This window comes from Pedobacter aquatilis, from assembly GCF_030409415.1.
In the GTDB taxonomy this organism is placed as follows: Bacteria; Bacteroidota; Bacteroidia; order Sphingobacteriales; family Sphingobacteriaceae; genus Pedobacter; species Pedobacter aquatilis.
In genome coordinates this window covers 173,014-224,048 of the sequence record NZ_JAUFPW010000033.1, presented here as the reverse complement: position 1 = coordinate 224,048, position 51,035 = coordinate 173,014, and the positions used below count along the sequence as shown (strand labels likewise).

Below are 51,035 nucleotides of genomic sequence, written 5' to 3'. Positions count from 1 at the left end.
TCATGGGGGTTGTTTCGAAAGCACAAAGGAACTGTTTTTACAGTTCCTTACCCTATGATTCCCTTAAGTTAATGACATTGCCCCAACCCCTCCTTGAAAATAAGGAGGGGAGTTGTATCTGCTACTATAAATTGTTGCGGTTATTTTAAAGTTCGATGCTTTTTTATCAAAGATATTTAACTGAAGCCGCTTAAAATGAATTATGCATACTCTTTAAATAATGCCTTTAAGGGATTTGCTCTTCATTGCCGTTGGTTTCAACCAACGGTTGCTATAGTTATTTAAAAATTCTAAAATGTCATTAATTTTTAAAGCTTGAGTACATAACCATAAATATGTAGTGTAGAATGCCAATTTTACCTAAGTTTGTATAGTATGAAACACCTGAGTCGCCTAAATAAATACTTTTTAAAATATAAATGGTGGATTATTCCCGGAAGCATTTTCGTTGTTATTTCTAACATCTTTGGTGTTGTACCGGCTCAGGTTATCGGTTACGCATTCGATTTAATTACCGAAAACATATTGATTTACAATCTTTTTGAAGGATTTAATCGCCAACAGCTTATATATGATATCTTCAGTAACAGCCTTTTATATTTTGGCTTTTTGGTTATCGCACTTTACATTTTAAGGGGATTGTTTTTATTTTTTATGCGGCAAACCATTATTTTAATGTCGAGACATATCGAGTTCGACATGAAAAACGATATTTACCAGCATTACCAAAAACTAAGTTTAGGCTTTTATAGAAGAAATAATACTGGCGATTTAATGAATCGGGCTACTGAAGATGTGAACCGGGTGAGAATGTACGTTGGTCCGGCGATTATGTACACAATAAATACATTTGTTTTATCGGTATTGATTATTTGGTCGATGTTTGATGTAAACTCCAAACTGGCCATTTATTGTTTGCTTCCCCTCCCATTTTTGGTTGTAATTATATACTATGTAAATACACTGATTTTTAAGAAAAGTGGCCAAATACAGGAAAGACTTTCCAACTTATCAACCTTTGTACAAGAGCGGTTATCGGGCATCAGGATTATAAAATCTTACGTAAGGGAAGATTATACCCGCAACATGTTCGAAATACAAAGCAACGATTACAAAATAGACTCGATGGGTTTGGTAAAGGTTTCTGCGTTATTTTATCCAACTATGCTGCTTCTGATTGGCTTAAGTACAATTCTAACCATTTACGTTGGTGGTGTACAGGTTATGAATGGTAGTATTACGGCCGGTAACATTGCAGAATTTATCATTTACATCAACCAATTAACTTTCCCGGTAACCATGTTGGGTTGGGTTACGTCACTAATACAAAGAGCAGCGGCTTCTCAAAAAAGGATTAATGAGTTTTTAGATATCCCATCAGATATTCAATCAACCAATAATGAAAACCTCGAAATTAAAGGAAATATTTCCTTTAAAAACGTAAGTTTCACCTATCCTGATACCGGAATTGAAGCTTTAAAAGATGTAAGTTTTGAAATTAAGAGCGGGGAGTTTGTAGCCATAATTGGTAAAACCGGCTCTGGAAAATCTACATTGGCGAATTTAATTATGAGGATGTATGATGTTGAACGTGGGGAAATTAATGTTGATGGGCAAAATTTGAAAGGTTTGAACCTGAAAGATTATAGAAGCCAGATTGGGTTTGTACCACAAGAGGTTTTTCTTTTTTCTGACACGATAAAAAATAACATCGCCTTTGGTTTAGATACGGTTACAGATGACGAGGTGTATGAGGCTTCAAAAAATGCCTCTGTTTATAGTAACATTATAGATTTTGAAGAAAAGTTCGAAACCATGCTTGGAGAACGTGGTATAACTTTATCAGGCGGTCAAAAACAAAGGGTTTCAATTGCAAGGGCGTTAATTAAATCGCCAAGTATTTTAATATTTGATGATTGCCTTTCGGCGGTTGACACCAAAACCGAAGAAGAAATCCTTCAAAATCTTGGTAAAATAATGCTCAACAAAACGAGCATATTAATAGCGCACAGAATTTCTACTATAAAAAATGCTGATAAAATATTGGTTTTAGATGATGGAAAGATAATTGAACAAGGTACACACAATGAACTGATTAGTCTGAATGGCAACTATACGGAGCTTTACAACAATCAGCTCTTAGAAGAAGAAAGTCGTACTGCTTAATTTGTGTTAAATTCTATTTTGAACTTTAAATATTTGCTTTATATTTACCGAAACCAAAAACCAACATCAATACCAACCATGGGAGAATTCGACAATAAAGAGAGAGAAGAAGTTTTTTCAAAGAAAGTAAGAGCAGGTAAGAGAACTTATTTTTTCGATGTGAAGGCCACTCGTTCAGGTGATTACTACTTAACAGTAACGGAAAGCAAGAAAAGATTAGAAGACGGCGTATTTGTAAAACATAAAATCTTTCTATACAAAGAAGATTTCGAAAAATTTGCAGAAGGTTTAAATGAAACTGTAGATTACATCAAAACCCATCAGGATGTTGTAGAAAAACGTTATGAATATTCAGAAAATGGAGAACATAGCGCAAAAACAACCGACGATTTTTCGTTTTAATTACCATAATAAGAAAGCCTTGAATAATTCAGGGCTTTTTTTATCATTTGAATTATTTTTAAACTGCAGCCATTGCAGCGCCAACCAACAACCTCGAAAATAAAAGGAAAGCAATAACTACAATTGTAACGATTCCCCAAAATTTAAACAACGATTTTAAATTAGCGAAAGATTCATTAAGACTTTCCTGATCGCCAAATAAAACACCTTGTTTTGCCTTTTTCGCAATTTTATTAAGCAAAATGCTAGGATAAAATAACAATAAGCCAAGCACAAAATAAACCACCGTAATTACGGTTGCGCCATTCGAGCCCAATTGGCTCATTTGTGCAGCCACACCAGGATTACTATTCATTAGTGCCGGAATACTAAAAGCAGCCATTATTACAAAAATCGAAATCACAAACCCTACAATTGAGATAAATCTAGCCCACTTCGTAATATCATAAATATAACTGCGCATATCTTCCGTTACCACTAATTTCACTTCATCTGGCTTATCTTGTTCAAATTGTTCTGTCATCATTTTTAATTTTCGATAAACTTAGATAAAATATAAGTCAGCCACAAATTACTGCCTTTAATTAAAGGTTTTAAAAGCTTATCTTTGCCGCCTGAAAAAGGTGAAAGGTGAAAGGTGAAAGGTGAAAGGTGAAAGGTGAAAGGTGAAAGGTGAAAGGTGAAAGGTGAAAGGTGAAAGGTGAAATCGTAAATCGTAAATCGTAAATCGTAAATCGTAAATCGTAAATCAAGATATATAAATGGCATTACAATGTGGTATAGTTGGCTTACCAAATGTGGGTAAATCAACTCTTTTTAACTGTTTATCAAATGCAAAGGCACAGGCTGCAAATTTTCCTTTTTGTACAATTGAGCCAAATGTTGGCGTAATTACAGTACCAGATGATAGGTTAACAAAGCTTGCAGAATTGGTTAAGCCAAACAAAGTTCAACCGAACACGATCGAAATTGTTGATATTGCTGGTCTAGTTAAAGGCGCATCAAAAGGAGAAGGTTTAGGCAATCAGTTTTTAGGCAACATTCGTGCAACAAACGCAATAATACACGTTTTGCGTTGTTTTGACGATGGAAACGTAATCCATGTAGATGGTTCGGTAGACCCAATTCGCGATAGGGAAATTATCGATACAGAATTACAACTTAAAGATTTGGATACCGTTGATAAACGTATTCAGAAGGTTGAAAAAATGGCCAAAACTGGTGGCGACAAAGATGCTAAACGTACTTATGAAATTTTAACGGTTGTTAAAGCTCATTTAGAAAGTGGCAAATCTATCCGTACGGCAGCTTTACCTCAAGAAGATTTCGACTTTATTGAAGATTTAGGCCTACTTACCCAAAAACCGGTAATGTACGTTTGTAATGTTGATGAGGCATCTGTTGTGACTGGAAACAAATATGTAGATTTAGTTAGGGCGAATGTTGCTGATGAGAAAGCTGAAGTTTTAGTAATCTCCGCAAAAATCGAGTCGGAAATTGCCGAATTGGAAAGCTACGAAGAGCGTCAGGAGTTTTTAGCAGATTTAGGCTTAGATGAATCAGGCGTAAATAAATTGATTCGTGCGGCTTACAAATTATTAAACCTTTACACTTACTTTACCGCAGGTGTACAAGAAGTTAGGGCTTGGACTATTACCAAAGGTTTCACAGCGCCACAAGCTGCAGGTGTAATCCACACCGATTTTGAAAAAGGTTTTATCCGTGCCGAGGTCATTAAGTACAACGATTTCGTAACCTTAGGTTCTGAAAATGCTTGTAAAGATGCCGGTAAATTAGGCGTTGAAGGTAAAACTTACGTTGTTGAAGATGGTGACATTATGCACTTCAGATTTAACGTTTAAACCTTAAAACTCATTCTTAAAATACATGAAAAGCTGCCTTGGCAGCTTTTTTTATTCTAATAGTTTTGCGGTAATCTGCATAATCTGCGGGAGATTTTTTTGCCACAGAAACACAGAATTCACGGAAATTGATGAATCTAGTGGCTGCCTTTAGTCCCGATAAATGCTTTACTCCGCTTCATTCTACATTTGCTTATATCAGTTTTATACAGAATGACTTGTGCCTTGAAAATCCTTCAAAATAAAACCCCCTAGTACACCAGAAATACCTTTGAAAAAAACTTATTTTATTTCTTGATTTATATCTGCAGTAATCAGCGTTATCTGCGGGAGATTTTTGCCAATGAAACACAGATTCCACAGAAAATTTTAATTCTTTGGAAAAAGATTATGGCATTCTTTGATTTATATCTGCTGCAATCCGCATAATCTGCGGGAAAAATTATATTGGTAACAACAAATGCTATATATTTTACCCTAAACTTCTAAGCCATAAGCGGCTAATTGCTTTTTGGTATCTTCATAATCAATATGATGAATCCCCTTTAAACCCAAACCTTCTGCAACCTGAACAAAAAGCATTCTATCATCGATATATAAGCTTGTTTCTACATCGCTTTGCGAAATATCTATGGCAACTTTAAAAATATCAGCATCGGGTTTGCGAAAGTGAACAAAACTTGAAGACACAAAAAAATCAACAAACTCGTTCAATTTAAAGGTATTAATTCGGTATTGATTTAATTCTCGTCCTTCATTACTAATTACAGCAACTTTTAGGTTATACTTTTTCTTTAAATCGCAGATTAACTGAATCATTTCCGGATAAGGCAATGATTTCTTAAACATAAATTCTTTAAAATCATCATAACTGAAAGAGCGTTCTTCAAAAAATACAATTCTTTCAAGATATTCATCAAGCGTAAGCTTTCCAACCTCGTAAGTATCAAAAGTTAAATGATGGCGTTCTTCCAAATCAACCGAATCGAGATTGAAAAGTACCGCAGCTTCTCCCCTTGCATGTCTGTCCCAGCCATTGGTTAATAAAACGCCGCCTATATCGGTAAATAGTGTTGTAATTTTGTTCATCATTTATGATTAAAGTAAAATTCCGCTTAAAAACAATATTGCAAAGGAGAAGTAAATAATTAGTCCGGTAACATCAACTAATGTTGCAACAAAGGGTGTTGAAGAAACTGCCGGGTCGGCACCAACTTTCTTAAGCAAAAGTGGCAGCATAGACCCCATTAATGTTCCCCAAAGCACTACACCAATTAATGAGCAACCCACCACCAAACCAATCCTAACATAATGGTCGGTAAAGCCGGGCATAAAAAGATTCCAGCTGGCAATAACGGCAAAACTTAATAAACATAAGGTTGTACCCAGCAACATGCCTGAAAAAATCTCCCTCCGCATTACATTCCACCAATCTCTAACGGTAACTTCGCCCAAAGCCATGGCTTGTATAATTAAGGTTGCAGCCTGCGAACCGCTGTTGCCTCCACTGGAAATAATTAATGGGATAAAGGTGGCTAGTATTACAACCTTCGCAATCTGACTTTCGAAATTAGACATTGCTGCGATGGTAAGTAACTCACCAAAAAACAACACAATTAGCCAAACCACACGTTTTTTGTAAAGTTCGAAAACCGGAACATCTAAATAAGGTTCATCTAAGGCCTGCGAACCACCAATTTTATGAATATCTTCAGTATATTCTTCATTGGCAATCCATAAAATATCATCAACGGTTACTATACCTAAAAGAATATTATTTTCATCAACAACGGGTAAAGCTACTCGGTTATTCATCCTGAAAATATTAATTGCATCTTCTTGTGGGTCGTTAGCCTTTAAAGCGATGAAACGTTTATCAGTTAGTTCGCCAATAATCGCTTCGGGATCTGCTAATAAAACCTCTCTAATTCGGATGTCATCAAGCAACACACCTTCTTTATCAATTACATAAACCACATCAATGGTTTCTGAATTTTTGCCGTAACGCCTAATATGCGCCAAAACCCTCGTAATCGACCACTCCGGCTTAACGGCAATATAATCTGGGGTCATTAATCGACCAATACTATATTCGTTGTAACCTAAAAGTGCAAGTGATTCCTTACGTTCCTCAGGCGGAAGAAGCGTAATCATCTTCTTTACCACATCCCCCTTTAACTCACTAAATAACGCCGTACGGTCATCGGGCGGCAAATCTTTTATAATTTGATTCAGCTTGTTGCCCGAAAGTTTTTTGATGATTCTCTCTTGAGTACGAAAATCAAGAATTCTGAAAACGTTAACAGCTCTGTTTAAGGAAATTGTCTCAATGAATTTGGCTGCATGCTGTGGAAGTTCGTCAATCAATTCTTCTACATCTGAGATATTCAGTTCATCAAGATATCGCTTTAATGCTTTATCATTTTCTTTTTCAAGTAGTTCCTGTATCTCCTCTACAACCAATTCTTCCATAAGCAAATTATTATTTTTTATTACATAACCAAAACCCTGTTAACGGTTCGCAAAGGTGCGGTTTTATTTCCTAAAATGCCAATTTTGTGATTAAGAGTGCATTATTTTAATGTTGCCTTTACAAATTTTCGAAATAAATAGAATCAATTTATTTCTTTGTTATACAACGAGTCATAATTTAATAGTTCACATATTGCTCATCAAAGGTACCATCAGCATATAAATCGATTACACCATAACCTGGAGCGGTTTCTCTTCTGTTGCCATTCCACCATGCACCTGAAACTGCTCCGTTACATAAATAGGTAACATTGTTGTACACTACTTTATCTCTCATATGTAAATGACCGCTTAGTGCCAGCTTTACATTTGGATATTTATAAAATAGGCTGATGATTTTCGAGGTGTCCGTGTGCATATCGCCGCCAAGCATGGTCCATTTATTAACGATATCATCTTCAATCATTAACAAAGCCGTTAGAATTGGAATGTGCGACATGACTAAAACAGGTGTATTGGGTTTTGTAGATTTTAATTCCTCCTCCAACCAGGCAAACTGGCTATCTCCAAGTTTACCAATGTACCAAGTGTTGTCAATATCCAGATGGGTACTATCCAAAACAATAAACTTCCAACCATTTTTAGTAAAGCTGTAATATGGTTTATTAAGCTGCAACTGATTCATGGCATACTTTTTACCGTAGAAAACATCGCCTTTACTATCTTCATTCCACCAGATATCATGATTACCCAAAGCATAATAAACAGGCAACGAACATTCATTTTTCATAATATTGTGCTGCAATTTCCATTGGGCATCTATATCTGTAAGCTGCTCCTTATTCATATCAAATACCACGTCGCCACCATTTAGGATAAAATCAACTTTAGGAGATTGCTTTTGAATATGGTGAAGGCATTTTGCAAATTTTGCTGGCGCACCTAAATCATTTTTTAAGTGTACATCGGTAATATGAGCAATACGTAAAACAGGTTTATCATCAACCTTAAAGCCCAGGTTAATTGCCGGAAGCAACATCAGGCCTCCCAAACTTTTTATAACAGATCTTCTTTCCATTAATTTAATAATTTATTGGGCCTTATTGTGCGATAAAACGCGAAGAATTTTTTTAAATATTTCGTTATTTGGGTAAACACCTCTAAACTTATCAGATTGTGGGCCGTAGGCAAAAACCGGAACCATAATATTCGTATGGTCATCCGTACTAAAATGTGCAGTAACTTTTCCTCTAGATGCATCTGCATCTAATAAAGACAATCCGCCTGTTTCATGATCAGCCGTTATAATAACCAATGTTTCGCCATCTTTATCGGCAAAGCGAAGCGCAGCTTCAATCGTTTTATCAAAATCATGCATTTCGGTAACCAAAATCGGTAAATCATTCGAATGGCCACCATGATCGATTTGAGCACCTTCGGCCATAATGAAGAATCCTTTTTTATTCTTCGATAAAAGTTGTATAGTTTTTAAGAGCGATTGTTTTAAAATATTACCTCTGCCTTTTATAACAGGCTTAACATCTTCGTTAGATAATAAAACAAGCTGTTTACCTGAAGTTTGCTTGGAGAAATTAACTAAATTTTCATTTAAATTAAATCCATTTGCCTTTAACTTTTGCATCAATTGGGCATCCTTATTGCCAATAAATGCATTTCGATTTGAACCAACCAAAATCTCTGCTTTTGAATGTAGTAAATCAGCCGCAATTTCATTATTCATACTGCGCTCAATTTGGTGTGCATAAAATGATGCAGGCGTGGCATCAGTAATGTCGCCCACGCTGATAATTCCACTTTTAACACCAAAACCAGCTAAAATATCAACTAAATTGGTTCGCTTTTTACCGTCAGTTCCAACGCCAATGTATCGGTTGTTTGTTTTCTCGCCGGTAGCCATCGCTGTTGCGCCAGCGGCAGAATCTGTATTGCCTGAATTAGCCGCCGCAGTTTGCGAAAAACCAATATTGCGAATGCGACTGATGTTTAAATCGCCATGATTGGCAATTAAACCTGCATGAATTTGAGCAAGCCCCATTCCATCGCCAATAAGCAATATTACATTTTTAACCTTTTTCGGTTGACCATCAACTCTATATTCAGGCGTATAAACCGGATGGGGCCTCGGATTGGTGTAGGTTAGTTTATCTTGGTGCAGGTAAAAATCTGCCAGATCTGTTGGTTTATCTGTATTTATCCAATCAGCACCTAAACGCTCTAAAACAATCCAGGTATTCTGGCTATCAGGTGTTGCCCAAAATCTAAAAGGTTTTCCAGCCTTGTGCGCATCATCTATTACTTTTTTAAGCTTTGCGTAATCCGTTGGCGTTGGTACGCCTTTACCATTCCAAACAGAATATTTCTTAATATCCTGACTAATCATTGCAACTCTTTTAAGCTGGCTCTCCGTATAATTAGTTTCTGGTCTTCCATCGAAAAAGATATAATCAGGCCAATTCTTGAAATCTGTTGGTTGTGGCATATTTCCACTAACTACAATTTTTATTGCATTTGGATTCGAGCTGAAATCAAAAATATTACCAAACGTTTCTAATTCAGAAATTAGTTTCTTGAGCACATTAACGTGGTCTTCCTTAATATCCACAACGAGTTGTAATTTTTTGAGGCTATCTTTATAAGCATGTGCTTTATTTTCCTTATAAAAAGTAGCCAGGGGCGATAAATACAACTGCTTAAGCGTTCTTCCAGCTTTAATTTCCCTAGCTTCATGAGCTACATAAAGTTCACCATCCTTTATAAAAACATCTGCCTCTATTGAGGCCATTCCTGCATAATAAGCCGTTAATAAGGGAATGTTTTGATGATAATCGTTATGACTATGACCCTGGCTTTTTGAACTTTGAGCAAAGGCAGATAGTGCTGTTAAGATTAACAGTGTAAGGTTGAAAAAAATAATTCTCATGAATGATGGATAAATTCCCCAAAATTAAGCATGCAATGTTTTCTTAATATTAACGATTTAATTTTATTCAAGAGCGCATCAAAATTAAATTAAACTCATTTCTAAATTTGGCTTTCTATTACTCAGATTCAGTTTAAAATATGCTTTTAAAAACTAATTGTTATTTTTGCAGCAATGATTTTTTACAAAACTGATGAACAAGTAGAGCTGATGAAAATCAGTGCGCTTCTGGTAAGTGATACCTTAGCCGAAATTGCAAAAATTTTACGTCCTGGCTTAGCAACAATCGAAATTGATAAACTGGCAAATGAATATATTTTAGATAATGGCGCTGTGCCATCTTTCTTTAATTATGGCGGTTTCCCTCATCACATTATTACTTCGGTAAATGATGTTGTTGTACATGGTTTTCCTGGCAAAGAAATACTAAAAGATGGAGATATTATTTCTGTTGATGTTGGTGTAATTAAAAATGAATACCATGGCGACCATGCCTATACCTTCGTAATTGGCGATGCAAGCGAGGAAATTCTAAAACTTATCAGAACGACAAAAGAATCTTTATTTATTGGCATAGAACAGGCTGTTGTAGGTAAGCGATTAGGCGATATCGGCTTTGCAATTCAAAATCATAATGAAAAACAAGGTTATGGCGTAGTAAGAGATTTTGTTGGACATGGTTTGGGTAAAAGCATGCATGAAGCACCACAAGTACCAAATTATGGTAAACGTGGCAGCGGCTTAATGTTAAAGGAAAATTTAACAATGGCGATAGAACCCATGATAAATTTGGGTACAAAGGACGTTTTTATCGAAAAGGACGGCTGGACAGTTAGAACCGCTGACGGGAAACCATCAGTACATTTTGAACACGATGTTTGTGTTAAAAAAGGTAATGCACTGATTTTATCAGATTACGCACCAATCGAAGCTGCAGAAAAAAATAACATTAACTTAAAAATTAGCTAGTCTTCCAAGTTTTGAAATTTCATTTCCTAATTGCATTACTATTTTTGGGGATTTACAGCAATGCCCAGGTCTTAAAAAAGAAAACTACCATGCTGATGGGCGGTCGTTTTGAGATTACTGTAGTTGCTAAAAATGCTACAATTGCAAACCAAAATATTGATATAATAATTAATGAAATTAGCCGAATAGAAGCCTTAATTTCTGATTGGAAGCCAACTTCACAGGTTTCGGAGGTGATTAGAAACGCCGGGATAAAACCTGTGAAGGTGGATAAGGAAGTTTACGAACTTACTAAGCGGGCCTTAAAACTTTCGCAACTTACTAATGGTGCATTCGACATTAGTTTTGCTGCCATGGATAGAATTTGGAAATTCGATGGCTCCATGACTGAAATGCCAACAGCTGATTTGATTAAAAAATCTGTAGAAAAAGTTGGTTACCGAAATATCATTCTCGACAGCTTAAATTCTACCATATTCTTAAAAAAGAAAGGCATGAAAATTGGCTTCGGTGCGTTGGGAGAAGGTTATGCGGCTGATAAATGCAGGGATATGATGCTGGCTAAAGGCATTAAGGCCGGTATTGTAAATGCTACGGGCGATATGAGCACCTGGGGCAAACAACCCAATGGCAAGAAATGGCTTGTTGGCATTACAAATCCATATAATAAGGATAGTCTTTTTGCAGCCGTACCACTTTACAACACCGCAATTGTAAGTTCGGGCAGTTATGAGAAGTTCGTAATTTTTGAAGGAAAGAGATATTCGCACATCATTAATCCGGCTACGGGTTACCCGGCAACTGGTTTAAGTGGCATTACCGTTTTTGGCCCGGATGCGGAGCTGGCAAATGGTTTAAGCACCTCGATAATGGTTTTGGGAAAAGATGTCGGATTAAATTTCATCAAGCAATTTCCAAAGTATAGCTGTATTATGTTTAGCGATAACGGAGAGATTTTTCTATCTGATAATTTGGATAAAAAAATGGTGGAGCGCTGGAAAAAAATGCTATAGTTTTTTGGTGAGAAATCTTAAACTACAGATGTACACAGATAAACACAGATTTTTTAGGGATAAAAAACTCAATTACGAATTTTCCGTATCTTCCTTGTTTCTGTGGCAAAACATATGAAAATTGTGGCTGTATATTTAAAAATTGCCACGGAAACACAGAAATCACGGAAGTATTGAGCAGATTTTTAGCTGACTTTGAAACCTAAACCCGATTGAAGTGGAAATACTTTTTGAAGCAAACAAGAAAAAGATTGCAACGTTGTTCCTCCTTGCAATGACGGAAAGATGAGCATTACGGAAATAACAAAAAGATTGCAACGCAAAGCGGGACTGACAATAAAAAAATCTTCTGCCATTGCTTTCCAAATCAAAATATAACAACTTAATTATTAACCACAGATAAACATGGATTTCTTTCATCTGTCTTCATCCTTTTTATCTGTGGATAATTAATAATTCTAATAGCAATCCATTAAGATTTGACCGCGAGATTGGTAAAAACTAACACCTTTGCTGCTATGCTTTTGAGTTACAATCTCCAGCCATTCGATTACGTCATTTTGCATACCCAAAGAACCACATAGCATGAGCACACCACCATCTTTTAAAGCATTGCAGATAAAATCGGCATCTCTGGCAAGTAAATCTTTGACATATTGTTTTTCACCTTCTCGGGATAATGCTATGTTAAGTTTTGTCAATCTATCAGCTTCGGTATTAAGAGATTTTTCATAAAGTTGGAAGGAAAGTTTATTTCTAAATCCGCAATAAAGGTGGATATTTCTGTCGTTGCCATATTGATGCAACATACCTAAAAACGGTGCGATTCCTGTTCCATTCGACACCATAATTACCGTTTTCGCCTTCGCTGGAAAATGAAAATGCTCGTTTTTTAAAAGCGCAGCGTTTATGGTTTGCCCAATCTGCAAATGGTATAAAAAGCTCGAACCCAAACCTCCTTTATGTAGTTTAACACTTAATTGAACATCTTTGCCAATTTTACCAATTGAATATTGCCTTTCACGATGATCCTGTGCCGGATAAATTGCCAACAAATCTCCAGACGTGAATCTTTTACGTTTTTTAGGGCTTAACCTAATGATAAACGAAGTTTCCTCATGACTCGAAACTTGCTTATCAACCACAGAAAATTGATGCAACTTTAACGGCTTGGTTTCTAAAAGTTTCGATAATGAGGTTAATTCTACATTTGAGCTTTGTGCCCACAAAGTTGCCCATTTTGTAAAATCTTCTGGCGACCTATCATTAACGGTATGAATTTCAAGCAAGGGTTTTGCCCAGCTTTGTTGAGATAGTGCATTATTTACTTCGTAACCGAATTTACAAAAATCAGGGTATGAATGTGAACCAAAAGCCACTACCGAAAAATCAGTTTGATTTGGTTGTTTAAACTTCTTTAAAAGTGCAATAAATTTAGATGAATTAGTTGGCGCCTCGCCAATACCATAAGTTGCCGTAAAAATGATAAGCTGCTTTGCCTTCGGAAAAATTTTATAATCATTCAACTGCCCGATGAATGATATTTGTCCGTTTTTTAACAATTGCTGATGAATTGCTTTCGCAAAGCGAAAGGTAGTTCCATTTTCAGAACCAACCAAAATAATGTATTCAGCTTGGTCTGCCTTATATTTATTTTTAACTTGGTTAGCGCTTCTCTTCCACCAAATTACAAAACCAGAGTATATAAAAAATAGAATATTACCTGAAGCAATGGCCAGAACAATTGCCCAAATTGCATTCGTTCTACCTGTATGTAAATCCATGCTTAATGTAGTTAACAATTTCGCATTTGACAATGCATGTTCTGTTAAAACATCACCGGTTATTTGGTTAACAGTTATTTCCTTATCCTCAAGTTTTAAGGTAAAATAATCTTCTACATCCTCAGAAAAAGGAAATTCTATAGATTTTAATGAAGATAGTTTTGTGTTTTTGAAAACATCGAAATCTGCTGGCTTCTTTTCAGGGTTAGTTTTTAAAGCATCAAAATCTATTTTATGCGAAATTTTCTGCTCTTTAATAACCTCAAAAGTTTGTAAGGACATTACCGTTCCCGTGATGGAAATGATAATTATCGGGATTAATAAAATTCTTCCTAAAACAACGTGGTAGTATTGGGCAAAGCCATCTTTTACAATTTTGCCGAAAAATTTCTTTAAACTTCGCTGCCGCTGAAGAATTAAAACCGTACCAGAAGTAGCAATCAGGAATAATAGAAAAGAAGTTAGACCAATGAAAAACCGGCCAAGTTCATGCAGAAAAAGCGAACGGTGTAATGAAGTTACCCATTGAAAAAATTCATTTTCTTTAGCAACCTTTCCTAAAACTTTTCCGGTTTTTGGGTCGATGTAAAACTTGCCTGAATTATCATTTAAATCGGTAGCATCAACTACAACAAACTGGTTGTTATCAACCGTTACCTCAATAATATCGGTATAGTTTTTTGATAAGTTTGGAATAAGTTCAGCAACGGTTAGCTGATTAAAATCTTTTGCCTTGTACGGTTGAATTTTTTCGCTTACCGGCTTGAAAGAAAGGATAATACCCGTTACGGACGCAAGGGTTAAAAAAAGAAAAGAAGATACAGCAAGTGCCAAGTGGCTGTATCTCCATATTGAAATTGTCATTTAAAAGCTTTTATTAGTTCGCACTTAAACGAACATATCTAATGTAACCAGTACCTTCAGTTTTAGCTGCAATACCTTCGGTTGTTAAAGGCACTTCTAAATCCTTAACAATGTATTTTTTATCTTCAACAGCCGATTCAAAACGTAAAGTATAACCTTTGTTAATTTTAGCATCTTCAATTTCGAATGTGGTTACACTTCTATCGCCACCAGTTACCGATGCTCCTGTAATTGCACTCAGGTTAGTAGGTTTCTTTTTATAAAACATATGCCATTCTTTAACATCAGGATACCATTTTTTATCTGAACCCATAACGTAAAGTGTTTTTTCGTAAGCACCTTTAGCATCAACTAAAGATACAACGATGTAAGCGCCTTCTCCAACATAATTAGTCATCTGCAGCATGCACTTGTATTTAGTCGTTTTTTGCCCCATCGAAGCGAAAGAAGTAGAAAATACAATACCTAATCCAAGGCATATTTTATAAATGTTATTCATTATTTTATTTTAAAAAGTCAATGGAAATTTTGTTCTTAGAAAGAAATTCGTTTTCAGTTGCCAAATCGTAAGGTGTTTCTTTGAAATCAGTTGTAACATTTTTTTTAGCACCAATAGACACAAGGTATTTCATTATTTCTGGTTCTTTGGCAGTCATTGCCGCCTTGTGCAATGCCGTATAACCTTCTTTATTTTTAAGGTTTACGTCAATTTTTAATGGCTCAATACGCTTTAATAATGCTAAATCATTCTTTACAACTGCAATGTGATACAACGAATTTCCATTATCCTGAACTTTTTTAACATCAAAACCTTTATCAGAAAGTAATTTGTATTTCGCTTCAAAATCTTCCATACCACGTGGGTTATAAGCCTGGAAAAGATAAGCCGCAAGGTTGTCCCCGTTTTTATCTACAACGTTTACGTCTGCGCCTTTTTCAATTAATAATTTTACAACTTCGGCTGAGTTTCCACGTACAGCTAAATCTAATGCAGAAACACCTTTTGCATTTACCTGATTAATGTTTTTAACATTTTTAGCCAATAATTCTATCGTTGCTAAATCTCTGTTAAAACTCGCAGCATTCATAAAGGCAGTATTACCGTCTTTATCAGCACTGTTTACATCAACTCCTTTTGAAATAAAATAATTGATGATTTCTTCTTGCTTCGGTTTGCGAACAACATTGTGTAAAGCAGTTTCGCCATTGCTTCCAACCGCTGTTGGTTTGATTTTTAGGCTTTCCAGGTATTGAAATACTTCTAAACCATTTGAGGTTCCGCGTCCACCCTGACTTGCCATAATCATTGCATTGTCTGTATATTTAACGCCTTTTTGAAGTAATTTTTTCATTAAATCGATGTTGCCACCTTTTGCAACGTAATTAAATGCGGTGTTTCCGGCAGCATCCTTACTATTTAAATCCAATCCTTTTGAAACGAAATAATCAGTTAATGTTAAGTCCTTATCATTTGGAATCGCGATTAACAAAGCATTTGCACCATCATGGTTCACATCCTTTTTTAAATCAGCGCCATTTTTGATTAGCAAATCGTAAACTTTTGCATCTTTTTGACCTCCGGCCGCAGCAAAGGTTAAAGCTGTATAACCATGACTATCCTGCACATCTATTTTAGCGCCTTTTTTCAAAAGATATTCCATAACCGGAATATTTCCTTTAGATGAAGCCCAAATTAAATAAGTACGACTATCGTGAGTTAACTTGTTTACGTCATTACCTGGTTGCTCCAAGAGATATAAAATAGATTCTGTTGGTGCACCGCTGTTAATCGCAAATACTGTCGCATCAAATGATGAAGGATTTAGTTGAGATGGACTACTACCCTTTTCAATTTCTGCTTTAATTGTGGCTAAATCGGTATTTCCTTTCCAGAATGCCTGATCGAAAAAAGCGTTTTTTTGAGCATTTGCGCTCAAAGATGCTACTGCTAAAATAGCAAAGATTATTTTTTTCATTTTAGAGCTATGTGTTATTATATAATTCAAACTATCAATAGGGTATTAGAATTTCGGCTAAGTTAACAAGAATCATTCTAAATAAAGATTAAAATTACTATGATTTAGTGATTACAAGAATTTAAAAATGCAAATAAGCATAACAATCATCTGATTTACAACATCTTAAGATAATTAATTTATTTAAATACAGTCTAAATAAATTCTAATACACCACAAAAGTATGATTAAAATTTGCTGCCTAATGACTTTAAAAGGAGGATAAAGAACGAGTAAAGGAATTAAAATTTACGATGATTAATCATATTTTATTACAATTTAAATAGATAGAAAATAAAATTATAAGTTAACGACCTTAAAAACGTTATAGCTATTAGATCATTCGTATTAAAACAAACATTAAACAATATCAAACATGAACATCAAGAATCTATTTTTATCAACGATTATCGGATTATTAACACTTACTATGTATGCTTGCAAAGCAAAAAAACCACTTGTAAAAGCAGAACCAGCACCTGTTTCTAAACCAACTCCGCCTGTTGAAGATAAAAAGCCTGCACCAGAACCAGTAAAGGAAACCGAAGCACCTGCGCCAACTGATAAGCCAAATTTTAATTTAGACAACATTCAATTTGAGTTTAACTCGGCCGTATTAAAAACAGCATCTTTTTCTATTTTAGATAAAGCTGTTGCAGAAATGAAAAAATCGCCAAATACTAAATTTGTATTAAATGGACATTCATCGGCAGAAGGAACGCCAGAACATAACATGTCTTTATCAATCGATAGAGCAAACTCGGTAAAATCTTATTTGGTTAACGCTGGTTTAAATGCATCCAACTTTAGAATTGTTGGCCATGGAGAGAAAGAACCAGTTAGCACAAACAACAGCGAAGAAGGCAGAATTTTAAATAGAAGAACAGAAATTAAGATTGATAATTAATTTAACCAAATATCTATCTATTTCACAATGTCACATGAGCTTGTCGAGATGCCTTAAACAGGTTCTTCGACAAGCTCAGAATGACAAATTTTACAACAAAATCATATTCATTTAATCAATTGCCACAATTTTCCCATACTTTATTTCAGTTTCTACCGGTGCATCAGCAGGATATGAGATAAATTTTATGCTGAGGATACCATTTGAAATAGAAAATTTCCCCTTCTCGAATAACTGTCTGTTAACTTTTCTCTTTGTTGCAATGCCGGCAGAATTAATTTCTACGTCTTCACTTATATTAACAGTTAGGTTATCTCCATCGATTTTATAAATGCCATTAACTTCACCCGATTTATAAGTATTGGTCCAAATTTCCATAGTAAATTCGCCCCCAGGTTTAAAGACTAGTCTTCTACCCATACCTCCGCTCATGCCTGATTCCTGCCATGCTCCTGTAAGTACATCCTTCTCTTTTTCTGGTTTATCTTTTTTGCATGAAAATAACAAAACGCTTAACAGCAGAAACAATCCTGTAATTTTAAGTTGATTTTTTAACATAGTTTATAGATTTTTATGGTAAAACGAGCAGGTGATTAAAAATGCTACAGCTTAATAATCTTCGTTTTCCATTCCCGCTTCTAAACGTTTAAGCTCGGCATCCATATCTAACATTGCCATTTCTTGCTTTGCAATTAATTCTCTACAAGCAGCAAGCTGACTCCTTAAATCAAATATTTCTTTTTGAAGTTCTATTAAGCTCTTACCTGTTTCCTCATATGCTTTTCTAAGTTCTAGCCTGGTCATAAAACCACCTTCGCTTAAAAAAATATCCAATCCGGATTGTTTTCCAATCAATGCAGGCAATGGGTGTCCATGAACTTCACCAATTAGCATAACTAAGTTTAACTGGCTTAAAAGTTGAAGGTATTCTGATGCAAGAATGGCGTTACCCCTAAATATATGGAGCACCCTGTCTGTTTTAACATATTCCTCATGCTGAAACTCTTGTAGTATTCTATCCAAAAGTTCACATTTAGCCGATGTTAAGTTAGTAGGAAACTTGTCCATTACTATTTTTTTGAGGGATGATGAGCGTGTAGGGTAATTTTAAATTTATTTACAAAAAATAAATATAGAAAATTTACGCGTGTTTTTTTATCGATTAAGTTAATTAGTTACATTTAAGCACATTCATGCAATAAAAATCAAAACGTTTATGTTTAAAATATTGAATTTTATTTTTTTTGTGGAGATAAGATCAATCTAAAACTCATTTTAAGTGAACCCAAATGTTGTATAAATTTACAAATCGATTATCTTTAAATTGTTACAGCTTTTTAAGAAAACAACTTAAAATAAACATCTACAATCAATACATTAGCTCAACTAATTATCCTTTGATGAAAAAAATATTTACAATTCTGTTTCTAGCAGGTTTTACTTTCTCAGTCGATGCTCAAACCATCGTAAATCGCCACGCTGATATAGACAAAATGGTTAAGTCTGTTAATTCAGATTCATTGAAATCATACATCACCAAAATGGTTTCCTTTGGAACAAGAAGCACCATCAGCGATACAAAAAGTAAAACAAAAGGGATTGGTGCCGCAAGAAATTGGGTAGTCGCTAAATTTAATCAGTTTGCAAAGCAAGGTGATGGAAGATTAACAGCATTTTTAGATACCATAACCATAAAACCTGATGGGAAACGCGTTGATAAACAAATCTTATTGGGTAACGCAGTAGCGATTTTAAAAGGTACAGATGCGAACGATAAACGAGTTTTTTTAGTTAGCGGGCATTTAGACAGTCGTGTAACTGATGTGATGAATAGAGTTAGCGATGCACCTGGTGCGAATGATGATGGTAGCGGAGTTGCAGGCGTAATTGAAGCAGCCAGAATTATGAGCCAATATAAATTCCCGGCTACCGTAATTTTTGTTGCCGTAAGTGGCGAAGAACAATCTTTATTAGGCTCTGGTTTTATGGCGGCTAAAGCGAAAAAAGAAGGCTGGAATTTAGAAGCGATGCTGAATAATGATATGATTGGCAGTAATAATGCGAGCGAAACGCAAATTATAGATAATACAAAACTTCGTGTTTTTAGTGAGGGATTGCCAGCTTATGAGTTGGATAAAAACGCAAAAAACATTCGCCAGTTTGGTTTGGAGAACGATGGTAAAAGCCGCCAACTTGCACGTTACGTAAAAGAAGTTGGAGAACGTTATGTTGATCAACTTGAAATTAAATTGATTTACCGTAATGATAGATTTTTACGCGGAGGCGACCATACACCATTCGTAGAAAATGGATTCTCTGCAGTAAGGCTTACCGAAATGAATGAGAACTTCGAACATCAGCATCAAGACTTAAGAACTGAAAAAGGCGTAGTTTATGGCGATTTAATCGAATTTATGGATTTTGAATATCTGAGAAAAAATACCGCGGTTAACATTTCCGTTTTAGCAAATTTAGCCAAGGCGCCATCAATGCCAGCTGATGTTAAGGTCGACGTTAAAAACTTAAGTAATTCTACTTTTCTTTATTGGAAAGCGCCAATTAATGGCAATATTAAAGGCTATTATATTTTAATGAGAGAAACCAGTAGTTCGGTTTGGCAAAAGAAATTCTTTACTACTGCAACTGAATTGCGTTTGCCTTATAGTAAAGACAATTACCTTTTTGCCGTACAAAGTGTTGGTAATGAAAACAATGAGAGTTTACCCGTTATACCATCTGTTGGAAGATAAAAACCTTTTGATAGTTTACTGGTTCATTAGTCGTTAGTCATTAGTTCATTAGTTATTAGGATTTATTCAAGAAACTAATCAACAATTAAAACAATTTAGCATCAACAATCTTCCTTTAAACGTTCCAACAATTAAGAAAAATGAAATTTAAGCCTTTAGCCTTTATCATCAATATTGCTTTAACCCTTAGTATTGGCGCATTAGGTGGTTTGGCTACTGCAAAATCTGTTCAAACCTGGTACCCAACACTCAATAAACCTTCATTCAATCCACCAAATTGGTTATTTGCACCAGTATGGACAAGTTTGTACATTATAATTGGAATTGCAGCGTATTTGGTTTGGGTAAAAAGAGACAAGATTGAACACTTCCCACGTACTGTTGCACTTTATTTAATTCAGCTGATTTTAAATCTTTCTTGGTCGTTTATTTTCTTTTATTTACATGAAATTGGTTTTGCATTGGCAGAAATTATTATGTTGCTTATTGCAATCATGGCAAACGCGATTACGTTTTATAAAATTGATAAAGTTGCTGGTCTCCTATTCATTCCATACATACTTTGGGTAAGTTTTGCAACATTTTTAACCTATAACATTTTTATCCTGAACTAATTTTAAAAGAAAACCCTTATTTTAGGGAGTGATAACTTTTAAAAGATATTTGCCGATACTATTAGTTCTGTGCTGTTTCAAATTACAAGCACAAAAGGTTGGTTTGGTATTTAGTGGCGGTGGAGCCAAAGGATTAGCACATATTGGTACTTTAAAAGCGCTTGAAGAAAATCATATTCCTATTGATTACGTTACTGGAACATCAATGGGTGGAATTGTTGGCGCAATGTATGCCGCTGGATATACACCTGCCCAAATTGAAAAAATTGCCATAAGTGATGAATTTCAAAATTGGGTTAACGGACGATATACAAGTGATTACACTTATTTTTTCGAGAAAAATGCACCAAATGCATCAATGCTAACTGCAAAAGTTGCTATTGATTCGGGCTTTCATTTTAGCTTTCGCTCTAACCTGATAAATGACATTCCCCTAAACTTTGCCTTTTTAGAACTATTTTCTCAGGCATCGGCAGCATCAAAAGATAACTTCGATAATCTTTTTGTGCCTTTTAGATGCATGGTTGCCGATGTTCTTTCGCAAGAAAGTATTTCCGTTAATAAGGGAAGTTTGGCCGAAGCTGTAAGAGCAACCATGACGGTTCCAATTATTTACCGCCCAATTAAACTTGATGGAAAGTACGTTTTTGACGGTGGTTTGTATAATAATTTCCCTGCTGATGTAATGCAAAAGGAATTTTCCCCAGATTATATAATTGGTGCAAATGTATCTTCCAAAACCTATAACGAATATCCTAAAAGCAATGATGAAAGATTAATGAACCGCTTTTTGGTTTTCATGTTTCTTTCAAAGTCAGATTCTACTATGGTGGGCAAAAATGGCGTATACATTCAGCCAGATTTGGCAAATTATAGCGTTACCAATTTTTCGCCGGTTAAGGATTTAATTAAAAAAGGCTACGATGCTACTATTGCTGATATGGAGCGCATTAAAGCCCTTATTAAACGTAGAGTGACTGATGCTGACCTTGCAGCAAAAAGAGAAAAATTTAACCGTAAAAAGCCAGATTTAGTTTTCAACAACATTAATGTAACAGGTGTAAATGCTCAGCAAAAACGCTATGTAGAACGCTTATTTAAAAGTGATAAAAAGGCTTTCAATCTCGAAGATATTAAGCGAGGCTATTATAAATTAGTTGCCGACCAAACTTTTGAAACCATCTATCCAAAAATTGTTTACCAGCCTGCAACGGATAGCTATACATTTGAAGTGGTCGCACAACCTAAAAAAAGCTTTAAGCTCGATTTAGGTGGCAATATTTCAACCCGACCCATTAGTAATGTTTTCTTAGGTGCACAGTACAATTACCTAAATCGTAAGGCCTATACATTTGGCACAAGCTTCTATTCTGGCAGGTTTTATGAATCGGTACAAGTAAGCGGACGAATTGATTACCCAACTAAACTGCCACTTTTTTTAGGCGCAGAACTCACTTATAATCATTGGAACTTTTACAATACAAGTCAGATTTTTATCGAAAACCCAAGGCCAATTTACATTGAGCAAGCCGACAGGAAAATTGATATAATGATGGGGGTACCATTAAATTACAACACTAAAATTGTTTTGCATTCTGCTTTCATAAACAATCAGGATGAATACAGTCCGAATAATTCTTTTGCCGTTGGCGATATACTGGACCAAACTGTTTTTAATGGATTTAAGGCTTCTTTAAATCTCGAAAAAAACTCTTTAAACCGTAAACAATATGCAACCCGCGGACAAAGTTTTACTTTAAGTTTTAATTATACTACCGGAAGGGAAAACTATAATCCGGGCAATATATTCAGAAATATTGTGCCTCCAAATACAATAAAACCATTTAATCAAATCAGGCAATGGGGCAGCATCAAATTAACACAAGAAAATTATTTTCTTCACCTAAATAAATATACGCTTGGTTATTTAGTAGAAGGCGTAATTTCAAATCAACCACTTTTTAACAATTATTATTCAACGCTACTGGTTTCGCCTGCATTTTATCCTTTGCAAGATAGCCGCTCGCTTTTTCTAGATAAATTTAGGGCATCAACATATGCAGCGGGTGGTATAAAGAATATTTTTAACATCAGAAAAAGTTTAGATTTACGATTAGAAGGTTATTTATTTTTACCACATAAAGAATACGAATTGAATAATTTACAAGATATTGCCTACGCAAAAGCCATTAGTAAATTACGTTATGCAGCAACTGCCGGAGTCGTTTATCAATCGCCAATTGGCCCGGTTGGTTTAAGTTATAATTTATATAATGATGCGATTAAAAGAAATGGCGTATTATTGCATATTGGTTACTTAATTTATAATAAACGTTCTATAGAATGAAAAAGGGATTTATCTTGTTTTTTCTTTGCTTAACCAGCTCTTTTGGCTTCGCACAAACTTCGGCAATTAACAACTTTTTAGTTAAGGAAAATCTGTTAAAGAATAATAAATTGGCCATTATTGCGGCGGATTCTTTAGATAATCCTAACGAAAACATTAACGGAGCTTATACTTTTAGCGTAAGCGGTTTTACACAGAGCTTAAAATTTAACGATGGTATTGCCGTTTTACCATTACCTATAGAACGTTCTACCTTTGTGTATTTAAAGCATAAAAATGATTCGGGCACACATAGCAAACTTGTTTATGTTTACAAAAAAGATGGTGATTTAAATCCATATCCAATCAATAGTTTATGGTTATTTATCATACCGATCTTATTGGTAATAATCGCTTTTGCATTTAGAAAGCTCATCATTTTCGCAGTGATTATCTTTTTGGTATTTGTTTATTTTAACCACAGCAGCGGATTAAATTTAGCTACATTTTTCGAGAGTATTTTTGATGGGTTAAAGAATTTATTTTAATTAAATTCCTCAATTCAAAAGGTAGATTTTTTTTAAAAAATTACTAATTATTTTAGTATTTTTGATGATGGAGAATTTATTTTTGGTTTGTATTGTTCCGCCAATTTCGATTGTGGAAGATATTGACGTCATCCGCAATGAGATTTCAGAAAAATATCAGCTTTTCCAATCCTTAAAACGACCGGCACATATTACACTTTATAATCCTGTTAAAATATCATCTTTAGAAAAAGAGAAACAATTTTTTAGCACTTTGGAAAATGCTGCCTTTTCAACTCCATTTAGCCAGGTAATCAAAAACTTTAATTCTTTCCCACAGCATACCATTTATATCGATGTTGAGCAAAACGAAAGCTTAGTGAAATTGCAATCGCAAATAAAAAGGGAGTTAAAACCGCTAAACCTTCTTGATGAAAAGAATAACTTCAAATTTACGCCGCACTTAACAATTGCTTTTAAAGATGTAAAACCACATCAATACGCTGCAATTATGGATGAGTACCAAAATAAAAACTTCAAAAGAACATTCGATGTGAATCATTTCTCAGTTTACAAGCACATCGATAAAAGATGGCAACCTTTTAAAGAAATACCATTTAAAAACCCTAATACCAAACCTGGCCTTTTGAACTTATTCAGCTAATTAGAAAGGCATCCCGATACCAAAATTGTACTGTAAGAAACGGTAGGTGTCTGGTGCATGGGTTAAATTGAAATTATTTCTAAAATCTCTTCCGCCAGATAAAAACTTACCAACAACCCATTGTTCTGAACCTGAAAATTGTGGATCTTTAATTTTTAATCCAATATCAAACCTGAAAACGAAATACTGAACATCATATCTGAAACCTGCACCCGCACCAATTGCTGTTTGTTGCGCAAGCTTACTAAGCCTTAAAAGCGTCTGCTGCCTAATTTCCTCGCTAATATTACCACTCAAGGTACTTTTACCGTTAATGTTCCACACGTTGCCCATATCAACAAAGGCAGCCCCCTTTAAAACGCCTCCAAAAAACTTCTTCAATAAAGTGTAACGATATTCCAGATTGGCTTCAATTTTCATTTCACCTAACTGATCCAATCCAAATAAAGTTCTTCTACCTAAATCAGTACCAATAACGTCACGATTGTAATTGCCCGGCCCTAAAGTTCTGGCTTGCCAGGCTCTAATTCCGTTTGAACCTCCGGCAAAAAATAATTTCTCAAACGGAATACCGCGTTCTTCTGAGTTTCCGTAAGCGTATCCAACTCCGGCCGATAATCTCGCCACAAACTGATTAGTCCCACCCAAATGTTTATACCAACGGATATCTATCTCCGGACGAACATATTGGTTAAAAGGCAAACCCAATAAATTTGCTGAATTACCATTGGCAGGGTCTCTTTGAGCACCGAATACATTTGTGATGCCTTGCAAAAGGTTTCCGGCAATATCTACCCCGCCGCGGAAATAAACAAAAGTTCTCAGTTGATTAAGCTTATCCGCATTTAAAGTGTAGGTATATTTCATACCTAAGGTTAAATCTTTTCTACCTAAAAGGATGCCGTAATAAATGTTGTTGAGTAAAATCTCTTCCGGAATACTTGGGTCTAAATTTCCAAACCTATACTCAAAATTTAAGGGTGTAAAACTGTGCAGCTTTGATTTTGTTTCAAACCAGTCATAGGTAATCGAGTTGATAAAAATTCTTCGCACCGAAACATCCTTCTGCAAAGCATAAATGTAACTTGATGAAAAAGTTGTGTGTGGCATACCATTTCCGCCCAAAACAGGATTGTAAAATGGTATAATTAATCGCGGAACACTAATACTTGCGCTGATAGAGAAATCTCGCTGATAAATATCACGAAATGGGGATGTGCCGTTACCAATTCTAGATTGAAGGCCGCCTTTTAATTGCAATTCAAATCGCTCTGCGCCACGAAATAAATTATTATTAGTGTAGGTGTTACTAAGATTGAAGCCAACCGTACCACCATTAAAAGGCACCTCACCCTCTACCCTGTTACTCATTACCTTTTGCGGCGTTAAAAGTATAATTGGGTTAATTTTGTTCGATGTACTATCTCTTCTGTAATAATCTATTTTAACATTCTTAAAAATGTTAAGCTCATACATTCTATCGTATGTTAGCTGCTCGTTTCTAATATCATAAAGTTCGTTTTGCTTTAAAAAATCATAACGAACAATTGGATTTCTTCTATAGCGACCTGAGAAATCTGTATAAACGATACCATTAATGGTATCTTTACTTAATTTATACCTTGCAGAATCTGGCAAACCATCAGGACTTGGCGCAATAAGCATATGTGTATTGCCAATATAAAACTGCTTATGGTCGCCATTTGGCGGATTTGTAATATTGAGTTTTAAATCAACTTTTTTAACATCCTCAGTTTCAATCACATCAAAATTCACAAACGGACGTAAAAATTCATAATATCCATTCTCCTTCATTATTCGATAAATCTGATCTCGTTCATAACTTAAGGAATCTGAGTCATATTGCATGCCTTCATGAAGGTGTGTAAATGTAGGTTTTTCCTTATGATAAACAGTTCTGACCTGAGGCGTAAAAATAGAATCAGAGAGTTTTCCGATGTATGATGCCGGACCAGGCTGGGCTTTAAAATTTATCTCTGCCTTTTTTTCCTTCACCTTAATATTTGATATAACCTTCGCTTGGAAATAACCTTTTCCCCTCAAAAATTTTTCAATCTGATTTCTGGAGATTTCAACAAGCGCACTATCAAGAATTGCAGGTGGCGAACCAAAAGGTTTTATATCTGTAGTTTTATATCTGCCATCCTTTGTGTTAAACAAATTATATAACGGCACATTAATACTAAATGCCGAAGAAGGACGAATATCCTTTTGAACATAGTTGTAAGCCTGTTCTTCAAACTTAACATCAACACTATCGATAGTAACTTTTTTAACAATTGACTGGTAATCTGGAATGTATTTAGTTGATGAACAACCCTGTATTAAAACAATAATTAATAGTAATATTGCAGGGCTTTTCAGTTTAGAATATTTAAAGGATTTGTATGCTTTCAAAATCTCAGATTAGTTTTATTAAATCGTTACATCAAAAAAAATATCGTAAAGAAAATGGTCTTTTTTTGGTTGAGGGTATAAAATCTATTAAAGAATTTATACAATCAAATTTTCAAATTCATACCATATTTTACAACACCGAACAGTATCATTTGTTGCCCAAATTACCTGCAAATATAAACTTATTTGAAGTAAACAACGCTGAATTAAGTAAGATTAGTACATTACAAACACCACAAGGTTTTTTAGCAGTTGTTCACCAGCCTGAAACTTCTTCTGTTGACTTAAAATCGCTTAAAAATCAGTTTACAATTATTTTAGATGGTGTGCAAGACCCGGGCAATATGGGCACTATCATTCGCACGGCAGATTGGTTTGGTTTCAAAAATATTATTTGTTCTGAAGATTGTGTGGAAGCTTATAATCCGAAAACTGTACAAGCAACAATGGGCTCGTTAGCAAGGGTTAATGTTTATTACGAAAATTTAGTTACCATATTAGAAAAAACAGATATGCCAATATTTGGTGCTTTGCTAGATGGAGATTCAATTTATAAAACTGATTGGGGTACTGAAGGATTGATTATTTTAGGTAATGAAGGAAAAGGAATAACGCCTGATGTAATAAAAAAAATTAAAAAACCTGTAACCATTCCAAGAATTGGAGCAGCAGAATCATTAAACGTTGCCGTAAGTGCTGCAATCTTTTGTGCTGAAATAGTGAGAGTTCGAAATTAAAAGCAGATTTTATTTGCGGACTAATTAATAATTCCTATTTTTGCAACCTTGAATTTAAAGGGTCGAGTGGCCGAGTGGCTAGGCAGAGGTCTGCAAAACCTTCTACAGCGGTTCGAATCCGCTCTCGACCTCCATTTGTACAAATAAAAATAATAAAAGGTTAAAACCATGGCAGTTACCAGATTAAAAAGAAAAGACAGAAGAAATAAAAATACCGCTCACCAAGAAGTGGATTTCTTAAAAAGAGCTACTAACATTGAGTTAGGAAGTCGCTCTGCACAACCTAAAAACGACCAATTAGCTAAAAACAACGCTGTTTTAGCTGGTTTAGCAAAATAGTTTTTAGAGCATCTTCTAAAAAATTTAAAGCATCCTTCTGATCAAAGGATGCTTTTTTTTTGCCCTGATTTTTTGTTTAAATTAATAAGTGGGATTCTCAAACCTTTACTTTGCTAATTGCATTTTTAAAGATAATTTTGAGAAAGATAAGCTAACGATAATGAATCTACAAGAAACCATATCAACACTTAAATCACTTGGCGACGAAAAAGTTCGTAATATGCACTTAAAAAATGGCGCAAGAGAAAATTTATATGGCGTAAAAATGGGCGACATCAGAGCAATCGCCAAGAAAATAAAAACCAATCATTCTTTAGCGCTCGAACTTTGGAAGACTGAAAATATTGATGCAAGATTACTTTCAATTTTAATTCTGAAACCAAAAGAACTCTCGGCTGATGAAATTGAAACAATGGTTTCTCAAGAAGATTTTACCTGGGCGGCAGATTGGTTTTATAATTACATTGTTAAAGATTACCCTAACAATGAGCAATTTCGTGAACGATGGATGAACACTAATGACAAAATGCTTGCCAGAGCAGGTTGGAGTTTAACAAGCGGTCGTGTAACTAGAAATCCGGAAGGAATTAACATCGAAGCTTTATTAGAAAGAATTGAAAAGGAAATGCTGACTGCTGCTCCAGAAGTGCAATGGACAATGAACACAACACTTGCTCAAATCGGCATAAATCATCCGGAATATAGAGAGCGAGCAATAAAGATTGGAGAATTTTTAGGTGTTTACCGTAATTATCCGGTATCAAAAGGTTGCACCTCTCCCTTTGCTCCAATTTGGATTAACGAAATGGTAAGCCGACAAAAGTTATAATCATCCTCAACAAAAATATCTAACCTTAAGTCGAAAAGTAATTCGTAATTTCGCAAAGCGATTTATTCGTAATCTCCCTTCAGCACAATTAATGTGTAACTAATAAATTTAATCTCATTAAAAATTAATCGTAATGAAAAAATTAACGATAGTGCTTTTAGGTATAATAGTATTTTTATTAAATGCTAGCTTTATTTCTAAAAATAGTCTAGAAAGAAAAGCGGAAACGACTTCATCATTTAGCAAAAATTGGGAGCAAGAACCTTTTACAACAATCCATATTTTTGAAGCAAAGTTAAGTGAAATAAAATATCGATTGTGCCCGGGTAGAACGTCTTTATGCCCTAAAACTTGTGGCAATTCTGGAGAATTTGCAAACTTTCGAGTTCTAAAATACAATAAGTTACTTATAAACGGAGAAGCAAGAAAGGAGAAAATGGCAACATTTACAATGCAGTTGAGCGATTATAACAAGAAAAAATTAAAAAATAATTATTCAGAAATAATCAAAACTTTAAAGCCTGGAGATTTAGTCAAAATAAACGTTGCATATATCTACGATACCACAAAATCTTCTGTTAGAACAATTGAAGAAATCAAATCGGTTACTAAAATATAAAAGCTATATATTCGCTTTATTATCAAGCAATATTATGAGTAAAAAAGAATTATCCAACCAGGAAACAGAAGCACTATTAGCTTTATTAAAAACCCGTTTTGATAAAAACACCAACAGGCATGAAGATGTAGAATGGATAAAAGTAGAAACTAAACTCAGAGAAAATGCTACTAAACTTTGGTCGTTAAATGAAATGGAACGCACAGGTGGCGAACCTGATGTTATTGGATACAGTAAAGAAACGGATGAATATCTATTTTGTGATTGTGCTGCAGAAACACCGAAAGGCAGAAGAAGTATTTGTTACGACCGTGAGGCACTTGATTCGAGGAAGGAATTTAAACCAGAAAATACGGCAATTGATATGGTCAATGAAATGGGTATCGAAATTTTAGATGAAGAAGGATACAGAGCATTACAAAAACTTGGGAAATTCGACATGAAAACCTCTAGCTGGATAAAAACGCCTGACAATATCAGAAAACTTGGAGGTGCAATTTTTGCTGATTACAGATATGAAACCGTTTTCATTTACCACAATGGAGCCTCATCGTACTACGCCGCAAGGGCATTTAGAGGAAGTTTAAAAGTTTAAATTACTTGATTAGGGATTTACAAATCGATTTAATCAATCCCGGACCTTCATAAATAAAACCAGTATACAACTGAACTAAACTTGCACCAGCATCTAATTTTTCTTGTGCATCTTTAGCTGAATGAATTCCACCCACACCAATAATAGGGAACGCTTTATTTGATTTTTCTGATAGATATTTGATAACTTCAGTAGAGCGTTCTTTAACTGGTTTGCCGCTTAAACCACCCATTTCTCCGCTCAAAGTTTTCTCTGTAGCTAAATTTGCTCTGCTGATGGTAGTATTGGTAGCAATAATGCCTGCAATTTTAGTTTCAGTAACAATTTCGATAATATCATCCAATTGCGCATCAGTTAAATCAGGGGCAATTTTTAATAGAATTGGTCTGGAGATATTGTTTTTATGGTTGCGTTCTTGCAGTGTATTTAAAATGTTTTTTAGTGGTTCTTTTTCCTGCAACTCCCGTAATCCAGGCGTATTAGGAGAGCTCACATTTACCACGAAATAGTCTACCACATCAAATAGTCTATCGAAGCATTTGATGTAATCACTTACCGCATTTTCATTTGGCGTAGCTTTATTTTTGCCAATGTTTCCGCCAACTACAATATCCGGATGTTTATCTTTTAGCATTCGCAAGCGCTCTGCCATTACATCAACACCTTTATTATTGAAACCCATCCGGTTAATTAAAGCTTCATCATTCGGTAAACGAAACATGCGGGGCTTATCATTTCCAGGTTGCGGCATTGGTGTAACCGTACCTACTTCAATAAAACCAAAGCCAAGATTGCTTAAAGATTCTACATATTCGCCATTTTTATCGAAACCTGCAGCCAAACCAACAGGGTTTCTAAACTTGATTCCAAAAACTTCTTTCTCTAAACCTTTTATATGAACATCAAAACTGCTACGGATGATGGTTTTACCAAGTGGAAACTTATCATTAAACCATTTTAACCTTTTAACAACAAAATAATGTACGTTTTCAGGGTCAAACTTAAAGAATATTGGTTTAATAAGGCGATACATGCCACGAAGATAAATAAAATCTAGAAAAAAATGTAAGATGTGAAAAATGTAAGATGAGGCAATACAAAGATAGGATGGATAATCTAAGATGGGGCAATGGATGATGGAATATGGAAAACCCGCTTTATATTTTAAGTTCCCTGTTTTACAGCATCCATCTTAGAGCTCAGCTTACATCATCCATTACATCACCCATCTTCCATTAACACATCTTCCATCCTACATCATCCCTCTTACCTCACCTAGTATGCTGCTGTAAATTGTTCCTGGTGATGAGCATTATTTTCCAATTCATCTGCCAAAACAATTGATAAATCTTCTACTGATAAAATTGAGCGACCTTCCTCATTGAAAACAGGAGAAGTTTTACCTAAACGATATTTGCCGGTGCGGCCGATTGTAATACCTGGATGCATTTCAATCGCCGGACTAAAAAACAACCAATCCAGTCCTTTTTCTTCTTTAAGGATATTAAAATAATCCCTTACTGCTGATGCGCCCGGATAAATATCCTTTGGGAAATTTTCACCATCAACCAATTGGTTACCATCAATTTGCAAGGTACCTGCCCCACCAATAAAAATAAACCGTTTAACATTTGATGCTTTTACACCAGCTTGAATTGCTTTTGCGCCGGCAAAAGTTTCATTGTAAAGATTTGGATTAGCCCAACCCGGATTAAATGCACTAACAACCGCATCTGCCCCATTAATTGCGGCTGCTAATTTTTCGGTATCCAAAACATCAACCGAAACTTTGGTTACCTTATCATCATTATTTTCAATCTTTTCGGTATCGCGGGCAATTGCAATTACTTCATTACCACGATTTACCAATTCGTTTACTAAGGCTTTACCTACAAAGCCCGATGCGCCTATTACTGCTACTTTCATGTTATATAAATTATTTATTTTGGATGAGTGAATCTTGAATATTTTATTGTAATAAATTTTGTTACAGTTATGATTAAAAAAACATTATTTAAACTTCAGTGCAAAATCTGCAAGGGTTTGTTTTGATAAATTACCAATCAAAGCATGCTCAGCATCACTATAAAGTGTAACTAAATGCTGATTAATCTGCTTTCCAATCGGGCATTTAGGATTTGGCTCATTTTTACTTTGCCCTAAAATATTTTCGGTCCTAACCGCTTTATAAACCTCGCCTAAGTTTATTTCAGCAGCACTTTTAGCCAAATAAGAACCGCCGCCTTTACCCTCCTTGCTTTCTACGAAACCATGTTTACGCAAGTTGACTATTTCCTTACGAACCAATACAGGATTTATATTAATACTCCCAGCAAGATAATCCGAACTCACTACCTCCCCTTTTGCATCTTCGAGCAAAGTAAGTATGTGTAAGGATATTGGAAATCTGCTATTCATTCTGTAATTATTTTTATTACAGTACAAATGTAGATAATAAATTTAGATTTCAAAAAGAATATTGAAATTTACTCTTAATTGTTTAGACTGATATAAGATTAAAAACAACGGCCGTTACTAGGCACCAAGTAAGTCATTAATTTGTGCGTACTGCAAAAGCATTATCGTTTTACCGTCTTTAATTTCACCTGTAGCAATCATATCTACAGCTTCATCAAATAATATTTCTAGAACCTCAATATTTTCTTGCTCTTCATGATGCCCACCGCCATCACTCACCTTCATATCTTTTGAATATTCTGCAACAAAAAAGTAAACAATTTCTGTAACCGAACCTGGCGACATATAAGCTTCGAAAACCTTCTTTACATCCTTGATTTTGTAACCGGTTTCTTCTTCAGTTTCACGTTTTATTGCCGTTTCCGGATTATCTTTATCCAGCAAGCCAGCACAAGTTTCGATAAGCATTCCGGTTTCGTTACCATTAATATATGTTGGCAAGCGGAATTGCCTTGTTAAAATTACGGTTTTGTTTACAACGTTATAAAGTAGAATTGTAGCACCGTTTCCCCTATCATAAGCTTCTCGATTTTGGATTTCGCGGGTTCCATCTTTCTTTAAATACTCAAATGTAATTTTATTTAAGATATACCAATTATCCGAAAGAATTTCCTTGCTTAATATCTTAATGTTTTCGTTGTTCATGCGTTAAAATTTATGAGCTTAAATGTAATTATTTTTTTCCCATGGGATGGATGACACGCAATTCTTAATTTAAAATACTTCAGTTTAAGAACCTTAGGAGGGTCAACCGACGGCATACCGACGGTATACGGACGGTGAAACGACGATAGCGCATTTATTTCTGCGACAATTACGCCATTATACGACACAAACGACAAACACAGTTACTATTTCGCGTTACGAATCATCGTTATTACGCCAATTTTTCTATTTCAATATCCATCGGAAAAAGCCTTTTAAAATTCGTACTTTTGCAGCCGAAATGATTTCAATAAACAATTTAACATTCCTTATCGGCTCGAGAGCCTTATACGACGACGCAAACTGGCACATTAAACCTGGCGATAGAGCAGGCTTGATTGGTGCAAATGGCACAGGAAAATCGACACTTTTAAAGATAATTGTTGGCGAATATGCCCCAACATCAGGAACAGTTTCTATGTCGAAAGACTTGAAAATTGGCTATTTAAATCAAGATTTACTTTCATACGAATCGCACCATAGCATTCTACATGTGGCAATGGAAGCTTTTGAGCGCCAAAACCAGTTGCATGATGAAATTGAGGAGTTGCTTAAAAAAATTGAAACTGATTATAGCGAAGAAGTTTTAAATAAACTAAGTGATAAGCAACAAGAATTTGAAGCCTTAGATGGCTACAACATTGAATATCGGGCCAATGAAATTTTAGCGGGTTTAGGTTTTAGCACAGCAGACCAACATCGCCCATTAAATACTTTCTCTGGAGGTTGGCGTATGCGTGTAATGTTAGCGAAAATTTTGTTACAAACACCGGATATTCTATTGCTGGATGAGCCTACTAACCACATGGATTTACCCTCAATTAAGTGGTTAGAAACTTATTTAGCAAGCTTTGAAGGTGCAATTGTAATTGTATCTCACGATAGGTATTTCTTAGATAAAATTGTAAATAGAACAGTAGAATCTCGTAAAGGAAAGTTAACGGTTTATGCCGGAAATTATAGCTTTTATGTAGAAGAAAAAGCATTACGTGGAGAAATTCAAAAGGGAGAATTTAAAAATCAACAGGCAAAAATTAAGCAGGAAGAACGTTTAATTGAACGTTTTAAGGCAAAGGCATCTAAAGCTAAAATGGCGCAATCGCGGATGAAAGCTTTGGATAAAATGGAGCGTATTGATGATGTTGATGATGATAACCCAACGGTAAACTTCAGTTTTAAATTTACAAAACCATCTGGCCGACACGTTGTTCGCATTGAACACGCCACAAAGCATTATCCAAATGTGCATATTTTGGAAGATGCCGAAGCGGTAATTGAAAAAGGCGATAAAATTGCTTTAATTGGTGCTAACGGTAAAGGAAAATCTACTTTATTAAGGATGATTGCCGGAACTGAAAAATTTGATGGTTTCTGCGAAACCGGCCATAATGTTACCACTACATTTTTTGCGCAGCACCAGTTAGAATCTTTACACCTGGACAATGCAATTTTAGAAGAATTACAAGCCTTTGCGCCTAAACATTCAGATACAGAATTACGTAGTATATTAGGTTGTTTCTTATTTACCGGTGATGATGTTTTCAAAAAAATTAAGGTGCTTTCTGGAGGAGAAAAATCTCGTGTGGCTTTGGCAAAATCTTTAACCACAGATTCGAATTTTTTAATTCTGGATGAGCCAACCAACCACCTGGATATTCAATCGGTTAATATATTAATCCAGGCTTTACAACAGTTTGAAGGAACCTTTATTGCGGTTTCTCACGATAGATATTTCTTAGACAATGTGGCCAATAAGATTTGGTTTATCGAAGGAGAAAAAATTAAGCAATATCCTGGCACTTATGAAGAATATGAGGAATGGAACAGCAAACGCGAGATTCCGGCTTCGAAACCAATTCCTGTAAAAATGCCAGAAAAAGCGAAGGATGAGCCAAAAATTGTTACACCAAATTTAGCTAATCAGTTAAAAAAGCTAAATGATGAGTTAAAAAAGGTGGAAACTTTGATTGCTGAACAGGAAAAAACTGTAAAAAACATTGAGGCTGAATTGGCTGACGAAAATGTTTACAGCAAAGCTGATAAATTAGCCGAAGCTAATAAGCGATATTTGGCTGCAAAGCAAGATTTAGATATCAGCCAGTCGAAGTGGGAAACCTTAGCCGCTGAAATTATGGAATTGGAAGGTTAGGTTTTAGCCACAGATTTACAGATAAATATTTTAGCCATAAAAAAATTTATGGCTATTTTTCTTGCCACGGAAGCACTGAAGAAACGGAAAATTTATAATTAAGGTTTCTACTATTATATATACCCCTAAGAATTTCGCTAATAAAATAGGCTCAATCATTCTGTGATTTCTGTGTTTCCGTGGCAACCTGATTATTTTATCTTTTTTTGCCACGGAAGCACGGAAGACACGGAAAATTTATAATTAAGGTTTCTAACATTATATATCCTTAAGAGTTTCGCAAATAAAATAGGCTCATCATTCCGTGATTTCTGTATTTCCGTGGCAATCTCATTATTTTATCTTTTTTGCCACGGAAGCACGGAAGACACGGAAAATTTATAATTAAGGTTTCTACTATTAATATACCCTTAAGAATTTCGCAAATAAAATAGGCTCAATCATTCCGTGATTTCTGTGTTTCCGTGGCAACCTGATTATTTTATCTTTTTTTTTGCCAAGCAAGCACGGAAGACACGGAAAATTTATAATTAAGGTTTCTACTATTAAATATACCCTTAAGAATTTCGCAAATAAAATAGGTCAATCATTCCGTGATTTCTGTGTTTCCGTGGCAACCTGATTATTTTATCTTTTTTTGCCACGGAAGCATGGAAGACACGGAAAATATTTCTTTACAAATTCATAAATAACATGCTCAATACTTCACTGATTTCTGTGTTTCCGTGGCAATCTCTTAGTTATCTTTTAAAATTGCGTAATACTCCGTACTTTTAAATATGCATAAACTAATCGCAGCACTTCTACTTTTCGTTTCTACGCTATCCCTCGCCCAAACCGAAAATACTTTTACAAACGAGAATAAAATTTATCGCCCAAATATTAAAACGGTTCTGTGTTACAACAGCAACAAAGAGCAATCTATTCCGATTACCCTTTTAAATTCTTCGGAAACAATTGCTTTTTCTTTTGATGATTTACTGGGCGGCACAAAGAACTACTGGTATACTATAGAACATTGCACCTCTGATTGGCAGACTTCAAAAATATCGACACTTGATTATCTGGATGGCTTTACCGAAGACAGAATTTTTAATTACAAATATTCATCAAATACCACCAGAAAATACACACATTACGAACTCGATTTCCCAAACAGCCAGATAAAACCTAAAATTAGCGGCAACTATATTTTAAGGGTTTATGAAGACAATGATAAAAGAAAACCGGTAATTTCTCAACGGTTTTATGTTTTAGAAAATGTAATTGCCGTTGCTGCAGAAATCACAAATTCGCTGCAGGTTTCAGAAAGAAACACTAAGCAAAAGATAAATTTCATACTTAACCATAACATTCCAATCGCAAATCCTTATCAGGATATTAAAGCTGTTGTAATGCAAAATTTCAACTACAATACTGTTCAAATAAATAAAAGTCCATCTTTTGTTAAGCCAAACCAACTGGTTTTTAACGATATCAATACAAATGATTTTTGGGCTGATAACGAATTCAGGAAGTTTGATACCAGAAGTTTGCGCTATAAAGCAGGAAATGTAAAAGATATCTTCCGAGACAATGAATCTGTCAGTGTAATGCTTTTTCAGGATGTGCCAAGAAATAAAGAGGCCTTTGCGAACCAACTGGATGAGAACGGTAATTTTTTCATCAGAAATACTGATGGACGAGATGATAAAACTGAAGCTGAATACATCAGTGTTCTTTTTACGCTGAATGCTCCAGCTCCAAGCGCAAATGGCGAAGCCTATGTTATTGGCCGTTTCAATAATTATTCCTTATCCAAAGAAAATAAATTGCTTTATGATGAAGGCAGAAAACAATTTTACGCCAATATTTTATTAAAGCAGGGCCTTTATGATTATGAATATGCCTGGCTGGATAAAACATCAAACGCATTTGAAACAAAACCTTTTGAAGGTTCCTTTTTCCAAACTGAAAACACTTATCAAATACTTGTTTATTACAGAAAACCAGGTGTAAGATGGGATACTTTAATTGGCTTCACCAATCTATCTAACCGAGTTACCGATAGAAGATAAATACAAAACATACCCTTTTTGTTACATGTTTTTTCTTCCTTTTAAAACATACTTGTTAAATTAGTAATACGATTTAGCGCTACGCAAAATCACTACTAACCAACAATCATGTCTAGAAAAATAATTGCACTTGCCTTTTTATGCTTGCCGATAAGTTACATTCAAGCTCAAACAAAATCATATACACAAAATATCGAAGGAACATCCTTAAAATTTGATATGTTGGCCATCCCTGCCGGAACTTTTGATATGGGAAATAATGCGGGTGCTGCAGATGAAAAGCCAGTACATAAAGTTAAAGTAGATGCTTTTTGGATGGGAAAACATGAAGTTACCTGGAATATTTTCGAGCCATTTTTATACCGCGATTATGAACTAAAAGCCAGTAATGGGAAAATCCCAGCAAATGTTGATGCTGTAACTCGCCCAACTAAACCATATCTGGATATGACCTTTGGAATGGGTAAAGAAAATCAACCAGCAATTGCCATGACACAATATAACGCCATTCAATTTTGCAAATGGCTTTATGCCCGAACTGGTGTTTTTTATCGTTTACCAACAGAAGCTGAATGGGAATATGCTTGTCGTGCCGGAAGTAAATCTAAATACACATTTGGTGATGATGAATCCACATTGAAAGATTATGCCTGGTTTAAAGACAACAGCGATAACAAAACACATCCCGTAGGACAAAAAAAACCTAACGCATGGGGTTTGTATGATATGCATGGAAATGTAGCCGAATGGACTTACGACCAGTATATCGAAAATTTTTACACCGCTTCGAAAGATAAAACCGTAGAAAACCCTGTTGCCAAACCAGATAAACTATACCCTAATAGCGTTCGTGGAGGTTCGTATGATGAAACACCCGACAAACTAACTTCTTCAGTAAGATTGGCTTCAAGTCCTTCATGGAAGCAACTCGACCCTCAAATTCCGAAAAGTAATTGGTGGTTTCCTGAAGCCCCATTTGTTGGATTGAGATTGGTTCGTCCGGTAACGCCTCCATCAAAAGAAGAAATTGAAGCTTATTACAATAAAAAACCTATTGCAGATTATTAACCTAAACCATAAACCAAATAAAATGGCCGTGTACCGAAACGAAAATTAAAATACATGGCATATTCCTTTAAAACCAACTATCCAAATATGAAAAAATCTATTTCCTTACAAGAACGTCGCGAATTTTTGAAAGCATCTGCTTTGCTTGCCGGCAGTGCAATGCTGAGTTCATTTCCGCTTGCAGGTGCTTATGCATCTGGTTCTGATACCATTAAAATTGCCTTAATCGGTTGTGGCGACCGTGGTACAGGAGCTGCTTTCCAGGCATTAAGCACCAAATACAATATCAAATTGGTTGCCATGGCTGATGCTTTTCAGGATAGAATTGATAAAAGTTATGAAGCGCTTTCTAGTAAATTTGCAGCAAAAATGGATGTTCCGAAAGAGCGCCAGTTTGTAGGTTTTGATGCTTATAAACAGGCTATTCCTTTAGCTGATGTAGTATTGTTGGTAACACCTCCGGGTTTCAGGCCAATTCATTTTGAGGAAGCCGTAAAGCAAAATAAACAGATATTTATGGAAAAACCAGTTGCGGTTGATGCACCTGGAATTCGTAAAGTTTTGGCCGCAGCTGAAGAAGCAAAAAAGAAAAAATTAAATGTTGTGGTTGGTTTACAAAGAAGGTATCAAACCAATTATCGCGAAGCGATGAAGCGCATTAATGATGGTGCGATTGGCGATATTATGTCTGGCCAGGTATATTGGAACAGCGGTGGCGTTTGGGTTAACCCACGCAAAGCCGGACAAACTGAAATGGAATATCAAATGCGCAACTGGTATTATTTTAACTGGCTATGCGGCGATCATATTGTAGAGCAACACGTCCATAACCTTGATATTGCCAACTGGATTAAAAATGCGCATCCTGTTTCGGTACAAGGAACAGGTAGCCGTGCCTGGAGAACCGGAAAGGATTATGGCGAAATTTACGATAACCATTCTATCGAACTTACCTACGCAGATGGTGCAGTAATTCATAGTCAGTGTCGTCATTTTGAAGGCATCAGTAATCGTGTTGATGAATCTTTTATGGGTACAAAGGGTAAAATTTACTTATCTGGAAGTAACCAGGCCATTATGAAAGATTACAGTGGCAAAGAGCTTTATAACCATAATACAAAAGGCAATGCGAATCCTTATCAAACAGAGCACGATGAACTTTTTGAAGCAATTTCAAAAGGAGAATATAAGTTTAATAATGTAGATTACGCTGCAACGAGCACCTTTACTTCAATAATTGGTCGTTATGCCACTTATTCTGGCGAAACCATAAAATGGGACGAGGCCTTGGCTGCCGACAATAGCCTTATGCCGGAAAAATTTGCGTGGGATGCAATGCCGAAAGTACTACCTGATGCAAATGGGCTTTATCCGTACGCAATGCCAGGAAAAACTAAAGTTGTATAATGCGATTATTGCTCCTACTTGTTTGTTTCATTGTACTAACCTCATTTTCTAATTTAGAAGATATTAGAAAATTTGACTTATTTGGTACAGCGCAAGGAACAGAATACGCAATAACTTATTATGCAACAGATAGTTTAATTAAGAAAAGCGATATTGATAGTTTATTGGATTTAATCGACTTATCAATGTCGCTTTATAAAAGCAATTCTCTTATCTCTCAATTTAACGAAGGCCAAACTTCAATAAAAACCGATAAATTTATTTCAGCTGTATTAAATAGAAGTTTTGAGATAAATGAAGATACAAAGGGAGCATTTGATATTACCGTGGCACCTTTGGTACAGGCATGGGGTTTTGGCCCGGCAGAGGAAAGGCAAGAGCCAAGCGAGGCGACCATTAAAAGCATTTTGCAATGTGTTGGCATGAAAAACATTAATTTAAAAAATGGCATGCTGAGTAAAGCTAAACCTTGTATTAAAATTGATTTGAACGGAATTGCACAAGGTTATAGTGTAGATTTAATTGCCAATTTTATTGAGGAGAAAGGTATAAATCAGTACGTTGCAGAGCTTGGCGGAGAAATTAGGGTTTCAGGACCAAAACCTGATGGAAGTAGTTTAAAAATCGGTATCGAAGGACCTGATGAAAATGGCATTCCAGTAATCAGGCATATTGTTGCCATTAATACTGGTGCGATTACAACTTCTGGAAATTACCGTAAATTTCATCAGTCAGGTTCAAAAAAAATCTCTCATCTCATCAATCCAAAAACTGGTTACCCCTTAAATAATGAAATGATAAGCGTTACGGTTTATGCAAATGATGCAATTACAGCCGATGGTTATGACAATAGCTTAATGGCTATGCACATAAATGATGCTTTAAATTTTGTAGAGAAACGGAAAAATCTAGAAGCCTATTTTGTTTATAAAAATAAAAACGGCAAAATTACAGATACACTAACTACCGGATTTAGGAAACTTATATCTACCGAAAATCAATCTAAAAACCAAACAGATGAAAAGAAGTGAATTTATTAAAAGTACGTTGCTAACCGCAGGTGCAATAACAACAGCAGGCACAATTACCAATGCATTTGCATCAGATGTTAAACAAAAGCCGATAGCCGATAAAACCTTTAATCTTGATTACGCACCCCATCAAGGGATGTTTCAAAATCATGCAGGCAAAAGTTTCCTTGATCAGATTCAGTTTATGTACGATAAAGGTTTCCGTTCGATTGAAGATAATGGCTTTCTAGCTCGACCGGTTGATGAACAGGAAAAGATTGGTAATTTATTAGCTAAGCTTAATATGCGAATGGGGGTTTTTGTGGTTGATGGTGGCGATAATTGGAAAACATCTTTAACAACAGGAAAGAAAGAGTTTAAAGATAAGTTTGTTGATACCTGCAAAAAATCTGTAGAGGCTGCAAAACGTTGTAATGCCAAATGGCTAACCGTTGTTCCGGGTTTTTATGAAAGAAATTTACCTTACGGAAACCAATTTGCAAATGTAATTGATGCCATGCGTGCAGGTGCAGAGATTTTTGAACCTCATGGGTTAATTATGGTTTTAGAAACATTAAGCGATACGCCCGAACTTTTCCTTCAAAAAACAAACGAAACCTATGCAGTTTGCAAGGCTGTAAAAAGTCCATCGTGTAAAATTTTATATGATATTTACCACATGCAACGCACCGAAGGTGATTTAATTAAAACGATGGATAGATGTTGGGATGAAATTGCCTACATCCAAATTGGCGATAATCCGGGAAGAAAAGAGCCAACAACAGGCGAAATCAACTATAAAAACCTCTTTAAGCATTTGCATAGCAAAGGTTATAAAGGTGTTATGGGTATGGAACACGGAAATTCAAAACCTGATAAAGCTGGTGAATTAGATGTAATTAAAGCCTATCGTGAAGTAGATAGCTTTTTGAGTTAAGATATTAACCAAATAAGGAATGTAAACTTTTGAACTTACATTCCTTATATGGTCAATTTAATAATACTTATATTTTAATCTGCTTTCAAAACCCAAACCGAAACACTTCCGGCATTGCAATGAAACTCCGCCCAACCACTTTCGTTAATTGTAACCTCTCCTTCCCTATATCCTAAAGCATCAATAAAAGTTTTACCGGCAAACTTTGCACCAACCTCCATCTCTTTAAAACCCTCCTCGCCTGTACTCATTAAAACAGCCAAGCCACTATTTTGATGTTCATCATCGCCCTCACGAGTAAAACCCACGCAGCTAAAATGGTCGAAATAATCTCTTTGTAAACCATAAGCATGACTAGCACGTAGTTGGCTCATGGTTGCAACAGCTGGGATTGCAGCCAAGTCAATGTGTACATCTTCTCCAGCCTCATTTTTATCGTCATAAATTCCGCCGTAAACATCTGGAAAGAATAAACAAGGAATGCCTTGTTCTCTCAATAAAATTATGGCATAAGCTAGCGGTCTGAACCAAAACTCTACATAAGATTCTAAAGCTTGTAAAGGTTGTGAATCATGATTATCAACAAAAGTAACCGCTAAAGCCGGATTAACCTGAACCAAAGTCTTATCGAAGATTGTGCTCATATCAAAGCCATTATCTTCATGACTTGCCAGATAAAAATTATGATGCAACAGGGAATCAAAAATCTGTGTTCTTCCTGCCGTGGTTTCAATATATTCCAGCTGTCCCTCAATATCAACTACATTCCAATCTTCGGCAACAACAAAAAATTTACGGTTATACTTAGTGTTCAAGTGGTCTAACCATTGAATTATGAAATCCGGATTTATGTGCTTTACAGCATCCAGTCTAAAGCCGTCAACTTTTGTGGTTTCAACAAGCCATTCGCCCCAATAATTTAGTTCATCAATAACGGCCTGATTTCTGTAATCAATATCGTTAAACATCAAGTAATCGTAATTACCAAGCTCAGTTGAAGGCACCTTTTCAAAACCTTCTCCCAAATAATTCTGAATAGAATAAATTGCGGTTTCTTGCAAATCTTCTGCCCAATCTACCCCGCTGAAACACATGTGATCCCAAATAAATTCAGAATATTTACCTTTTCTTCCAGGAAAAGTAAACTTTGTCCACGCTTCAATTTCAAAAACATCGCTGGTAAACTCTTCTCTATTATCAGGATTTACAGTTCTAACCTTGATTTTTTCAAGTTCGTCTCCACCTGCTTTATGGTTAAATACAATATCTGCAAGTGCGCTAATGCCATTTTCATGCAAAGCATCAATAGCTTTAAGGTATTCGTCTTTATGTCCGTATTTTGTATTAACTGCTCCCTTTTGGTCAAATTCTCCTAAATCGAACAAATCATAAACCGCGTAGCCAACATCGTAAGCCGCATTGTTCGATTTGTAGGCAGGCGGTAGCCAAACCATTGTAACACCGATTTCTTTTAAATGAGCAGCTTCAGTCGCTACTTTTGTCCATAAATTTTGTTCTTCGTTATAATACCAATGAAAAAATTGGATGATGGTTTGATTTTGCATTAATTTGATTTTTATGCTAGGATAACATGATTTTATTCCAATTGTTTGTAAGAAATTGTCTGGAAAATTTAATTTTAATTTTTTATTTCTCTTAAGTTTTTCCGTTAGCTGTTTCATTTTCAGATAACATATATAAAGTTTAAAGTTTATTTTAAGAAAATGAAAGGAATGCAGTCTTCGGAAACAGCAGCCCCGCTTTCGCTTATAGTCCCGAAGAAAAATCGGGAGCTATTCCGCTCAATCTGGTTTAGCTAACTTAGTTTCTTTGATTTTTTGAAGGGTTTAAACCACCCTTTACCTCCCAAAAAATCGGGATAAACGCTTCTAAATTTAGGAGGCGAGTTGGTAGAAAGTTATTTTATTGCCGATGTAATTATTTATCATTGTCCAACTCCCCTCTTTTTTCAAGGAGGGATCGGGGTGGTTTGTACCTCTAGTCTTAATAATTTAGAATAAGATCTGTCAGGTTGAAAGATTTCTCCGCTACGTTCGAAATGACGAAATATTTTGCATTATCCTCATCTTAAAAGATTGGAGTGAGAACGAGACTAACTCAAAAAAGAGCGAATAACCTTGCTTTTCAAATAATGTTTAAAGCCATTTTAACTCAATTTTATTACTTTTGCGCTCGATATGAGTTTGAAAAAGAAATTTGCAAAGGAAAGCTTTACAGTGATGAACGAATTGGTATTACCGAATGATACCAACACGCTAAATAATTTAATGGGTGGACGTTTACTGCATTGGATGGATATTGCCGCAGCAATTTCAGCTCAAAAACATTGTAACCGAATTGTGGTTACCGCCTCAGTTGATAATGTTTCTTTTAAACACCCCATAAAACTTGGAGATGTGATTACAATTGAGGCCAAAGTTACAAGGGCATTTAATACATCTGTTGAAGTGCGTTTGGATGTGTGGGCAGAAAACATTCCGAGTGGTGCACGCCAAAAAAGCAACGAGGCTTACTACACTTTTGTAGCAGTTGACCAAAGCGCCCGCACCATTCCGGTACCAGAATTAATACCTGAAACTGCTGAGGAAATTGAACTTTTTGATGGAGCGCTGCGCCGCAGACAGTTACGCTTAGTTTTAGGCGGAAAAATGAGTCCGGATGATGCCAGCGAGCTTAAAGCCTTGTTTTTTAAACCGTAACTTTTACATAAAACTTCTTGATGCTTAATATGTTTGTTTTATTTTAGCGAATACCAAACGCTGTAAATATGACAACATATACCATTCTTATTATTTTAAGCGGATTAGTAATTTTTTCTTATCTATTTGATTTAGTGGCGAGTAAAACCAAAATACCATCGGTGTTGCTTTTGCTTTTATTAGGAATTGGTCTTCGCTATCTGGTTGAATATCTACAGATTCATACTTTCAATTTTTTATCCATTTTGCCAACTTTAGGCACAGTGGGTTTAATATTAATCGTTTTCGAAGGGTCTTTAGAGTTGAAATATGACAGGGAGAAAAACAGAATTATTAAAAGCGCCTTTCTATCGGCGTTAACGATTTTACTTGGTACAACAACCATTATAACGCTTATAATTTATCAGATTTCGCACCGAGATTTATATTCATGTATCGCAAATGCAATTCCTTTTAGTGTAATTAGTTCGGCCATCGCCATTCCCTCTGCCGCGGCATTGGGCAAACAAGATAGGGAGTTTGTAATTTACGAATCTTCCTTTTCGGATATTTTGGGAATTATAATGTTCAATTTTGCGATTACCAATCACTCGATAACCACCTCGGCATTTATTGGACTTGGTTTAAGTACGTTTTTAATCATCTTGCTTTCAGCTATTGCCTGTGTAGTTTTATTATATATTATGGGAAAATTGATGCATCACATCAAATTTTTCCTGATAATTTCAATTCTGATATTAGTTTATGCCATCGGGCAATCTTACCACCTGTCTTCTTTGGTATTGATTTTAAGTACAGGCTTATTTTTAAATAATGCAGATACCATCCAAAACGCATGGTTTAGAAGCGTTTTCTTATACAAAAACCTAACCGCAGATTTATCTCAACTTTACCAGTTATCGGCTGAAAGTGCTTTTATTTTAAGAACATTTTTCTTCGTAATATTTGGTTTTACGATGAATGTAAACGAACTGAATAATTTACCCATTTTACTCAACGGATTATTTATATTGATAGCGATTTATGTTATCAGGATAGCATTTTTGAAAGTATTTAAAAATGGTAATGCAACACCTATATTATACATTGCACCACGCGGACTAATTAGCATATTATTATATATTAATCTGCCTGCATCGTTAAAAATGCCCGAAGTTGGCACTTCATTTTTATTTTTAGTGGTTTTGGGAACTAGTATTTTTATGACGTTGGGTTTGATGTTAAGCAAAAGAAAAGCAGCAGAAACTGCTGCTTAAATTTAACTCCCCATTTCTAAAATTTTATCAAACTCTTCGGTTTTTAGCGGCATTACCGATAAACGGCCTTGGCGAACTAAAGAAATATCTTTAAGGCTTTCCTCTGCTTTTATTTGTTCTAGTGATACCGGATTTTTTAGCGATTCGACCGGAGCTAAATCAACCACAATCCAATTTTTATCTTCAGTTGTTGGGTCTTGATAAGATTCTTTAACAACCTTTGCTACACCGACTACATTTTTCCCTTCGTTGCTATGGTAAAAGAGAACTAAATCTCCTTCTTTCATATCCCTCAAATTGTTTCTTGCCTGGTAATTACGAACGCCATCCCAAAAGGTACGACCGTCTTCATTAAATTTTTCCCAGCTATATTTGAATGGTTCTGATTTTACTAACCAATATCGTGTTTTTTCCATGTTTAAAGTGGTTTAAAAGGGGTTTTTTAGTTCGATCGTTGACAAATCGTTGACAAAAAACGCTAACAATCCCGTTGACAACTCCTCACGGCATACAACTTAAACCATAGAAATTGAAAACAGTATGAAAAAAAATGATGTCAAACCCCAGGCCGAAAACCATTTCATAAAGGAATGGAACGAAATCGAGTTCAATTTGTCGATCCCCGCAAAAATAACACATTCCAACAAACCTTTCATATATTTTTATTGGCCCAATGCGGACAATTATGCTAAGCTGGAAAGGGCAAGGAAAGGTGGTATCGGAGGCGTAAAAGACACCAGGATTTCAATCAGAAAAAAAGCGGTTGCCGCCGTTGATGCACTCATCCTTATGCTCAGCAGGGGCTGGAACCCTTTCACCAATGCCTATGTAAATCTTGGCGTGCACGTTAATCTTCACAGCGCAAGCCCCATATCCAAGTGCCTGAACACCTGGATAGAGCACCGAGAGGAACGCCGCAACAGTAATATGATCGGAAAGATCGCCCTTAAGAACAATAAGATCGTTGTCAAGCACTTTATGGACTGGCTGGATGTCAAGGGGTTTCTAAACCGCAAGATCGAAACCTTCAACCCCATCGACATCGATAACTGTCTTGGTTTTAAGATGAATGAACTTGGCTGGGGTAAGGTAACCTATAATAGCTACCGCTGCGATTTGTGCACATTTTTTTCATTTCTGTGCAAGTACAAGGTTATCCAAGAGAACCCGGTTAAGCAATCGGTAAAGAAAAACACCAGGCGAGACAGTTCAAGGTTTGCCATTTATGAGGAAGAGGAGCTACAGACTGTTGTAAGGTTAATGGAAGGCGATCCAGGATATTTCGGACTCTACGTGGCCTCAAAGCTGCTATACCTTTACAATATCCGGCCAGTGGAAATGACAAGGCTACAGGTGATGGACGTGGACTGGAACAAGCGCATCCTTACCCTTCCCCCACAGAAAACCAAAAATGGGAGCGAGGCGATATTCCAGCTAAACGAAGAAATATACGGCCTGCTTGAAAAGCTTGTGGTCAATGCACCTGATGAAAACTATATCTTTGGACATCGCTGCAAACCATCGCCCGAGCAGATTGACGAGCAATACTTTACCCAAAAATTCCGTTATTTCAGGATAAAATATAACATCAGTACTAAACTCAAATTCTATGCGCTAAAGCACAGTTCCAACTTTTACGACCTTGAGGATGGCGCATCGTTCTATTCGATTATGGAAAAAAACAGGCACGCCTCCCTGCAGGTGACCAATGACTATATCCGCAACAGGTTGCTGAAAAAAGTCGTGAAACCCACACTCAACAACAGGTTTTAGTACCAAGGATGCGTTAACCTCAGCTCTATTAAACGTGGAGTGCGGAAAAAGTGTAGTCCCTTCAGGACTGCACTAAAAATTCTGTATTTGGAAAATAATTCTTTTCTAGTCGTAAATTAAATCTCACCTTTTAAATTATTGTTGAGAGGATTTCGGTGCTGGCACCTTCAAAAGACGGATACCAAATAGCCAATGGTATTTTGCTTTATAGCCGCTGTATTTTATGATTCCCATAAGCAGCCCTTTGGCGATCTGCACCTCAAATGCATCATTTTTGGAAAGCTCCATTTCTTCCAGGCTCTGCAAGAGCCTGAGCGCTAAATTGATCTTTTTCGTTATACTACGTTCTTTGCCACTCTTCATTTTCATCTGTATTATTGGACTAAAAGTGGGGCGGATTCCCGCCCCAGATAATTTAATTGAATTGTAAAGTCCCTTTGCTTGCAAAATCAACGCAAAGGTCAAATGCAACCTGTGCCCGTTGCTTGGCTGTCCCCTCTGTGATAGATTTGAATTTCGCTTCTCCATCCTTGAATCTGCGCACATTCTGAAAATATCCCGTGACTGCGTTATAGGCCCCAAATACTGTTCCCGCGGTAGTTGCCATTTGCTGGGTGCAGTTGCCCATTGCGTAGCTGTAGACTTCATCGACAATGTTTCTATAAACAGCCGAATTTTCGTCATCGGCTCCTTGTTGCAGCTTCTGCAAGACCTCTTTATTTGGCGACATGGCAACCTGCACGAGTTTTTTAATCTCTCCGTCAGAAATACGGACTTTCGCCCAATGATTAAAAATCTCTTCAATTTCGCCCGCGAGATTACTCGATATGCCCATAAGGGCGTGCGCCTGTTTGAGTCTATCTCCTGCTCCCGAGCTGTGGCGGATGCGGATTGCATTCTTATGGTTGCGCATTGCCGCATTTAGCGTATTGTTGCAGACGATACGAACGGGCGTAAATGCTGCTGTGATGCTCCCGCCCCCGTCATGCGAAGTGGTTAAAAAGAGATACTGCTCGATGAGGTCATCAGCACCTACGCGGATATATGAGGGAAGCTTTGCGGTGATAAAAATTCGTTCTCCCTTTCCGAGCGCGCCTGCGGTCTCATACTGGATGCCATCCCCTCCGCCTATGATACTATCGAAAAAAGAAAACGCGTCGATATTCTGCACCACGCTGTAATCCTTGCCCACTACCCCGAGCACCTGTTCGGTGTCGGTGCGCATGGTTGCGAAAAAGTTTGGAACCTCAACCCCTGCTTCCGCCGGCAGGATCTCCCCCTGACTAAATTCGTTATTGAGATTGTCCAGGGTAAAGATCGGACGTTTTACAACGGTGTAATCCAGCCCTGCGAACTTTAGCGCTTCTGCTGAAGTTGGGTAACTATCTACTATAGTGCCCAGCCCGTGCCAAGCTTTTTCCTTTACCGAAAAGAAAGCGTGTTTTTGTGTATCCTCGTTGAAATTTAAATTATGTGCCATGACTATAATATTTGGTGCTTGAATAATGGGATTAATTAAAATGATAGATCACCCGTTTCACTGCTAGGCTCCCCTATTTTCGGTTGCTTTGCGCCAGAACTAAAAAGCTTGATTTCTGAAACCCGGAAGATGAGCGCCGCGGCTGCCTCGGCGTCCTTGGTCACGTAAGCCCTGCAGCCCACGTGCCCGAACACCTGCACGACATCGCCCTTTTTCAGAAATTCTGCGATCCCTGAATTTCTCCAATAACTGCATTCAAAAAATCTCGCGATCTCCCGACGCTGCTCACCGCTCATATAGCTGTGGTTTACAGCTATTGTAAAGCCTACTAATTTGGTACTTTCTGATACCTCCCTGACTTCCGCGTCTGCGGTCAGCCTTCCTGTGATAATTTCCATCTTCGTGGTTTTAAGTAAAACTTTTAAACTCTTGCTTCCCCTTTCCGCCAGTTCAAAAGAATTTTTTCAAAAGAAAAAACGGAAAAAAAGAAAGCAATGAAAACCGTGACCCTTTAAGCTGGACGAAGCACTATAAGTCCCGAAGGGTGGACGGCACCGCCGGCCATTATGCGTGCGCAGCCAGCAGGGGTCGCGATATTCGCAGCCTTTCTTTCCGTTTCGATTGAAAAAAATAATTTAAGACCTCTCTTGGAAAAGGCGCTCGGCGATACCCATCACAGCAATTATTGTCGCCGCCTTAGCCGGCCCAATACCGTTAAAGCTGCTTAAGGCCGAAATGTCCTTACCGATAAGACCCGAAAGTCCGCCAAACCCCTTTAGCATCCTATAGGAAAGTGCCACCGCATCCTCTCCGGGGCTTCCCGAACCAATCAGTATAGCAAGCAGCTCGCTATCGCTGAGTACGTCCAACCCGTGCTCAAAAAGTTTTTCCCTCGGTTTTTTAGATGGGTCCCAGCTCGGAATGCCACGGTTCCGCTCCAAGATCTTCCCCTGAAGTATATCCTTAGCGGTCTTTCCTTTTTCATCAAGGTATGCTGAGTGGTGGAAGAGCGAGGACATCGCGGAGATCAGGAAATGGAAATCTTCTTCGAAAACTATCACAAAGCTCCTTTGGTAAGAACCGTCAGGCTGCTGATCGCTACGGGAGATTTGTATGAACTTACTCTGTTTTGCAGTTTTCTTGAAATCGAGAAAATAGTGGCGCTTTTCTGAGGACGAAAAGCTTTCACTCATCAATACGTTTGCTAACATAACAATATGGTTTTAATACAGCACAAAATTGGCAAGGAAGCAAACTAATAACCGTATCGAAAACTATTTAACCGTTTTAAACGTTTTTAAAACGGATATAATACTGATTATCAGACATGAGCGGATTTGACCCAAACTTCTCGCCCTTTGAATGCCTCACCTGCGGAAAGGAACTCTTTGGCAGGCGCGATAAGAAATACTGTAACGATAACTGCCGCAATGCAGGCAACAGAAAAAGAAAGGGCATTGACAGCTGGTACGAGCCGCTCTTCATCGCCCAGATCAACGCCATCCTGAAACGTAATTACAAGATCCTCAAAACAGAAGTCACCCGGCACAACGGACCAACCTCAGTAGGCAGGTTTTATCTGGTTGATAAGGAATTTAACTTCAAGTATTACACCAGCATCCTCACCACAAACGCAGGTACCTATCATTTCATCTATGACCACGGATGGCGTGAACTGGAAGATGGAAAGATCATGATAGTGATGAACCCCAAGCAGGCTGAACTCTGATACAAACTAAGAATAATTGCGTTAGGGATGGCAGCGGCATCCTTCCAACATCGCAAAAGATATAGTGGACAGCCCGTAAAACGCCCGAGATAATCCCAGCAAGAAAATGATATAGTTTCTTTACTCGGTCAGGACAAAATCTAATCTAAAACAAACCTGCACCTGGCCTAGGCTGACTCTGCTGAACTGGATTTCAGGATAAATATTGCCTGGGTATTCGTCTAATTACTCTACATCAAATCATAACCTGCTGAAGCTTCAAAAAAGAAAGCGGAAAAAACCAAAGGCCTTTCCCGCTCATTTAAATTAACGCTCTCGAAATACAAACTCCGTTTACCGGAAAATGTTTCATCTCCCAACTCTTTTTTCAAACGAAAAAACAGCAGAAACAAAAAAAGCTTCCGACTAATGGCCGGAAGCTTTACAATTTATCAAAACACTGAGATTTATTTT

Annotated in this window: 48 protein-coding genes and 1 tRNA gene (1 of these 49 running past the window's edge); 27 read left to right on the top strand and 22 right to left on the bottom strand. The window is 36.2% G+C overall.

What is annotated here, in order from left to right; translation table 11 throughout:
* The first annotated feature begins 375 nt into the window (after window positions 1–375).
* Together QWY86_RS15960 and QWY86_RS15955 are read left to right on the top strand one after the other, a co-directional pair.
* On the top strand, window positions 376–2,166 hold the full coding sequence (locus QWY86_RS15960) for an ABC transporter ATP-binding protein (RefSeq protein ID WP_290243438.1): 1,791 nt from the start codon (window positions 376–378) through the stop codon (window positions 2,164–2,166).
* 78 nt (window positions 2,167–2,244) lie between these two features.
* Window positions 2,245–2,568 (top strand): DUF3276 family protein, encoded by a 324-nt coding sequence (locus tag QWY86_RS15955; protein ID WP_290243437.1) that lies wholly within the window; start codon window positions 2,245–2,247, stop codon window positions 2,566–2,568.
* Between the two features lie 58 nt (window positions 2,569–2,626).
* Here the strand turns inward: QWY86_RS15955 and QWY86_RS15950 are convergent, their stop codons facing one another.
* On the bottom strand, window positions 2,627–3,094 hold the full coding sequence (locus tag QWY86_RS15950; protein ID WP_290243436.1) for a DUF5362 family protein: 468 nt from the start codon (window positions 3,092–3,094) through the stop codon (window positions 2,627–2,629).
* 235 nt (window positions 3,095–3,329) lie between these two features.
* On the opposite strand from QWY86_RS15950, the gene ychF reads away from it, so the two are divergent.
* Entirely contained in the window at window positions 3,330–4,430 is a 1,101-nt protein-coding gene (gene ychF, locus QWY86_RS15945) for a redox-regulated ATPase YchF (RefSeq protein ID WP_290243435.1), read from the top strand.
* 477 nt (window positions 4,431–4,907) lie between these two features.
* On the opposite strand, the gene QWY86_RS15940 is transcribed toward ychF, so the two are convergent.
* The 4 genes from QWY86_RS15940 to QWY86_RS15925 all read right to left on the bottom strand — a co-directional run bounded on the left by QWY86_RS15940 (window position 4,908) and on the right by QWY86_RS15925 (window position 9,843).
* On the bottom strand, window positions 4,908–5,522 hold the full coding sequence (locus QWY86_RS15940) for an HAD hydrolase-like protein (protein ID WP_290243434.1): 615 nt from the start codon (window positions 5,520–5,522) through the stop codon (window positions 4,908–4,910).
* Between the two features lie 6 nt (window positions 5,523–5,528).
* Entirely contained in the window at window positions 5,529–6,902 is a 1,374-nt protein-coding gene (gene mgtE, locus QWY86_RS15935) for a magnesium transporter (protein ID WP_290243433.1), read from the bottom strand.
* A 178-nt stretch (window positions 6,903–7,080) separates the two neighbouring features.
* Window positions 7,081–7,980, bottom strand: coding sequence for a metallophosphoesterase family protein (locus QWY86_RS15930; RefSeq protein WP_290243432.1), 900 nt, complete (start codon window positions 7,978–7,980; stop codon window positions 7,081–7,083).
* 12 nt (window positions 7,981–7,992) lie between these two features.
* Window positions 7,993–9,843 carry an alkaline phosphatase gene (locus tag QWY86_RS15925; protein ID WP_290243431.1) on the bottom strand — a complete coding sequence of 617 codons (1,851 nt, stop codon included), beginning with the start codon at window positions 9,841–9,843 and terminating at the stop codon, window positions 7,993–7,995.
* A 174-nt stretch (window positions 9,844–10,017) separates the two neighbouring features.
* Between QWY86_RS15925 and map the strand changes: the two genes are divergently transcribed.
* The gene (gene map / locus QWY86_RS15920; protein ID WP_290243430.1) at window positions 10,018–10,812 is read left to right on the top strand and encodes a type I methionyl aminopeptidase; all 795 of its coding nucleotides are present in this window, start codon (window positions 10,018–10,020) and stop codon (window positions 10,810–10,812) included.
* A gap of 11 nt (window positions 10,813–10,823) precedes the next feature.
* Window positions 10,824–11,825 (top strand): FAD:protein FMN transferase, encoded by a 1,002-nt coding sequence (locus QWY86_RS15915; RefSeq protein WP_290243429.1) that lies wholly within the window; start codon window positions 10,824–10,826, stop codon window positions 11,823–11,825.
* Window positions 11,826–12,283: 458 nt separating this feature from the next.
* Here the strand turns inward: QWY86_RS15915 and QWY86_RS15910 are convergent, their stop codons facing one another.
* From QWY86_RS15910 to QWY86_RS15900, 3 genes are read right to left on the bottom strand one after another with little or no spacing between them, the layout of a single operon-like run.
* Window positions 12,284–14,473 (bottom strand): PepSY domain-containing protein, encoded by a 2,190-nt coding sequence (locus tag QWY86_RS15910; protein WP_290243428.1) that lies wholly within the window; start codon window positions 14,471–14,473, stop codon window positions 12,284–12,286.
* Between the two features lie 13 nt (window positions 14,474–14,486).
* Window positions 14,487–14,972 (bottom strand): DUF2271 domain-containing protein, encoded by a 486-nt coding sequence (locus QWY86_RS15905; RefSeq protein WP_290243427.1) that lies wholly within the window; start codon window positions 14,970–14,972, stop codon window positions 14,487–14,489.
* Window positions 14,973–14,976: 4 nt separating this feature from the next.
* Entirely contained in the window at window positions 14,977–16,449 is a 1,473-nt protein-coding gene (locus QWY86_RS15900; protein ID WP_290243426.1) for an ankyrin repeat domain-containing protein, read from the bottom strand.
* Between the two features lie 415 nt (window positions 16,450–16,864).
* On the opposite strand from QWY86_RS15900, the gene QWY86_RS15895 reads away from it, so the two are divergent.
* On the top strand, window positions 16,865–17,395 hold the full coding sequence (locus QWY86_RS15895; RefSeq protein ID WP_290243425.1) for an OmpA family protein: 531 nt from the start codon (window positions 16,865–16,867) through the stop codon (window positions 17,393–17,395).
* Between the two features lie 111 nt (window positions 17,396–17,506).
* Here QWY86_RS15895 and QWY86_RS15890 read toward each other — a convergent pair whose 3' ends face one another.
* Together QWY86_RS15890 and QWY86_RS15885 are read right to left on the bottom strand one after the other, a co-directional pair.
* On the bottom strand, window positions 17,507–17,953 hold the full coding sequence (locus QWY86_RS15890) for a hypothetical protein (protein ID WP_290243424.1): 447 nt from the start codon (window positions 17,951–17,953) through the stop codon (window positions 17,507–17,509).
* Between the two features lie 51 nt (window positions 17,954–18,004).
* Window positions 18,005–18,463, bottom strand: a complete 459-nt coding sequence (locus tag QWY86_RS15885) for a hypothetical protein (protein WP_290243422.1) — start codon at window positions 18,461–18,463, stop codon at window positions 18,005–18,007.
* Between the two features lie 332 nt (window positions 18,464–18,795).
* Between QWY86_RS15885 and QWY86_RS15880 the strand changes: the two genes are divergently transcribed.
* The 5 genes from QWY86_RS15880 (at window position 18,796) to QWY86_RS15860 (ending at window position 24,276) form a co-directional block, all read left to right on the top strand.
* A complete protein-coding gene (locus tag QWY86_RS15880; RefSeq protein ID WP_290243420.1) occupies window positions 18,796–20,145 on the top strand; it encodes a M28 family metallopeptidase in 1,350 nt (449 codons plus the stop codon).
* A gap of 140 nt (window positions 20,146–20,285) precedes the next feature.
* The gene (locus QWY86_RS15875; RefSeq protein ID WP_290243419.1) at window positions 20,286–20,759 is read left to right on the top strand and encodes a TspO/MBR family protein; all 474 of its coding nucleotides are present in this window, start codon (window positions 20,286–20,288) and stop codon (window positions 20,757–20,759) included.
* Between the two features lie 49 nt (window positions 20,760–20,808).
* A complete protein-coding gene (locus QWY86_RS15870; RefSeq protein ID WP_290243418.1) occupies window positions 20,809–23,106 on the top strand; it encodes a patatin-like phospholipase family protein in 2,298 nt (765 codons plus the stop codon).
* Window positions 23,103–23,633, top strand: a complete 531-nt coding sequence (locus tag QWY86_RS15865; protein WP_290243417.1) for a hypothetical protein — start codon at window positions 23,103–23,105, stop codon at window positions 23,631–23,633. Before QWY86_RS15870 ends, QWY86_RS15865 begins: the two co-directional genes overlap by 4 nt.
* 64 nt (window positions 23,634–23,697) lie before the next feature.
* Entirely contained in the window at window positions 23,698–24,276 is a 579-nt protein-coding gene (locus QWY86_RS15860) for a 2'-5' RNA ligase family protein (RefSeq protein ID WP_290243416.1), read from the top strand.
* Here the strand turns inward: QWY86_RS15860 and tamL are convergent, their stop codons facing one another.
* The gene (tamL, locus tag QWY86_RS15855) at window positions 24,277–26,694 is read right to left on the bottom strand and encodes a translocation and assembly module lipoprotein TamL (protein WP_290243415.1); all 2,418 of its coding nucleotides are present in this window, start codon (window positions 26,692–26,694) and stop codon (window positions 24,277–24,279) included.
* On the opposite strand from tamL, the gene QWY86_RS15850 reads away from it, so the two are divergent.
* From QWY86_RS15850 to QWY86_RS15825, 6 genes are all read left to right on the top strand, one after another.
* The gene (locus QWY86_RS15850; protein WP_290243414.1) at window positions 26,685–27,431 is read left to right on the top strand and encodes a TrmH family RNA methyltransferase; all 747 of its coding nucleotides are present in this window, start codon (window positions 26,685–26,687) and stop codon (window positions 27,429–27,431) included. The genes tamL and QWY86_RS15850 overlap by 10 nt on opposite strands.
* A 60-nt stretch (window positions 27,432–27,491) precedes the next feature.
* A tRNA-Cys gene (locus QWY86_RS15845) sits at window positions 27,492–27,565 on the top strand.
* A gap of 34 nt (window positions 27,566–27,599) precedes the next feature.
* Entirely contained in the window at window positions 27,600–27,770 is a 171-nt protein-coding gene (locus tag QWY86_RS15840; protein ID WP_290243413.1) for a spore protein, read from the top strand.
* Between the two features lie 160 nt (window positions 27,771–27,930).
* Complete coding sequence (locus QWY86_RS15835; protein ID WP_290243411.1) at window positions 27,931–28,599, top strand: DNA alkylation repair protein; 669 nt, start codon at window positions 27,931–27,933, stop codon at window positions 28,597–28,599.
* 133 nt (window positions 28,600–28,732) lie between these two features.
* Window positions 28,733–29,218 carry a hypothetical protein gene (locus QWY86_RS15830; protein WP_290243410.1) on the top strand — a complete coding sequence of 162 codons (486 nt, stop codon included), beginning with the start codon at window positions 28,733–28,735 and terminating at the stop codon, window positions 29,216–29,218.
* Window positions 29,219–29,252: 34 nt separating this feature from the next.
* Window positions 29,253–29,813 carry a DUF4256 domain-containing protein gene (locus QWY86_RS15825; RefSeq protein ID WP_290243409.1) on the top strand — a complete coding sequence of 187 codons (561 nt, stop codon included), beginning with the start codon at window positions 29,253–29,255 and terminating at the stop codon, window positions 29,811–29,813.
* A gap of 1 nt (window position 29,814) precedes the next feature.
* Here QWY86_RS15825 and QWY86_RS15820 read toward each other — a convergent pair whose 3' ends face one another.
* The 4 genes from QWY86_RS15820 to nudK all read right to left on the bottom strand — a co-directional run bounded on the left by QWY86_RS15820 (window position 29,815) and on the right by nudK (window position 32,936).
* The gene (locus tag QWY86_RS15820) at window positions 29,815–30,846 is read right to left on the bottom strand and encodes a quinone-dependent dihydroorotate dehydrogenase (protein WP_290243407.1); all 1,032 of its coding nucleotides are present in this window, start codon (window positions 30,844–30,846) and stop codon (window positions 29,815–29,817) included.
* A 242-nt stretch (window positions 30,847–31,088) separates the two neighbouring features.
* Window positions 31,089–31,757 carry an NAD(P)-dependent oxidoreductase gene (locus QWY86_RS15815; RefSeq protein WP_290243439.1) on the bottom strand — a complete coding sequence of 223 codons (669 nt, stop codon included), beginning with the start codon at window positions 31,755–31,757 and terminating at the stop codon, window positions 31,089–31,091.
* Window positions 31,758–31,823: 66 nt separating this feature from the next.
* Window positions 31,824–32,231, bottom strand: coding sequence for an RrF2 family transcriptional regulator (locus tag QWY86_RS15810; protein WP_290243405.1), 408 nt, complete (start codon window positions 32,229–32,231; stop codon window positions 31,824–31,826).
* Between the two features lie 117 nt (window positions 32,232–32,348).
* Window positions 32,349–32,936, bottom strand: a complete 588-nt coding sequence (nudK, locus tag QWY86_RS15805; RefSeq protein ID WP_290243404.1) for a GDP-mannose pyrophosphatase NudK — start codon at window positions 32,934–32,936, stop codon at window positions 32,349–32,351.
* 301 nt (window positions 32,937–33,237) lie between these two features.
* Here nudK and QWY86_RS15800 point away from each other — a divergent pair, with 301 nt between their 5' ends.
* The 6 genes from QWY86_RS15800 to QWY86_RS15775 all read left to right on the top strand — a co-directional run bounded on the left by QWY86_RS15800 (window position 33,238) and on the right by QWY86_RS15775 (window position 41,624).
* Entirely contained in the window at window positions 33,238–35,145 is a 1,908-nt protein-coding gene (locus tag QWY86_RS15800; RefSeq protein WP_290243403.1) for an ABC-F family ATP-binding cassette domain-containing protein, read from the top strand.
* 779 nt (window positions 35,146–35,924) lie between these two features.
* Window positions 35,925–37,202, top strand: coding sequence for a type IX secretion system plug protein (locus tag QWY86_RS15795; RefSeq protein WP_290243402.1), 1,278 nt, complete (start codon window positions 35,925–35,927; stop codon window positions 37,200–37,202).
* Window positions 37,203–37,310: 108 nt separating this feature from the next.
* On the top strand, window positions 37,311–38,270 hold the full coding sequence (locus QWY86_RS15790) for a formylglycine-generating enzyme family protein (protein WP_290243401.1): 960 nt from the start codon (window positions 37,311–37,313) through the stop codon (window positions 38,268–38,270).
* A gap of 87 nt (window positions 38,271–38,357) precedes the next feature.
* Window positions 38,358–39,677 (top strand): Gfo/Idh/MocA family protein, encoded by a 1,320-nt coding sequence (locus QWY86_RS15785; protein ID WP_290243399.1) that lies wholly within the window; start codon window positions 38,358–38,360, stop codon window positions 39,675–39,677.
* Complete coding sequence (locus QWY86_RS15780) at window positions 39,677–40,708, top strand: FAD:protein FMN transferase (RefSeq protein WP_290243398.1); 1,032 nt, start codon at window positions 39,677–39,679, stop codon at window positions 40,706–40,708. The genes QWY86_RS15785 and QWY86_RS15780 overlap by 1 nt, the downstream gene beginning before the upstream one ends.
* Complete coding sequence (locus tag QWY86_RS15775) at window positions 40,695–41,624, top strand: hydroxypyruvate isomerase family protein (RefSeq protein WP_290243397.1); 930 nt, start codon at window positions 40,695–40,697, stop codon at window positions 41,622–41,624. The genes QWY86_RS15780 and QWY86_RS15775 overlap by 14 nt, the downstream gene beginning before the upstream one ends.
* A 74-nt stretch (window positions 41,625–41,698) precedes the next feature.
* Here the strand turns inward: QWY86_RS15775 and QWY86_RS15770 are convergent, their stop codons facing one another.
* Window positions 41,699–43,189: an alpha-amylase gene (locus QWY86_RS15770; RefSeq protein ID WP_290243396.1), complete on the bottom strand. Its 1,491-nt coding sequence runs from the start codon at window positions 43,187–43,189 to the stop codon at window positions 41,699–41,701.
* Between the two features lie 633 nt (window positions 43,190–43,822).
* Here QWY86_RS15770 and QWY86_RS15765 point away from each other — a divergent pair.
* Together QWY86_RS15765 and QWY86_RS15760 are read left to right on the top strand one after the other, a co-directional pair.
* On the top strand, window positions 43,823–44,344 hold the full coding sequence (locus QWY86_RS15765) for an acyl-CoA thioesterase (protein ID WP_290243395.1): 522 nt from the start codon (window positions 43,823–43,825) through the stop codon (window positions 44,342–44,344).
* Window positions 44,345–44,412: 68 nt separating this feature from the next.
* A complete protein-coding gene (locus tag QWY86_RS15760; protein ID WP_290243394.1) occupies window positions 44,413–45,600 on the top strand; it encodes a cation:proton antiporter domain-containing protein in 1,188 nt (395 codons plus the stop codon).
* A gap of 2 nt (window positions 45,601–45,602) precedes the next feature.
* Here QWY86_RS15760 and QWY86_RS15755 read toward each other — a convergent pair whose 3' ends face one another.
* A complete protein-coding gene (locus tag QWY86_RS15755; protein WP_290243393.1) occupies window positions 45,603–46,016 on the bottom strand; it encodes an EVE domain-containing protein in 414 nt (137 codons plus the stop codon).
* A 124-nt stretch (window positions 46,017–46,140) separates the two neighbouring features.
* Between QWY86_RS15755 and QWY86_RS15750 the strand changes: the two genes are divergently transcribed.
* A complete protein-coding gene (locus QWY86_RS15750) occupies window positions 46,141–47,373 on the top strand; it encodes a tyrosine-type recombinase/integrase (protein ID WP_290243391.1) in 1,233 nt (410 codons plus the stop codon).
* Window positions 47,374–47,508: 135 nt separating this feature from the next.
* Here QWY86_RS15750 and QWY86_RS15745 read toward each other — a convergent pair whose 3' ends face one another.
* From QWY86_RS15745 to QWY86_RS15730, 4 genes are all read right to left on the bottom strand, one after another.
* Window positions 47,509–47,736 (bottom strand): hypothetical protein, encoded by a 228-nt coding sequence (locus QWY86_RS15745; protein WP_290243390.1) that lies wholly within the window; start codon window positions 47,734–47,736, stop codon window positions 47,509–47,511.
* Window positions 47,737–47,788: 52 nt separating this feature from the next.
* Complete coding sequence (locus QWY86_RS15740) at window positions 47,789–48,853, bottom strand: DUF932 domain-containing protein (protein ID WP_290243389.1); 1,065 nt, start codon at window positions 48,851–48,853, stop codon at window positions 47,789–47,791.
* 35 nt (window positions 48,854–48,888) lie between these two features.
* Window positions 48,889–49,251 (bottom strand): single-stranded DNA-binding protein, encoded by a 363-nt coding sequence (locus tag QWY86_RS15735; RefSeq protein WP_290243387.1) that lies wholly within the window; start codon window positions 49,249–49,251, stop codon window positions 48,889–48,891.
* A gap of 237 nt (window positions 49,252–49,488) precedes the next feature.
* Window positions 49,489–50,064, bottom strand: coding sequence for a UPF0758 domain-containing protein (locus QWY86_RS15730; protein ID WP_290243386.1), 576 nt, complete (start codon window positions 50,062–50,064; stop codon window positions 49,489–49,491).
* 116 nt (window positions 50,065–50,180) lie between these two features.
* Between QWY86_RS15730 and QWY86_RS15725 the strand changes: the two genes are divergently transcribed.
* On the top strand, window positions 50,181–50,582 hold the full coding sequence (locus tag QWY86_RS15725) for a hypothetical protein (protein ID WP_290243384.1): 402 nt from the start codon (window positions 50,181–50,183) through the stop codon (window positions 50,580–50,582).
* Window positions 50,583–51,028: 446 nt separating this feature from the next.
* Here the strand turns inward: QWY86_RS15725 and QWY86_RS15720 are convergent, their stop codons facing one another.
* Window positions 51,029–51,035 carry the 3' end of a BF3379 family histone-like protein gene (locus QWY86_RS15720; protein ID WP_290243382.1) on the bottom strand. Its footprint extends 170 nt past the window's final position, so only the last 7 of its 177 coding nucleotides appear in the window; its start codon lies beyond the right edge, outside the window; its stop codon occupies window positions 51,029–51,031.

What these genes read in the sequence shown, in the direction of transcription:
- QWY86_RS15960 (WP_290243438.1), top strand. Translation starts at nt 376, where the DNA reads ATGAAACACCTGAGTCGCCTAAATAAATACTTTTTAAAATATAAATGG.
- QWY86_RS15955 (WP_290243437.1), top strand. Translation starts at nt 2,245, where the DNA reads ATGGGAGAATTCGACAATAAAGAGAGAGAAGAAGTTTTTTCAAAGAAA.
- QWY86_RS15950 (WP_290243436.1), bottom strand. Translation starts at nt 3,094, where the DNA reads ATGATGACAGAACAATTTGAACAAGATAAGCCAGATGAAGTGAAATTA.
- ychF (WP_290243435.1), top strand. Translation starts at nt 3,330, where the DNA reads ATGGCATTACAATGTGGTATAGTTGGCTTACCAAATGTGGGTAAATCA.
- QWY86_RS15940 (WP_290243434.1), bottom strand. Translation starts at nt 5,522, where the DNA reads ATGATGAACAAAATTACAACACTATTTACCGATATAGGCGGCGTTTTA.
- mgtE (WP_290243433.1), bottom strand. Translation starts at nt 6,902, where the DNA reads ATGGAAGAATTGGTTGTAGAGGAGATACAGGAACTACTTGAAAAAGAA.
- QWY86_RS15930 (WP_290243432.1), bottom strand. Translation starts at nt 7,980, where the DNA reads ATGGAAAGAAGATCTGTTATAAAAAGTTTGGGAGGCCTGATGTTGCTT.
- QWY86_RS15925 (WP_290243431.1), bottom strand. Translation starts at nt 9,843, where the DNA reads ATGAGAATTATTTTTTTCAACCTTACACTGTTAATCTTAACAGCACTA.
- map (WP_290243430.1), top strand. Translation starts at nt 10,018, where the DNA reads ATGATTTTTTACAAAACTGATGAACAAGTAGAGCTGATGAAAATCAGT.
- QWY86_RS15910 (WP_290243428.1), bottom strand. Translation starts at nt 14,473, where the DNA reads ATGACAATTTCAATATGGAGATACAGCCACTTGGCACTTGCTGTATCT.
- QWY86_RS15905 (WP_290243427.1), bottom strand. Translation starts at nt 14,972, where the DNA reads ATGAATAACATTTATAAAATATGCCTTGGATTAGGTATTGTATTTTCT.
- QWY86_RS15900 (WP_290243426.1), bottom strand. Translation starts at nt 16,449, where the DNA reads ATGAAAAAAATAATCTTTGCTATTTTAGCAGTAGCATCTTTGAGCGCA.
- QWY86_RS15895 (WP_290243425.1), top strand. Translation starts at nt 16,865, where the DNA reads ATGAACATCAAGAATCTATTTTTATCAACGATTATCGGATTATTAACA.
- QWY86_RS15890 (WP_290243424.1), bottom strand. Translation starts at nt 17,953, where the DNA reads ATGTTAAAAAATCAACTTAAAATTACAGGATTGTTTCTGCTGTTAAGC.
- QWY86_RS15885 (WP_290243422.1), bottom strand. Translation starts at nt 18,463, where the DNA reads ATGGACAAGTTTCCTACTAACTTAACATCGGCTAAATGTGAACTTTTG.
- QWY86_RS15880 (WP_290243420.1), top strand. Translation starts at nt 18,796, where the DNA reads ATGAAAAAAATATTTACAATTCTGTTTCTAGCAGGTTTTACTTTCTCA.
- QWY86_RS15875 (WP_290243419.1), top strand. Translation starts at nt 20,286, where the DNA reads ATGAAATTTAAGCCTTTAGCCTTTATCATCAATATTGCTTTAACCCTT.
- QWY86_RS15865 (WP_290243417.1), top strand. Translation starts at nt 23,103, where the DNA reads ATGAAAAAGGGATTTATCTTGTTTTTTCTTTGCTTAACCAGCTCTTTT.
- QWY86_RS15860 (WP_290243416.1), top strand. Translation starts at nt 23,698, where the DNA reads ATGATGGAGAATTTATTTTTGGTTTGTATTGTTCCGCCAATTTCGATT.
- QWY86_RS15850 (WP_290243414.1), top strand. Translation starts at nt 26,685, where the DNA reads ATGCTTTCAAAATCTCAGATTAGTTTTATTAAATCGTTACATCAAAAA.
- QWY86_RS15840 (WP_290243413.1), top strand. Translation starts at nt 27,600, where the DNA reads ATGGCAGTTACCAGATTAAAAAGAAAAGACAGAAGAAATAAAAATACC.
- QWY86_RS15835 (WP_290243411.1), top strand. Translation starts at nt 27,931, where the DNA reads ATGAATCTACAAGAAACCATATCAACACTTAAATCACTTGGCGACGAA.
- QWY86_RS15830 (WP_290243410.1), top strand. Translation starts at nt 28,733, where the DNA reads ATGAAAAAATTAACGATAGTGCTTTTAGGTATAATAGTATTTTTATTA.
- QWY86_RS15825 (WP_290243409.1), top strand. Translation starts at nt 29,253, where the DNA reads ATGAGTAAAAAAGAATTATCCAACCAGGAAACAGAAGCACTATTAGCT.
- QWY86_RS15820 (WP_290243407.1), bottom strand. Translation starts at nt 30,846, where the DNA reads ATGTATCGCCTTATTAAACCAATATTCTTTAAGTTTGACCCTGAAAAC.
- QWY86_RS15810 (WP_290243405.1), bottom strand. Translation starts at nt 32,231, where the DNA reads ATGAATAGCAGATTTCCAATATCCTTACACATACTTACTTTGCTCGAA.
- nudK (WP_290243404.1), bottom strand. Translation starts at nt 32,936, where the DNA reads ATGAACAACGAAAACATTAAGATATTAAGCAAGGAAATTCTTTCGGAT.
- QWY86_RS15800 (WP_290243403.1), top strand. Translation starts at nt 33,238, where the DNA reads ATGATTTCAATAAACAATTTAACATTCCTTATCGGCTCGAGAGCCTTA.
- QWY86_RS15795 (WP_290243402.1), top strand. Translation starts at nt 35,925, where the DNA reads ATGCATAAACTAATCGCAGCACTTCTACTTTTCGTTTCTACGCTATCC.
- QWY86_RS15790 (WP_290243401.1), top strand. Translation starts at nt 37,311, where the DNA reads ATGTCTAGAAAAATAATTGCACTTGCCTTTTTATGCTTGCCGATAAGT.
- QWY86_RS15785 (WP_290243399.1), top strand. Translation starts at nt 38,358, where the DNA reads ATGAAAAAATCTATTTCCTTACAAGAACGTCGCGAATTTTTGAAAGCA.
- QWY86_RS15780 (WP_290243398.1), top strand. Translation starts at nt 39,677, where the DNA reads ATGCGATTATTGCTCCTACTTGTTTGTTTCATTGTACTAACCTCATTT.
- QWY86_RS15775 (WP_290243397.1), top strand. Translation starts at nt 40,695, where the DNA reads ATGAAAAGAAGTGAATTTATTAAAAGTACGTTGCTAACCGCAGGTGCA.
- QWY86_RS15770 (WP_290243396.1), bottom strand. Translation starts at nt 43,189, where the DNA reads ATGCAAAATCAAACCATCATCCAATTTTTTCATTGGTATTATAACGAA.
- QWY86_RS15765 (WP_290243395.1), top strand. Translation starts at nt 43,823, where the DNA reads ATGAGTTTGAAAAAGAAATTTGCAAAGGAAAGCTTTACAGTGATGAAC.
- QWY86_RS15760 (WP_290243394.1), top strand. Translation starts at nt 44,413, where the DNA reads ATGACAACATATACCATTCTTATTATTTTAAGCGGATTAGTAATTTTT.
- QWY86_RS15755 (WP_290243393.1), bottom strand. Translation starts at nt 46,016, where the DNA reads ATGGAAAAAACACGATATTGGTTAGTAAAATCAGAACCATTCAAATAT.
- QWY86_RS15750 (WP_290243391.1), top strand. Translation starts at nt 46,141, where the DNA reads ATGAAAAAAAATGATGTCAAACCCCAGGCCGAAAACCATTTCATAAAG.
- QWY86_RS15745 (WP_290243390.1), bottom strand. Translation starts at nt 47,736, where the DNA reads ATGAAGAGTGGCAAAGAACGTAGTATAACGAAAAAGATCAATTTAGCG.
- QWY86_RS15740 (WP_290243389.1), bottom strand. Translation starts at nt 48,853, where the DNA reads ATGGCACATAATTTAAATTTCAACGAGGATACACAAAAACACGCTTTC.
- QWY86_RS15735 (WP_290243387.1), bottom strand. Translation starts at nt 49,251, where the DNA reads ATGGAAATTATCACAGGAAGGCTGACCGCAGACGCGGAAGTCAGGGAG.
- QWY86_RS15730 (WP_290243386.1), bottom strand. Translation starts at nt 50,064, where the DNA reads ATGTTAGCAAACGTATTGATGAGTGAAAGCTTTTCGTCCTCAGAAAAG.
- QWY86_RS15725 (WP_290243384.1), top strand. Translation starts at nt 50,181, where the DNA reads ATGAGCGGATTTGACCCAAACTTCTCGCCCTTTGAATGCCTCACCTGC.